The organism is Clostridium sp. KNHs205 (assembly GCF_000702945.1).
Taxonomy (GTDB): Bacteria; Bacillota; Clostridia; order Lachnospirales; family Lachnospiraceae; genus Anaerocolumna.
Genome location: NZ_JNLE01000003.1, coordinates 1,784,902 through 1,842,572 on the forward strand (window position 1 = coordinate 1,784,902; position 57,671 = coordinate 1,842,572).

Genomic DNA, 57,671 nt, shown 5'->3' on the forward strand with positions numbered 1-57,671 from the left:
AATCACGAATATGGGTAACGGCTATAAGCTTATAAATGTCAACAGCCAAAAAGCGCTGGATGTTTATAACAACTCTACTGCGGAAGGTGCGGATGTAATCCAATGGACAGATAGCGGGCAGAACAACCAGAGATGGAACCTGATTGATTTGGGAAATGGTTACTATAATGTAGTAAATGTAAACAGCGGTAAGCTGTTGGATGTAGACAGGGGGTCCCTGGCAGACGGAGGAAATGTATTACAATGGAGCAATAACGGGGGTTATAATCAGCAATGGCAGATTATTGCTCCTTGATAGAAGTAGTGTATTTGACTGTATAACTGTTACAGCTCAGTAGCTTAACACGGGGAGTGAGTTGAAAGACTCAATTGTGTAAGTGTAAAGTGGCAGGGAATCTGAAAGCCCGAAACAGGGAGAATAAAATTAATAAGGAGATGGGAAAATGAAGTTACCTATTAAAAAAATAATAAGTGGGATACTAATCGGTATAATGTTACTGTCATTGCTAATTACGGTACCGGAACCGACGAATGTATTGGCGGCAAGTGATGTAACAATTAATTTAGCCTCAGAAAAACAACTGATCCGGGGGTTTGGAGGAATCAACCATCCTGCCTGGATTGGAGATTTAACTGCTTCTCAAAGAGAAACTGCCTTTGGAAATGGAGATAACCAGCTGGGCTTTACTGTTTTGAGAATCTATGTAGATGAAAATAAGAATAATTGGTCCAGAGAATTAGCAACAGCAAAGAAAGCTATCGAAAAAGGAGCAATCATATTTGCTTCACCCTGGAATCCACCCAGTGATATGGTTGAGACCTTCACACGTAATGGTGTTGCCGGGCAAAAACGGCTCCGATATGATAAGTATGCTGCATATGCACAGCATCTGAATGATTTTGTTACTTATATGAAGAATAACGGTGTGGAGCTGTATGCCATATCCGTTCAGAATGAGCCCGATTATGCACATACCTGGACCTGGTGGACACCGGATGAAATACTTAACTTCATGAAAAATTATGCCGGAGCAATCAATTGCCGGGTAATAGCACCGGAGTCCTTTTCCTATCTGAAGAATATGTCAGACCCTATTTTAAATGATTCACAGGCACTTGCCAATATGGATATACTGGGTGCTCATTTGTATGGTACACAGGTTAGTAATTTTGCCTATCCTCTGTTCAAGCAAAAGGGAGCAGGTAAAGAGCTTTGGATGACAGAAGTGTATTATCCGAACAGTAATGATAATTCAGCTGATTCCTGGCCTGAGGCATTGGAGGTTTCTTATCATATTCACAATGCCATGGTAGAAGGAGATTTCCAGGCCTATGTCTGGTGGTATATCCGCAGGCAATACGGACCAATGAAAGAGGATGGTACAATCAGCAAACGAGGCTATAATATGGCTCATTTCTCAAAGTTTGTAAGACCCGGATATGTAAGGGTAGATGCAACCAAAAATCCTGATACCAATGTTTTTGTATCGGCCTATAAAGGTGATAATAAAGCTGTTATAGTTGCTATTAACAAGAGCACTTCTTCCGTAAATCAAAAATTTACACTCCAGAACGGAGCTGCAACCACAGTATCCTCCTGGATAACAGACGGAAGCAGAAACCTTTTGGCCGGTTCCGGCTATAATATGTCAGCCGGTTCCTTTACTGCCCAGCTTCCAGCACAGAGTGTTACAACCTTTGTAGTTGATTTAAACGGCAGCAGCAATACCGGAACTACTTATGAAGCGGAAACGGGTACTGCACTTACGAATGCCGTAACGGAAACTGTGAACTCAGGCTATACCGGAGCCGGTTATGTGAACTTTACTGCCAATAGCGATGCTTCCGTACAGTGGAGTAATATCTACTGCGCAACCTCGGGAACAAAGAATATCAAGTTTCGTTACGCACTAGCGTCCGGTACAAGGAACCTGGACATCTATGTGAACGGACAGAAGGTAATAAGCAATGCCGATTTTTCCGCAACCGGAAGCTGGACCTCCTGGGGAGAGAAAACCATACAGGCTGCTATGAATAGTGGAACCAATATCTTAAAAGTGGTTACAACAGGAACAGAAGGACCCAATATTGATAATATAAATGTTACTGCCCAGTAACCATCAATAGTAAAAGCATCGTAGGAATCACTGTAATTTACATCAAATAATTACCTATACATATCAGATAAACACTCTTGTTGCTGTTGTATCGTTGTTTTATAATATAAATATATTTATTATAACATATCAAATATTTTCTATAGGAGGCAACGATGAACAAGAATCAATTTGCCGTAACTCCACCTATGGGGTGGAACAGTTATGATTATTACGATACAACAGTGAACGAAGAGCAGATAAAAGCCAATGCGGATTATATGGCAGCTAACCTGAAGAAATATGGCTGGGAATATATTGTGGTAGATATCCAGTGGTATGCATACGATGCCGGTTCTCAGAGAGACCGCCATCAGTATATCCCCTTTTGGAAAGTGGAGATGGACGAGTATTCCAGATTGCTGCCCTGTCCAGACCGGTTTCCCTCCTCCAGAGACGGACAGGGATTTAAGCCTTTAGCCGATTATATTCATAGCCTTGGTTTAAAATTTGGTATTCATATTATGAGAGGTATTCCAAGAGCAGCCGCCCATAACCACACTAAGATTCTTGGTACTGAGCTTACTGCAAATGAAATAGCAGACCCATCCTCCATCTGCTTCTGGAACCCGGATATGTATGGAGTGGTTACAAACCGGGAAGGCGGACAGGAATATTATAATTCCCTTTTTGAACTATATGCAGAGTGGGGAGTAGACTTTATAAAATGTGATGACATTGCACGCTATGATATGCCTTCTGCCAAAAAAGAAATTGAAATGCTCCATAATGCGATAGAGCATTGTAACAGACCTATGGTACTGAGCCTGTCTCCCGGACCAGCATTGATTGATCAGGCCTGGTATTATGAAAAGTATGCCAATATGTGGCGTATTACCGATGATTTCTGGGATAACTGGCCCCTTCTTGCCAATATGTTCGAGCGATGTGAATTGTGGCAGAACCACGTTTCGGAAGGCTGTTATCCGGATTGTGACATGTTACCACTGGGGTATGTTGGAAAAGGCTTTGGAGGAGAAAGATATACCGGCTTTACAAAGGATGAGCAAATTACCATGATGACTTTATGGTGCATCTTCCGTTCACCGTTGATGCTGGGAGCAGAGCTTACAAAACTGGATGATTGGACCATAAGCCTTCTTACCAATGAAAAAGTATTGGGACTGCTGACAGAGTCAGCCGGAGCAAGGCAGATTTCCAGAAACAAAGAACAGGCTGTATGGCTTTCAAAAGATATCTCAGAAGAAGCTTGGTATCTTGCACTTTTCAATCTCAGTGATGAAGAAAAAAGCATTAAGGTAACCAAAGAAGATCTGCCCCAGTTCGCCTTACAGGGAATAAGACTTGAGGAACTTTGGAGCCAGGAGCTTATTGAGAATGCAGGAGCCAGCTTTGAGAGTAAGGTGGCACCTCACGGAGCAAAACTCTATAAAATAAGACCCACTAAAAGGATTAACCTTAGTTAGTCCTTAGTAAAACAGTATTTGAACAAAGTATGGCGTAGCGTAAAAGCTACGCCATTTCTTCATATACCAGGTTATTTAGTTTCGGCAGAATCCCCATTAAATCATAGATGATGTGAATATTCTGCCTGCGCAACCTGATTGCGCTTCAAGGTGGTTTTTTCAATCAGAGGTATGCCTGGCGTTCATTTTCTCACGAAAATAAATCTTAAACTATCGGCCGATATAGTAGAAAGTTACTATCAAATAAAGTGGAAGTCTATTCCCACTTGAAAAAATGGAGAGAAACAATAGTACATATTACTGCAATTACAATCATGACAACCACGGGAATAAAAACACTATCTATTGGCAGACCAAGGGAAGCAGCTTTGAGAAGTTTTACTCCCTGCGTTAACGGCAATATGTCCGCGATTTTTTGAAGTGCAACGGGCATCACTTCGTAAGGCAGAGTAGCTCCCGAAAAAATAAGCATTGGAAAATACAGCAGGCTGGCAGCGGCACTTGCTATTTTAATATTTGGCGCAATTCCTCCCACCAACAGTCCAATGCTGAACATTGACAGCATAACCAGTAAGTATGCTCCCAAGAATTGGAGCCATGAGCCGTATAACTGATAGCCGAAAAATATTGCCCCTGTTGCATAAACAAGGATAAGTGAAATAATCGAATAAAGTGCGTAAATGACAACCTGTACCGCCAAGATAAGCACAGGACTGGTAGGTGTGACTTTGAACCGCTTTAATATTTTTCTGTTTCGATAATCAGATACAACTAAGGGAAGCCCCATCACACCTCCGGCACAGATGGCAATGGTTGATACCGCACCGAAAGACTGTTCCAAAAAGGTATATTCCGCACCAACGAAAGCAGGCCTGTTTCCAAACACCGCTCCCAAGATAATAACGACAATAACAGGCATACAGATAGCAAAAATAAACATGTCCATCCCACGTAGGGATAATCTGATTTCTGCTTTTAGTAAAGTTCTAAATGTTTTCATTCCCTACCTCCTCGTCTGTGTACCAAAGATATGCGTCCTCAAATTTTTCATAAGGACTCATAGCGATTGCTTCTTTTACTGTTCCGCAAAAAACGTTTTCTCCATTTTTCAAAATCATAATTTTATCACAGAGTGCTTCTATCTCGTCCATAAAATGAGAGGTTAATAGAATTGTTATTCCTTTCGCTTTTAATTCAGAAAGGCTTTTCCATACATCTCGTCGTGCCTTAGCGTCCAAGCCGGTGGTTAACTCGTCCAAGAATATAACTTCGGGATTTGGGATTAGTGCCAATACAATAAAAAGTCGCTGTTTCTGACCTCCCGAAAGCTCGCTGACCAAGCTTTTCAGCTTGTCAGAAAGTCCGAATTGTTTTAGAAGAGCGCCATAATCCAGAGAGGTTTTGTAAAGCGAAGCCGTGACCTCACAAAGTTCACCCACCTTGATTTTGTCCTGATAGTTCGCTTCCTGAAATTGAACACCAACTTTCTCAAATAGTTTTTTTCGCTCTTTTTGCGGATTCATTTCCAAAATAGATATGGTTCCGTTATCTTGCTTTTTTGTTCCCAAAACACATTCAATTGTGGTACTCTTACCCGCACCATTTGCGCCCAGCAGGCCAAATACTTCACCACGGCAAACAGAGATATTGATATTCTCCACTGCTTTGATATGACCGTAAGACTTGCATAGATTTTTTACTTCAATTGTTGTTTTCATGCGATTAATTCCCTCCTTTTCTTTGTTTAAAAAGAATAACACCAGAACAAAGTCTGGTGTTAAAGTGTAGGGTTTTCTTGAAATTGTTTTTTCATTTTTTCAAGATGAGAAAGCATACCTTTTGCATTCTGTTCCGCATAGTGTAATGATGTTAGCAGCTTATCACACACAGAAATAATATCATCATTTTCCTTTGGGGTATCAATTACTTGCCGAATGTCAGCTTCGGGGTTTTGAGATAGGGTATTCAGCATACGCAAAATAGACGAAAGAGAGTAATTGGCACAACGTAAAGAGCGTATGATTTTCAACCGTCGGACATCTTCATCAGTATAAACACGATAACCATTTTGTTTTCGCTTTACTGTTAGCAAGCCATTCATTTCCCAATTTCTTAAGATGTCTATTGATATTTGCAGATATTTGGCCGCTTCTTTTCTGATTAAAAACGTAGTGCCTGTTTCCTGATTGCCACCTGATAAAAGCTTTTTGGTAATCGCTATAGCTTCTTCGGCATTTTTTTGTTCATTTCTAATCTGTTTTAGATAGTATTCTGTCAGGCAAATTGCATTGCTAAAATTCCCAAGCGCGGAGGTCTTAATAATATCAATTGCTTGCTTTCTCAGGCCATTTTGCAGAACTTCAACCTTTAATGCAATTCTCACAAGTTTGATCTGCTCCATATGAAAATCGGTAAAGATACGATAACCGTTTTCCTTACGCTCCGGTTTGGGAATTAATTCAAGCTCTTCATAAAGCCGCACGGTATTGGGATGGATTCCAATACTATGTGCAATTTCGGATGTCTTGTAAGTATTCATTTTTTCACCACCATTCTATTCCATCATAATAACACCAAATCAAAGTCTGGTGTTATAGTGGAGAGTTTTAATTGTAACGCATGAAAATGAAAAGTGCAAGCATGTGAAAACTATGAGTTACCCTATAAAGTAACAACAAGCGTATCGTCCATTTGGAACGATACGCTTGTTGTTAGATATCTTACTTGGCAGTGCCCATAAACAGTTTATACTGTCTTATACAGGACTACATTTTAGTGAATCTTCTTTAGAGCTATAAGGCGGGATAATTTGGTGGACAGCTTAATAGTCCTGCAGTATGTCTTTCATTCGTTTAATAATCTGGTATTGAGAATTTATGATAAGCCAAAGCTGATCATAAAAAATCATTATATTCCAGATACCGATTCCCAATAAACCATAACCTGCTATTAAATTCATAAGACCGTTCGTTGTCCTTGCATCTATGAATCGAACGATGTGCTGCAGGGATTCCGTAATGCGGTATTCTTCGTAGAAGAAATAAGGTGTCTGTGAAATCTCATCGTATTGTATTGTTGCACCGGCATCGCTGGCAATGGTTAAGGCAGCATTGATCGTCAGGGAATTTGCCTCTGTCTCTCCCTCCTGATAAGGAAGTTCCCAACTGTAGCCGATAACTGGAAGACCTAAAGAAATCTCACTGGCAGGAATGGTGGTGAGAACATATTCTACAAACTGCTGCAGTGTGCCTATGGAGATTACCGGTATCGGCGGTCCTTTATTCGTTCCCCAGATAAGCCTTAAAAAGGTAATGGAATCACAGTACTGGCTGATATATGAATAATCAATATCTTCCTGATAAAGTCCGCTTTTTTCAATAATGGGATTTATAGTGATTAACAGCAGATAGCCCTCCTGTTTTAAAATTCTATATAATTTTTCAGTAAACCTATCATAGGATTCCTTATTGTCAGCAGTCATATAACTATAGAAGATATTAATACCGTATAGTCCCTTTTCTTTCAGAATTCTAATCATAGCAGCAAAAAAAGTAGTCTGATATTCTTCGTTATTTAGTATTTGATAAGCAATCTCGGGATTCGGTGTACCCTGTGTAGTCAAGGTAGTCAACAGCATCAGAGGAATGGTACCGTATGCTTTTGCAAGTGCAATAATTTCCGAATCGTCATAATAACTGCTGATATTTCCTTCTGCTGTTGCCACATAATTATAAATGGACAAATAAGTGAGAAAAGGCAGGGTTTTCTTCAAAGTATCAAGATTAATATATTGATAGGCAAAACCATTGGTTGTAACTTCACGTCCCACTTCATAACTGATTATAAGAGTTTCTCCCGCATACAGAGTATCACTGTCTGAGAGAAAAGGATTATTTCTAAAGAGCTGCAGTGGAGTGATATTATAAGCAGCAGCAATACTTAATAGAGTTTCACCTTCTGCAACAGTATGAACCATAGAAGGTGTAGCAATCACTATAGTCTGCCCTGGTACCAGAGAAAATGGATTTACCAGTCCGTTGCTTCTTATTAAGCTGGTAATCGTTACGCCGTAAAGGGCAGCAATGGAATCTATTGTTTCTGACGGTTGTACAACATGTATATACACAAGATCCCCAAAATTTTTTATTGTTACATTATATTAGAGAATCCTGGAATTATAATTAATTCAGCAAAATATGATGATTAAATTATTCTTTATCCCTGGCAGTTGCTTTGACACCTGTAAATACCTGGTGCTGGCGTCTGTAATCTTCCGGTGTAATATGAAATACCTTTTTGTATACCTTGGTAAAATAATTTCCATTTGAGAATCCGCATTCTTCCGCAACCTTACTGATTGGCAGCTCACTGTTTATAAGGAGCTGCATGGCATGCTCAAGACGTATTCCCGTAAGGTACTGAATTAAAGTAACTCCTTTCTCTTTATGGAACTGTCTGCTTAAATGGGATAAGGAGACACCGATTTCTCTGCTCATTTCCTCAAGACTCAGAGGTTTCGCATACTGTGTCTGCAGCCAATCCATAGCAGCAGATACATGAGAGTTGGTATTTCTGCCAGAGGGCAATTCAATATTTCTAAGTAATGCAGCAAGAAAACGGTAGAGCCATTCACTGTCTTCGTAGGGTTCAAGCTTTCTTTTGCATTGCAGAGAATGGAATATATCAAAGAACAGGCGTACTGCAGCGCTTTCCATATCCAGAGACATTACCGGTCCAGTTATATCTCTGATTCGTCTGAAGAAGGGTTCAACAGCAGGACCGTAAAAGTGTATAAAGAAATAAGTCCAGTTATCCTCCCTGGTCTTTGCGGGAGGAAGATAATAACTGCCTTCATCAGGGAAGGAGAGAAGAAAAGCTTTGCCCTTTGTGAGCCGATACTGGTTATCACTTGTTTCATAAATGCCGCAGCCTTCTAAGGTATACTGAAACAGATAACCGGGATAATCTCGATTCTTGTTGTTATAGTAATAATTTTCATTCTGCCGCTTTTCCAATCCCAGGTCTTGAATACAAAGGGATTCCGTTCCTATATTTCCTATATGGACAAAGCCGTAAAAACCTGTATCAAATTGCATTGTATATTTTCACCATCCTTTACCAGCAGGTTATATTTACAATACCACTATACTTTGATATTATAATAGTAGCATTCCAATAAAAAGTCAATTCACCGGTAGTTTTGGGATTGAAATTTAGAAGGAATCTTTTTTACATATTTGTAAATTCATTATTCTGTTCCGGCTCTTACGCTGTAGTGTTTTTAAGCATATCCCAGTCGATATTACAAGGATAAGTCAAGTTTATGCAATTGTATTAAACTAGTGGTTGAATCAAATTTTTTGATATACTAATAAAAACAAAACATAAGTTCGAGAAAATGCCTGTTATAAAGCATTCCTACAAAGAAGGAAGTATAAGTCACAAAATAAAAAAGATGTTTTTTGCAAGGGAATTTAATGAGGAAAATTATAACAATATGTCAATTTTATCACATTATAAATCATTGTCAGTGTAAAAGATATGAACTATTATAGTCTAGACCCTAAAACTGGGTAATAAGCTGTGCAAATAAATCATCAAATCAGCTTGAAATTTATATTATTTGTATAATAGATACAAAGTGACAGAGCTTTTCTGATGGAAGCAAAGAGGTGATAGCGTGGAGAGGATAAAAGAATTTCGGAGGGATATCCTTAAATGTCTGAAGGAAAACTCGGTTGAGGAAGAAATCCTTGCATATACCCAGACGGATATGACTTTAACAGGGGAATTTGCCAGAGGTTTTGTAATACTTACAAAGTCAGAATTAGTCTGTATTCTTACAGAACGGACAGAAAAGGAAATATTTCATTTCAAAGGCTCCGGTTTGAAAAGTGAAAGGTTCTTTCGCAGTGAGGATAAATATACACTGGAAAAGCTGCCGCTTAAGGATATTGAAAATCTTCAGGTTCTTCGAAATGTCAGCGGAGGGATTCTCTGTACCGGCAATCAGAAGGAACAGAAAAAGGAAGCATCAAGGAGCGACAAGAGTAAAGCATCAAAGATTACAGAAATAAATGTAGGAATTAACACAGGAAACATAGAAGTAAACACAGGAAACATAGAAGTAAACACAGGAGACATAGAAGCAAACACAGAAAACATAGAAATAAACGCAGGAAACATAGAAGTAAACACAGGAGACATAGAAGTAAACACAGAAAACATAGAAATAAACGCAGAAAACATAGAAATAAACACAGAAAAAGTAGAAAGAAGCACAGAAAACGCAGAAAGAAGCACAGAAAAAAACGCAGGTGGAAACACGGCACAGAATAAACCTGAAATGAACAGGGAGCTTAAAATTGCTGCCTTTACCAATTTAAGAATGGCTGAGGTAATGCATTTCGTTAAGCTTTTTTCTGTGTTTAAGGAAAAGGGTGAACTGTCAGAAGAAGACCTGAAGCTGGAGGCGAAGGAAGAGTACTGTCCGAAATGCGGCAGGATGTATCCTGACAGTGAGAGGAAAATATGTCCCGGCTGCATGGATAAGCATTCAGTGTTTATCCGTTCCCTTGTGTATTTTAAGCCATATATACTTCCAATGATATTTATGATTTTCTGTTATATCATAACCGCCGGACTGAATCTGGTCTGGCCTTATTTAAGCGGAACAATTCTTTATGATAAGGTACTGGCAAGAGACAGCACCTTTCTTCAGTTTCTTGGGCATCCGGCTATGAAATATACAACCGCACTGATACTGGTAGCCCTTGTCATGCTGCTGACTAAGATTACCTTACAGGCAGTGGGAATCCTGCAAGGTGTCCTTACTGCAAAAATCGTACCTCAGGTAGTAAAAGGAATGAAGACCCAGGTATTTGATTCTATGGGAAAGCTGTCGGTGAGTTTTTATAACAGCAGACAAACGGGAAGCCTTATGACACGGGTGCTTAGTGATGCGGAAAGGGTAACAGGCTTTTATATCGACGGGCTTCCCTATCTGTTTGTTAATATTTTGACTTTGATTGCCACAGCGGTTGTTATGTTCTGTCTGAATTGGAAACTGGCCATAACGGCCTTAATCTTTGTTCCGGTTATCTTTACCATAAGCTTTCGTCTGCTTCCAAGGCTCTGGCAGTTCTACGGGAAACGGCACCGGGCGGAAAGAAGTATGAATGCCTGTCTGAACGATAATCTTACCGGTGCAAGGGTGGTTAAGGCCTTTGGGCAACAGCAAAGTGAAATTACAAGGTTTGAGAAGAGTAACGGGAAAGTCCGCAATGCGGAATTGTCCCTGGTCGGGTTTGATAATAAGTTCTTTGCATTATATTGTACTTTTGAAAATATTGCATCCCTGCTGGTATGGGGGCTTGGTTCCTATCTGCTGATTAAGGAACCCAATCTGCATTTTGGTCTGCTGGTAACCTTTGCAGGTTATGTTCAGCAGTTAAATGGACCTCTGGATTTTATGTCCTATGCATTCCGGTGGTTTACGGAAAGTATGAACAGTGCCCAGCGTATGTTTGAGATTATCGATGCGGTGCCTGATATTACGGAAAAGGCAGACCCGGTAGCACTTGTTGATACCAAGGGGGATATCGAACTCAGGAATGTGACTTTTGGTTATGAACCCAATAAGCCTGTTCTCAAAAACATAAATCTAAAAATAGAATCAGGTAAGATGCTGGGAATTGTAGGCAGGTCCGGTGCAGGCAAATCCACACTGGTAAATCTTATCTCGAGGCTGTATGACCCTATAGAAGGGGAAATCTTTCTGGATGGCATTAATATAAAGGATATAGCTTTTAAGGATCTCAGACAGAATGTAGCCATGGTATCACAGGAAACTTACATCTTTATGGGCAGTGTGGCTGAAAATATCGCTTACGGAAATGCTTCCGCTTCCGTAGAAGACATCATTAATGCGGCAGTACTGGCAAGTGCCCATGACTTTATCTGCAAGATGCCGGACGGCTATGATACCATTATCGGCTCTTCGGGAAGAGAGCTTTCAGGCGGGGAAAGACAGAGAATTTCCATAGCAAGAGCGATACTTACCAATCCCAAGATACTAATTCTGGATGAAGCAACCGCCTCTGTGGATACGGAAACGGAGAAAGCCATCCAGGCGTCTATTCAATATCTTGTATTGGGCAGAACCACAATATCCATAGCGCATAGGCTTTCGACTTTAAGGGATGCAGACCATCTGGTGGTTATTGATAACGGAGAGGTAACGGAAGAAGGTACTCATACAGAACTTGTTGCGAAAAAGGGTACCTATTATAAATTAAAGGAGCTGCAGACCAAAGCTCTGGCTTTAAAGGGAGTATAGAAATTAATTCAGGCAGAGGTAAGAGGCAGGAGGTAATTTTTTGTGAAGGAACAGAATGAAAACATAAATAACGATATATCGGATGAATTTGATCTGGAGGTTATGGAGAAGGAAGCAGAAGCTATGATGAAGCTGCGCTTTATCACGGAGGAGAATGCAGAATTTGCACCGACAGAGGGAGGCTTTGTTTCTTTAAGGATGGGAGAAGAATTTTATCATAGAATACAGGTATACTATACCTTTCCATTAACACATAACACCAGCTACATTTCTATCAGAGAACCCGATGAAAAGGCAAAGGAAATCGGTATTATAAAGGATTTGAGTAAAGATGTGTCCCAGCGGACCAGAGAGCTGCTTATGAGTCAGCTGCGTCTGCGGTATTTTACTCCCTTGATAGAGAAAATCAACAATATCAGGGATGAATACGGCTTTGCATATTTTGATGTTGTTACCAATCAGGGACATTGCCGCTTTACCATACATATGGGAGGTGGTTCTGTAGTTCATCTGACGGATACCAGATTGATAATAACGGATCTCGACGGTAACCGTTTCGAAATACCGGATACAGGAAGACTGTCTGCGAAGGAGTTAAAGAAACTGGATCTGTTTTTATAAGGCAGGCAGAAATGAGGTAAAACTTATGGAGTTAAATTTTCGGTTAGCCGGGAAAGTAAAGGATGTTTTACAACTAAAGACCGGTGAAGATATTAAATATAGTGTACCCTATGACATTGATGAGGAGGGAAGACTGACAGAGGACGGGTATATCATTGTAACAAATCTGAGACTTTTCGTTACCAAAGGAACAGAGATAACCTACCAGAATAAGCTTTCAGCTCTTGAGAAAATCAAATGTGAGCCTATGGTAAACAACGGACTGCTGATAGTCAAGGAATATGCACAGGATTATGAGAAATATCTTGCCCGCTTTACCATGCATCATATGGTCAGAATATCCCTGGCAGCTAAAGGAATTGAGCGGTTACTGGAGCATAATGAGAAAGAAATAAGAAGTAATGAAAGGGAGAAAACCTGTCTGAAGTGCGGAAGAGCCTTACCCGGTACCAGAATATGCCCTAACTGTGACGGTAAACAGGTTACGGCAGGAAAGTTCTGGGGATTGATTAAGTATTACAAGCTCCAGCTGGCTTTCATGGCATTGGTTGCAATCCTGTCTTCTGCCTTGAGCTTATACATACCGCAATTTCAGAAACCTTTCATTGATAATATATTGGTTACCAAAAATGGAACCTCGAAAGATATCCTATCCTTCTTTTCAATCATGCTTTTCTTTACAGTGGTTCAGATATTGGTTCAGGTCGTAAAGAACTGGTGGTTTGTATATCTGGGGGCCAGAATCAGTATGGATATCAGGGCAAGAATGTATGAGAAGATACAGGAGCTGACCCTTTCCTTTATTCTGGATAAAAGACCAGGAGAATTAATGAACCGGGTAGCACAGGATACCAGAAAGATACAGCGCTTTATGCAGGAGTGCTTTGGCCATATGTTTTCCTGTCTGATAACCATGACGGGAGCCATTGGCATCATGTTGGCACTGGACGTGAAGATGACTTTTGTTTCGGTTGTCTTTCTGCCCCTTGTCTGTTTTATATCAGGAGCTTTTCGAAAGAATATACACAGAAGATTCCACCTCCAGTGGGTGAAGAGTGATAAACTTAATAGCTCCCTTCAGGATGTAATATCCGGAATCCGCGTGGTGAAATCCTTCGGAAAGGAAAAGGAGGAATCTGAGAAATTTAATCATCTGACAGAGGAATATGCAGCAGTTCAGAGCAGAAATGAAGTGTTTTGGGCGAGCCTTTACCCGGTACTGACATTTATTATGAGCATGGGAATTTATTTTGTGCTGTATTTTGGAGGGATAAAGGTATTAGAGGGTAACATGACAGTGGGAACCCTGATGCAGTTTAATGCCTATGCCTGGATACTATACGGTCCCTTAGGCTGGATGACCCATCTTCCAAGAATGATTACGGAAATGGTTACCAGTCTTGAACGAATTTATGATGTACTGGATGAAGAACCGCTGATTCTTAACAAAGCAGATGCAGTTCAGCATAGTATATCCGGTGAGATAGAATTTAAAAATGTCAGCTTTGGCTATAAATCCTATGAACCGGTACTTAAAAATATAGACCTCCGTATTAAGAAAGGAGAATATATTGGCCTGGTAGGTGCCTCTGGCACTGGTAAGTCCACTTTGATAAACCTGATTATGCACCTTTATGAAGCGGATGACGGAGATATCCTGATAGACGGCCGTAACATCAAGGAATTAGATCTGGAGCATTACCATTCCCAGCTTGGAGTTGTTCTGCAGGAGACCTTTCTCTTCTCAGGCTCTATTCTGAATAATATACGCTTTGCCAAGCCGGAGGCATCCATGGAAGAGATCATACAAGCGGCCAAGGCTGCCAATGCCCATGATTTTATCTGCAAGACACCTGACGGCTATAATACCTATGTAGGGGAACATGGATACAACCTGTCCGGCGGTGAACGGCAGAGGATTGCAATTGCAAGAGCAATCTTAAACAATCCGGGTATCCTGATACTGGATGAAGCAACCTCCAGCCTTGATACGGAAAGCGAATACCTGATACAGAAAGCCTTGGAAAATCTGTCAGCAGGACGAACAACCCTGGCAATCGCCCATCGTCTGTCAACCCTGAGAAGGGCGGACAGACTGATAGTCATAGACGGACACCATATAGCAGAGACAGGAAGTCATAATGAATTAATGGAAAGACGAGGGATTTATTACAACCTGGTAACAGCGCAGCTGCAAATGCAGAGGCTTAAGGAGCAAAAAGCATAGAATTGACATACTTAAACCGCAGAAGACATAGTGTTTCTGCGGTTTTTCTTACCCTTTGACATAAGAAGCCTATAAATAAATTGCTGCTTAAAACAAAAGGTAATAATTATAACTCTTCTGACTTTTGAAATGCATTTAACAATTAAAATAACGCAATAAATGCTTGGTATTTCGCAATATATAATAAGCGGGAATGCATACAGATAATTATAATTGTACTATACCATAGGGTATCCATGCATCAAAGAAATCATAATTGAATAAAGAATCTTAAGGTGTGTCTGAATGGTGCTTGTACTGTACTCAGTGACTGAGAGGTACATTTCATTCAGATATACCCTTGCATCATGTGCGGAAACGGAGGAAGTATGAAAGTAAGTAAGAACAGAGAAAAAACAGAAGAATATAGAAAAAGGGCAAAAGAACTTGTAAGCAGGATGACCTTGGAGGAGAAGGTATTTCAAATGCTGCATTCTGCTCCTGCCATTGAAAGACTTAATGTAAAGGCTTACAACTGGTGGAATGAAGGGCTCCACGGTGTTGCAAGAGCCGGTGTAGCAACAGTTTTTCCCCAGGCAATCGGCCTTGCAGCAACCTTTGATGAAGAGCTGCTTGAAGAGATAGCGGATGCTGTATCCACGGAAGCCAGAGGGAAATTTGCCATGCAGCAGGAGTTTCAGGATACGGATATTTATAAAGGACTGACTTTTTGGTCACCGAATGTTAATATATTCCGTGATCCCAGATGGGGCAGAGGTCATGAGACTTTTGGAGAAGACCCCTATCTTACCTCAAGACTTGGCGTTCGATTTATAAACGGACTTCAGGGGGAGGATGAAAATTTCCTAAAGACTGCTGCCTGTGCCAAACATTTTGCGGTACATTCAGGTCCTGAGTCTTTAAGACATGAATTTAATGCAACAGTTTCTGAGAAGGATATGTACGAGACCTACCTGCCTGCTTTTGAAGCCTGCGTGAAGGAAGCAGGAGTGGAAGCGGTTATGGGGGCTTATAACCGGACCAATGGAGAACCCTGCTGCGGCAGTGAATATTTGTTAAAGAAAATATTAAGAGAGAAATGGGGCTTTGAAGGCCATGTGGTCTCTGACTGCTGGGCAATCAAAGATTTCCATGAGAATCATAGAGTCACTTCCGGACCGGTAGAATCTGTAGCACTGGCCGTAAGACAGGGGTGTGATTTAAATTGCGGTAATATGTTCGTACACCTGCTTCAGGCAGTGGAGAAAGGGCTGGTAAGTGAGGAGGAGATCGATCAGGCGGTTACCAGACTGTTTACTACCAGAATAAAACTGGGATTATTTGAAGAAAAGGATAAAATGCCCTATGCGGATATTACCTATCAACAGGTGGACTCTGCAGAGATGAAGGCGCTCAATGAGAAGGCAGCGAAGGAATGTCTTGTTCTGCTTAAGAACGAGAATCATATACTTCCCCTTAAGAAGGCTGATATCAAATCCATCGGTGTCATTGGACCCAATGCAGACAGCCGCAAAGCACTGGTAGGAAATTATGAAGGAACTGCCTCCAGATATATTACAGTATTGGAGGGCTTGCAGGATTATCTGAAAGATGAGGTAAGAGTATACTATTCAGAGGGCTGCCATCTTTATGAGGACAGAAAGAGTAAGCTTGGAATGGCGAATGACAGACTTGCGGAGGTTAAGGGCGTATGCAGGGAAAGTGATGTGGTGATTGCCTGCCTTGGACTTGATGCGGATCTGGAGGGAGAAGAAGGCGATACCGGAAATCAGTTTGCCAGCGGTGATAAGCCTGATTTGAATCTTCCGGGATTACAGCAGGAAATTCTTGAAACCATCTACAATAGCGGTAAACCGGTAATTCTTGTCCTGCTAAGTGGAAGTGCCCTGGCTGTAACCTGGGCAGATGAACATGCTGCTGCGGTTCTTCAAGGCTGGTATCCTGGTGCCAGGGGAGGAAAAGCAATAGCAGAAGCAATTTTTGGTGAGTATTCACCGGAAGGAAAGCTCCCTGTTACCTTCTACAAAACTTCAGAGGAACTTCCGGAATTTACGGATTATGCAATGAATAACCGGACCTATAGATATATGAAGCAGGAGGCCTTATATCCCTTTGGCTACGGACTCTCCTACACGAAGTTCTCTATTGATGCTGTGGTGACAGATACCTTAAACATTACAGATAAAGGTGTAAAAGTATCTGTGAACATAACCAATACGGGAGAGTACTATGGCGGTGAAACAGTACAGCTATACATAAAGGCAGAGAGAGCAGATACCCCGAATCCCCAGTTGAAAGCCTTTCAGAAGGTACATCTAAACTCCGGTGAAAAAGCAGAGCTGCAGTTTGAATTAGCTGCCGAAGCTTTTGCATTATATGATGAGAAGGGAGTTAAGCGGCTGGAACCCGGAAAGTATACAGTTTACATAGGGACCTCTCAGCCGGATACACGAAGCATCGCTTTGACCGGAACAAGTCCTAAAGCTGTAAGCCTGGAAGCAGTGAAGGAAATAATCTGGTAAGAGCAGCCTGTCAGTCAGTTTTCAGAGAAAAATTAAGAAGCAGGGAAGAAACCAAGTTGGTAAAGGGAAGGAGCATTACAATGAATTACGAAATGGGCTGGCTTAGCTACCATAGCTGTAAGGCAGAGGAATTACCAAAGTATATGGGGCAGCTTTATTACACCGAAGAGGATACAGTTCTTTTAAGTGCAATAGAGGAGTTGAAAGTGGCGGCAAAAGGCATGTTTGACTGTGTGCTTGAAGAAATTCAAGTAAAGGAGAATTCCTTTTCCGTTAAAAATGGTATCTTTCTTAAGGTGGAGAAAGGGACGAAAATCTCCGGGGAAGGATATCGTATAACCGGAACAGACAGCTTCGTACTCATTGAAGGAAGTACTTCAAGAGGTGTATTGTACGGTACCTATGCTTTCCTGAGAAGATTAAATAGGAGCCTGGACCTTTCAGGTTATACAGAAGAAAAAAGCCCTGATAATCCCCTTCGTATGTTAAACCATTGGGATAATATGGACGGCAGTATAGAAAGAGGTTATTCGGGAGAGTCCTTCTTTTTTCAGAATAATGAAATTCTGATTGACAGCCGTACAAAAGACTATGCAAGGTTAGCTGCTTCTGTCGGAATTAACGGAGTAGTAATAAATAATGTAAATGTCAAGGGAGCAGCAACCTGGCTGATAACTGACCGTTATTTTGATAAGTTGAAAAGTATGCAGGATATTTTTAAGAGCTATGGTATTAAATTATTCCTTAGTCTGAACTTTGCAGCACCAATGGAACTGGGAGAATTAAATACTGCGGATCCTTTATCCGAAGAAGTTAAGGACTGGTGGCAGGACAGAATACAGAAGGTCTATGACAGATTACCGGACCTTGGAGGTTTTCTGATAAAAGCGGATTCAGAAGGCAGACCCGGACCCTTTACCTATAAGCGAACCCACAGTGAGGGAGCAAATATGCTGGCAGCAGCTATTAAGCCTTATGGCGGGCTTATAATCTGGCGGTGTTTTGTCTATAACTGCATGCAGGACTGGCGGGATAAAAAGACCGACAGGGCCAGAGCCGGTTATGATAATTTTAAGCCACTGGACGGAAGCTTCAGTGAGAATGTAATTCTTCAGATTAAGAACGGACCGATGGATTTTCAGGTAAGAGAACCTGTAAATTCATTGTTTGGTGCAATGGAACAGACCAATCAGATGCTGGAGGTTCAAATAGCGCAAGAGTATACAGGTCAGCAGAGGCATGTATGTTATCTGATACCAGCTTTTAAGGAAATCCTGGAGTTTCATACCGGTTATGGTGATAAAGATACTGTAGGAGAGATCATTAGCGGAACAGCTTCGGGCAGCAGAAATTGTGGCATTACAGCCGTTGTAAATACCGGTAATGACAGTAACTGGACAGGACATGACCTTGCAGCTGCCAATTTTTATGGTTTTGGAAGACTTGCTTTCGACAGGAAGCTGTCTGCAAAGGAGATTGGAGAAGAATGGATACGTGCCACCTTTGGTGGGGAGAAGAAAGTGGTGGATACCATTTTGGAAATATTGATGATGTCCTGGCCGGCCTATGAAAAATATACCTCTCCCCTTGGTATTGGCTGGATGGTCAATCCAAACCATCACTTTGGACCGAATGTTGACGGTTACGAGTATGACCGCTGGGGAACCTATCACAGAGCAGACCGGTTTGGCCTGGGAGTTGACAGGAGCAGTAAAGGAACCGGCTATGCAACGACCTACAGCGAGTCCAATGCTTTATTATATGAAACTGCAGAAACCTGCCCCGAAGAACTGCTGCTGTTCTTTCATTATATTGAATACAACTACTGTCTGAAAAGCGGAAAAACCCTGATACAGCATATTTATGATACGCACTTTGAGGGGGCCAAAGAGGCAGAGCAAATGGCAGCTATGTGGGAAGAATTAACAGATTATGTTCCGGAGGAAATATATAAAAGGGTTAAGGAACGTCTGGAATTTCAAAAGAATCATGCCCTGGAATGGAGAGATGTTATCTGTTCTTATTTTTACCGTAAGTCGGGTATTCCGGATATAATGGAACGTGAGATTTATTAAAGGAGGAAGAGCTGTGAATCAGATCAGAGAACTTAGACTGCCAAGGCTTATCAGTGATGGCATGGTACTTAACCGTAATGGCATAGCGAATATCTGGGGGTATGCAATACCCGGAGATACCATCTGCATTCATTTTCTGGAAAAGGTAAGCGAAACCAAGGCCAGTGAAGACGGCAAATGGAAAGTATCTTTTCTGAATCTTCCGCCTGGGGGCCCTCATACCATGAAGATATCCGCAAAAACCAGCGGAGAAATCGAATTGAAGGATATCCTCATAGGAGATGTATTCTTAAGTTCCGGACAGTCAAATATGGAAGTGCCAATGGAACGGGTAAAGGATTTATATCCCGAGGAAATGATAAATTGCAGGAATAATAATCTGAGGCTTTTTAAGGTGAAAGAAAAATACCATTTTCCTTATCCCTTACAAGACTTGGAATCCGGTACCTGGAAGAGTGCTGCTCCCTCTGATATTGCAGAATTCTCAGCTGTATCTTATTTCTTTGAGAAGTTTCTCTATGAAAGTACTTCAGTACCGGTAGGAGTAATCAATGCAAGCCTTGGCGGCTCTCCCATACAGGCCTGGCTGGGGGAAGAAGAGCTGAGTGAGTACCCTGCCTATATGGAGGAATTGAATGCCTACAAAGACGATCAGTTGATTGAAGCAGAGCTTGCAAGGAATATAAAGCAGTCAGAGGAATGGTATCAGGCACTGGAGAAAGCAGATAAAGGCTTAAATGAAAATATCCCTTGGTATGCGGAAGTTGTCAGGGCGGATGGCTGGAGTGAAATTGAACTGCCAGGCTTCTTTCAGGAGGCTGGAATTTTGGACTTTACCGGAAGTATCTGGTTCCGAAAAACAATAACACTTTCAGAGACCATGGCAGGAAGAAGTGCCTCCCTGTGGCTTGGTACGATTGTTGACAGTGACACGGTCTATGTTAACGGTGTTTATATAGGAGGAACTCCCTACCAGTATCCGCCAAGGAAGTATCAGATTCCGGAAGGAGTTTTAAAAGCAGGCGATAATGTAATTGCGGTACGTGTAATCTGCGATAATGGTAAAGGCAGATTTACCCCCGGTAAGATCTACAGGCTTTTTCCGGAGAAGGAATACACTATTACAGAGAAAAAAAGCAGATTGGAAGAAAGCATCAAGTTAAAGAAATACATCAATTTAGAGAAAAGAAGCAGAACGGAAGAAAACATCAATATTGAGAGAAGCACCTTTCTAAAGGAAAGTAATTGTCTAGAGGAAAGCAATAAGATTGGGGAAAGCAATAGTTTAGAGAAAAGCAGCAGGATAGGGGAAAGCAACTGTTTAGGGGAAAACATCAGCTTAGAAGGAAGCATAATCCGGGAGGAAAGCATCAGCTTAGAAGGAAACTGGTATTATAAAATTGGAGCAAAGTGCGCCAATAAGCCGGCTGCCAATTTTATCAGCTGGAAACCCGCCGGTTTATACAATGGTATGATAAATCCCTGTCATGAATACTCCTTATCAGGTGTATTGTGGTATCAGGGGGAATCAAATACCGGTAACCCTTCCGGTTATTCAGAGCTATCTCAGAAACTTATTACCTCCTGGAGAAGAAAATGGCAGCAGGAGAACCTGCCTTTCCTATATGTACAGCTTCCCAATTTTGAAATTGATATAGCAGAAGGTGACGAAGGCTGGCCGGCTTTAAGAGAGGAACAACGGAGTGTACTTTCTCTTCCGGGAACGGCTATGGTTGTTGCCATTGACTTAGGAGAAGCTAACGATCTCCATCCCCTTCGCAAAAAGGACATTGGATACCGTCTGTCACTGGCAGCCAGATTTCTTGTTTTAAAGGAGCAGCTTGAGTATTCGGGACCAATCCTTAAAACAGCGGAAACAGTAATTGATACAGAGGATAATAAAATAATTCTAACCTTTTCCCATACCGGAGAAGGACTTGTTTCAGGGGATGGCAGTAAACATCCCGGGAATTTTCAGATTGTGGATGAAGATGGCTGCATTACAAGAGCTGAGGCAGTAATACAGGAAGAGTCAGTAATTCTTTCATATAATGCTTCGGTAAACCCCCAATATATAAGGTATGCATATACCAATAGTCCCAAAGAAGAGCTGCTTTATAATTTGCATAATTTACCGGCTTCTCCCTTTGTGATATGTTTGAATTAAGTGGACTTGTCACCCATAAATCGGGTTTAAATGATTCCATCTATAAAAATTCCCTCTATAGAACTTAACTTCAATATATGCAAAAAACAGAAGAACGAATGCGCCTATGGAAAGGTATTAGAAGTCCTTTTTTCTGAATATTTTATGCTATCTTATCAAACAGATTGTTTGAGTGAAGCGAGTTATCTGTTTGATAAGATGTCCAGCATAAAATATTCAGAAAATTAGGAATTCTTATACCTTGGAATGAAGCATGAGTGCTTCTGTTTTTTTGCAATTTTCCGTCCGTATGATGAGAAAAGAGAACTTTTGACTCTCCAGTATAATACTAAAAGGATCTGTGGGACTAAGTGCCTATGTATTTTTTTTATAAACTTTTTTGCGGGAAAAGAGAAAATTAATTTCAGCAAATAACCTTGAAAGTGTTTGACATAATCCTGTCCAACCTGTATATAATGTAATACAAGCTTGTTAGGGTGTGTCGGAAGTTCTTGCACCGTTCCGAACGCTTTCGTAAGCGGCATATCCGCGCCAAATCCAAGACAAGCAGGACAGGAAAAGGGGCAAACATGAAAAAGAAACTGTGGCTGTTGGGCATCTGTATAGCTGCCATATTAATTATATTTGTAGGAAATGTTATCAGACAGTTAAAGGAAAGCAATGACACAGAGAAAGTTAATACACCTGCAAGAGCCGGAGAAATTATAAAAACAGCAGAAGCTCAAAGACTGCTGGCTTCTCTGGGCGTAAAGACAGAAGAGGCTGATACAGACCAGGAGAATGAGCTGACCTTCAAAGAAGCACGCAGTTACCTGGCACTGATTACGGAAACCCTTAACCTTACCGAAAAGGACATAACGGATAAATTAACTTACTCCCTCTCAGACCTTCAGGATGGGAAAAAGATGAGAGTTTCGGAATTCCTTGGTTTCTATCAGGCAGTACTGGATAGTATAGAAGCAGAGGAGCTTCCGGTAACAGAAAAAGAAGTATACATATTAGGCAGCAGGGAAGAAAATGATTCGGAAGTTATTATTACTGACGCAGGAGAATTTAATCTAAAAAATGCAGTTAGCTATGAAGAATATTATAAAGCCGGTAAATTAACAGACGTTGAGGATACTATAACCGGGGGCAGTGAAGGGGAAACCGGACATAAGCTGCCGGCAACAAAAACGGTAAGAGCTTCAGACTATACGGATATGGCAGTAACTGTACTTATTAAGGGAAAGGATATTATCTATATTAAAGAAACTTCTGATAAAGAATGGGTTCTCTCCAATCTCTGGATCATAAGCGGTAAAGACAATAAAATAAGTACCTATGTAAACGGCTTTACGAAAGATTTTCTGACAGAATATCCGCTATCGGAGGAAATCGAAAACACGATCAGTAATGTTACCGTAAAAAATAAAAAGATTATCAGAATAACCATGAAACCTGATACCATCAAAGGAAAAGTGCTTTCTGCGGGTAAAAACAGCATTGAGATCCAGGGATATGGCAAAGTTCCTTTAGAAGATGGCTATAAGATATATAAAATCTATGGAGATCTATCCATGGAGGTTACAAACAGTATTCTGGTGGGATACAGCACCACAGATTTTGTTGTGGCGGATGGAAAAATAGCAGCAGCCCTCATTACAGAACCAATCAGGGCTGAAAATATACGTGTTCTTATTAAGACGGATAATTTTAACGGTATATTCCATGACCAGGTGGTGCTTACAGCCAACAAAGATTTCACCGTAACGGCGGGCAAGACAGTAAAGAAACACAAAGCAGGGGATAAAGTAACTATTAAGACTACAAATAAACTTTTTAACGAAGGCAGGCTGCTCATAGAGACCCAGGGAGAAAACGGAAAGATAACTATCCTTTCTGTAAACAGATCCGGTGGGAATCCCAAATACAGAGGGAATATTGAGGTGGCAAAAGAAACGGACGGACTAACCATTGTAAATGAACTATCCATGGAAGAGTACCTTTATGCTGTAATACCCAGTGAAATGCCTACTTCCTACAATATGGAGGCACTAAAGGCTCAGGCAGTCTGTGCCAGAAGTTATGCCTATAATCAGCTGATGGCAGGGGCTTTAAGTGAATACGGGGCCCAGGTGGATGACAGTGTCAGCTATCAGGTATACAATAACCTTCCGGAAAATGAACAGTCCATTCTGGCAGTGAAGGATACCTACGGTAAGGTTATAAAATATGATGCTAAAGTAATAGATGCTTATTATTTCTCTACCTCCTGGGGACATACAGCTTCGTTAAAGGAAGTATGGGGCAGTGATGTAGCGGCACCTTATTTAACAGGAAAAGCCCAGGCAGTTTATGACCTGGTAGATCAAAAGACGGTATATGCAGCTTCATTCCATCCGGAGGATATTGACTACTCGGATGAAACTGCATTTCGAAGCTTCCTGGAAAAGCCTGAATATGATACCTATGACAGTGAATTTCCCTGGTATCGCTGGAAGGTAACCATGACCAAAGACGAACTGACAAAGACCATTAATCAGAGCCTTAGCAGCCGTTACAAAGCTAATCCCGGATATATTCTGACTCTGACCGGAGGTACCCTGTCAGGGAATCCGATTTTTGAAAGCAGGGATATCAGCACCATCGGGGAGCTTACAGATATAAAAATAGCCGCCAGAGAAACCAGCGGCGTAGTATCAAAAATATACCTGGTAGGAACCAAAGCAACGGTTTCCGTTCAGAGCGAATATAATATAAGAAGCCTTTTATCGCCTATCACCTCTAAGATAATCAGGGCAGACGATAGTTCTGTCAGCGCCTTGAAGCTGCTGCCCAGTGCCTATATCTGCTTTAACAAAGGAGAGGATAAGATCACCATAAAAGGCGGTGGTTACGGACATGGAGTAGGAATGAGTCAGAATGGTGCGAAGGCAATGGCCGATTCCGGCAAGACCTTTGACCTTATTCTAAAGCACTTTTATACCGGTACAGAGATTGGATTTATTTATTGATTATTTGCTTGGAATCCCATCATTGCTGTCCTCTTCTTCCTCTCCCTGTTCCTGGATATAAAGCTTATCAATGGCTTTCCTGTCCTTTGCTTTTAAGGTTTTCCTGTGCTTAAAGAGGTATTTCATATAAAATACCAGGTCACCGGAGGACAGTACCACATTGATCTCGCCGCCGATAAAGAGGATATGCATGATGAAATAGAACCATAGCATAAACAGCACGATAGCAGTAAGGCTACCGTAGGTACGGGAATAGTTACTCATGTTATCGATATAATAGGAATACAGGTAAGAAAAGCCCATCCAGCCGGCAGCGGCGATAAGTGCTCCTGGAAATTCACGGTATAATTTGGTAGTCCGGTTGGGTATGGCTATATAGACCATGAGAAAGAAACAGGTAAGAATAAGCAGGCCTGCAATGGTACGGATGCTTATAATAACCAGCGCTAAATGGGTGAGCACAGGTATTTTTTGTATAATCCAGTCATAAAGCTGATTACCGAATACCAAAATAAAAATAGTAACAATTAAAATTATCGTAAAAACCAGAGTATAGAAGGCAGATATAAGCCGCAGTTTAAAATTATTGCGGCTTTCTCTTATTCCATAAACTGCGTTCAGACCTTTCACAATACCAAGAATTCCTCTGGAAGCAGCCCAGAGAGCAGAAATAGCGGCCGTAACGGAAATTAATGTACCGGAATCATTGTGGTAGATTTCTTTTATAACGCCGATAACCATTTCGTCTATACTGTCAGGAAAGAACTGATCAATTACTGTAAGAAGTACCTTCTGGTCAATGGACAGATATTGAATCAAAGTCAGAAACAGCATAAAAAAAGGGAAAAAAGAGATAATTACAAAAAAAGCTGCCTGAGCAGAGAAAGCTGCAATGTTATCTTCTTTCACTTTACGCCCGAAAGCACGTATTATTTTATATATGGATATCAGTATATTCATCAGTGACCTCATTTCAAACACTGTAAAGAAAGTGTTGTATGTACATTTTATTATATGCCTATTCATCACAATTTATATTTGAATCAGATGGATTTCTAATAATTGCATTGCGTGACATAAAAATGCAAGCATTTCTTATCAGTGAAAGACAAATTATGAACAAGCCTGCAGCAGCCTGGGTTGACGGGCTGCTGTTAATATAGATGTATATTATAACATGACAAGTACAGGATGAAAAGCCAGAGAATGGAAGTTTTATCATAGACGGATTATTTTATGAAAATTACGTATATGAATTTTATTAATTATCAATACCTACTTTATTATAAGCTACAATGAAAACTACACTTGTAACGACAATCCAGATAAAAATCGTTACAAAGGGCAGAATTTCCTGAGAGGAGAGACTCAATCCGTAAAAAATCTTATTAAAGATAAGTGTCATATTGTAATTGGGTGTAAATACAGCGATTTTTCTGATATTTTCATTAAAGTCGGCCATCATTGGTATAAGGAGCAGTATTAACATAATCGGCATGCCGATAACGCTGGTAGACATTTGATTTTTTGAAAACATACCGATTAAGGCACCTATTATAATCATACTGATGATAACTAAAGTAGAGATTAGCAGAAACCAGGCTAAATACTTGACTTCCATACCGGAAATAAAAAATATGATAATGTTAGTAATTGTAGACAATATCAGAGTCAGGACAACTTTTCCAAAGAGGAACTCAAGAGCGGATACGCCTGAGAGTAATAAAGTTCTTAAGGTGTTCTTCTCTTTCTCTTCTGCAATCAGCATGGCGATCGTAAAACTGGAGCACATAATCAGGTTCATATTCAGGCAGAGCAGCATAACCATGAGTTTTGGCATACCATTCACATGGTCACTGCCATAGATGTAAGAATAGATAATACTGAACAAAATAGGCAGCATACACATTAACAGTACGTTTGTATTCTTTGTAAAGCTCTTAAATTCCTTTTTGGTTAGAGCCTTTATTCTTCTTAATGATAGTGTCATTATAATTCCCTCCCTGTGAGCATAAGAAATATTTGTTCTAAAGCAGGTTCTGTTGAATGGATGGAAACCAGTTTGTTATCATTCATCCATTCCATGATTTTCCTGCCTGTATCCGGTGTGTTCTTAAGAAGGAGTTTTTCAGAGCTTCCTTTTAAGATTACCTTAATTTCATCTGTTATATATTTAAGTTTCAACTCGGAAGGATTTCCAAGTTCAACGATTTCGCCATTGTTTAAGAAGGCAACTCTGTCGCACAGTTTATCAGCCTCTTCCATATTATGAGTGGTTAGGAAGATTGTAGTTCCTTCTTTGTTTAATAGTCTTAAGAGTTTATGAATTTCAAGTGCAGTTCCAGGGTCCAGAGCCGATGTAGGTTCATCCAGGAAGAGGAGCTTTGGTTTATGGATAACGGAACGAGCCAGCATTAATCTCTGCTTCATACCTTTTGAGAGTTTTCTGGCTTCTAATTTACTGCTTTCAGCGAGGCCAACCTTTTCAAGTATTTCATCAATATTCTTTTCGGGTATTCCATAGATATCCGTATAGAGTGCCAGATTATCCCATACGGTTAATCTTTCATATATCCCGCTGTTATCACTTAGGACACCGGTTTTATCAAAGATATGCTGTTTATTTGCATAAACCTCTTTTCCGAATACTTTAACACTTCCTGCGGAAGGAATGAGCTGAGAGGTAAGTAACTTTATAGTAGTAGTTTTTCCGGAACCGCTTGGTCCTAAGAAACCGAATATCTCTCCTTCCTTAACTTTAACATTTAATCCTGCTAAAGCTGTTTTCTCTTTAAAGTTTTTTCTGACATTTTCCATGTCGATGATGTAGTTCATACGTTTGTTGCTCCTTTCGTTGATCATGGCTGTATTATGCGGCAGATTTAAGGTTACTGCCACATATTTGGCCTGAAAGGAGCTGAAAAATCCCTGAAAGGAGCATATTTTAGAATGAAACCTGCATATTTTTCTCCCAGTGGAGCAGATTTAGAGCTTTAAAATACTCTTTAATTCCTCCAGCCTTCCTTTGGAGAGGGGGATGGAGCTCTTAAGTTTATCGTCCAGATTCAAGCTGAAGCTGTTTCTGGTCCAGGTAACCACTTCTCTGACTCTTTGGAGATTGACAAGATAGGAGCGGTGACTTCGAAAGAAACCGAAATATTTGAGTCTCTCTTCCAGCTCAGTTAAGGATAGGCCGCAGGGAAATTTTTCACCTCGTATATACAGGTAGCAGGAACCCTCTCCGCTTTCAACATAATCAATTTCCATTGGATCAAAGAGAAGAATCTTATCTTCGATTTTAGCTGGAATTTTTTCGATGGTATATGTATTTTTAACATCTTCTTGAATGATTTTGCTTTGAACGGAAACTTCATTGTTGTTAATTTCAGTACAGCCTTCCTCCTCAAGACGGTAGGCTTTATCCCCTACAAGTATAGCATCTTTTAAATGTACGGAAGTCAGAAGAAGGGCAGTATTATTGTCACAAAGTTTTCGGATATTTTCAATTATCAGACTGGCACCCTCATTATCCAGATTTAATATTGGTTCCTGAATGAGGAGAAGGGCAGGTTTTTTCAGCATTTCTCTTGCAAGGCTGACTCTTCTCTTTTGAGAATAGCTTAATTTCTTAATAACTTCTTTGCCGATATCTAGAATCGCCAGTTTTAACATAACAGCTTTATAATCTCCATTGTTTCTGTAAACTTCTGTGAAGAATTTCAGGTAACTTTCGATGGTCATCCCCTCATACAAAGCATCTTCTTTTAATATGACACCAACAGAGTTGGGATTCTTACGTATATAGTCCTGATAAGGCATATCCCCCAGTAAAATTTCACCTCTGGAGGGAAGTTCTTTGCCTAAGATCAACTGAAATAATAAATCACTTATTTCACTATTGCATTCCAGGCTTACGGAACTGCCAGGGTTTACTGTTATATTAAGCCCTTTGATGGATTGACTTTTATTTTCCTTATATAAATCTCTGATAAGCAGCATATTTAATTCCTTTCTGACTGACATATGTACTTTTTTATGTCTGGGATATTATAACATAAATCTATGGCATAAAAAAGTCTGTCGGCAGTCAAAGCTTTAGCAAACAGCAGAAAATATATACAAATAAAAAAGTTGGCTGATTTTCAGCAGAAGATTTAACCTCTTTTTCAACGGTATCAGCCTTGACAAGAGAAAATATTGTGCTAAAATGGTATACATATGTAAAAGGCAATGAAGGTGACAGGAGTATATCTCCTTACCGGATAATTGTTTTCTGTCAGAGAGAGGAAGTCACCGGCTGAAAGCTTCCTTCAGTTCAGATAATTATTTACTTTCACACCGGAGCTGTGTCCCAGAAGCTAAGTAGGGGATGACGTTGTAAGCACGTTACGCTTAGACTTGAGTGCCTGATGAGAGAATATAACCGTGAGTTATAATTTATCAGAAGGAATTAGGGTGGTACCGCGGAATGGTTCCAGTTTTAAGAAATGTCTTAGAATGTTGATACAGCTCCGTCCCTTTTGGGACGGAGCTTTTTTGTTGCGTAAGAGTAGTAATAATCATACTGGCTCCCATTGCAGGCTGTATCTGTTACAGATGTGGCACTGCCGCAGATCATGGTGTGAATGATGCATTTTGATAATTCACATAAACACCATGCATACCGCAGCTTAATAAGCTTTATTGATGGAAAGGAGAAAAAATGATGCAGGAAAAATTAAAAGCAATTGTAAATGACGCCCTTGAGAAAATGAAAGCAGCAGACCAGCTTGACACTCTGAATGATATAAAAGTAGCATATCTGGGTAAAAAAGGCGAACTGACAGAAATTCTAAAATCTATGAAGGAGGTATCTCCCGAAGACAGACCCAAAGTAGGTCAGCTGGTAAATGAAGCCAGAACCGTTCTGGAGGAGAAATTAGAGGAGGCGAAAAAGGGCTTTCTTGGTAAGATAAAAGAGGAACAGATCAAGAAGGAAACCATCGACGTTACTCTTCCTGCTAAAAGACCTCATATGGGACACCGCCATCCTAACAACATAGCTTTGGAAGAAGTAGAAAGAATTTTTGTAGGTATGGGTTATGAAGTGGTGGAAGGCCCGGAAGTTGAGTATGATTACTACAACTTCGAAGCACTTAATATTCCTGCCAACCATCCTGCCAAGGATGAGCAGGATACCTTCTATGTTAACAGCAATATTCTGTTAAGAACCCAGACTTCACCGGTTCAGGTAAGGGTTATGGAAGAGGGAAAGCTCCCTATTCGTATGATTGCACCGGGAAGAGTATTCCGTTCCGATGAAGTGGATGCCACTCATTCACCTTGCTTTAATCAGATTGAAGGACTTGTAATAGATAAGAATATCACTTTCGCAGATTTAAAGGGTACACTGGCTGAATTTGCAAAACAGCTTTTCGGTGAAGGCACAAAAGTTAAGTTCAGACCCCATCACTTTCCCTTTACTGAACCCAGTGCAGAGGTTGATGTAACCTGTTTTAAATGCGGCGGAGACGGCTGTCGTTTCTGTAAAGGCACCGGCTGGATTGAAATTCTTGGCTGTGGTATGGTTCATCCCAACGTACTTAAGATGAGCGGTATCGATCCGGAGGAATACACTGGTTTTGCTTTCGGTGTTGGCCTTGAGCGTATTACACTTCTAAAATATGAAATTGATGATATGAGACTCTTATACGAGAATGATATCCGATTTCTGAAGCAATTCTAGATGACTTAATATAAAGGCACTGCCAGGAAGGCAGTTGTTATAACAGGATAGAATTACTGGTAAGAGAATGGGATAGCAATTTTAACAGAATTAAGTCTATAAATTTCTATCAGATAGAAAGAACCTTTACATGATAAATAAAGACTTTATGTTTATGCAGAATAGACTTAATCCATTCTATATAGAAAGAAACAGATTAATAGGAGGAGACACATGAATACGCCATTGTCATGGATTAAAGCATATGTGCCGGGGCTTAACGTTACCCCTCAGGAATATACCGATAAAATGACCTTAAGCGGTAGTAAGGTTGAAGGATTTGAAGCCCTTGACAGGGATCTTGAGAAAATAGTAGTAGGTAAGATATTAAAGATAGAAAGACATCCGGATGCAGATAAACTGATTATCTGCCAGGTTCAGATTACAGAGGAAGGAGAAACTGTACAGATTGTAACAGGTGCTCCCAATGTATCCGAAGGAGATGTTATTCCGGTTGTATTAGAAGGCGGAAGAGTTGCCGGAGGACACGACGGAAATAAAACAGCAGGTGGAATCAAGATTAAGAAGGGTAAGCTTCGGGGAGTGGAATCCTTTGGTATGATGTGTTCCATTGAAGAACTGGGTTCCAGTAAAGAAATGTATCCCGATGCTCCCGATAACGGAATTTATATCTTCAGCCATAACGAAGCCTACAAGGACTTAAAAATCGGCTCCAGTGCAGTAGAAGCTCTGGGACTTAACGATGTAGTATTCGAGTATGAGATTACCTCAAACCGCGTGGATTGTTTTGGCGTAATCGGTCTTGCCAGAGAAGCGGCAGCAACCTTTCAGCAGGAATTTGTACCGCCTGTTGTAAAAGAAACCGGAAACAGTGAAAAGGCTTCAGATTATATCAAGGTTTCCATTGAAGACAGTGATCTTTGCTCCAGATATGTAGCAAGAGTAGTTAAGAACATAAAGATAGCACCTTCACCTCAATGGATGCAGAGAAGACTTGCAGCTTGCGGTATCAGACCTATTAATAATATTGTAGATATCACGAATTATGTAATGGAAGAATATGCCCAGCCTATGCATGCCTATGACCTTGACCTGATAGCAGGCAAAGAGATCATTGTACGCAGAGGAAAAGACGGAGAAGAGTTTACTACCCTTGACGGTCAGGTAAGAAAGATTGATTCCTCCATCCTTATGATCTGTGATGGTGAAAAGCCAGTTGGTATCGCCGGAATCATGGGCGGTGAGAATTCAAAGATTACAGAGGAAGCAACAACTCTGCTCTTTGAAGCAGCTTGCTTTGACGGCACAAATATCCGTCTCTCCGGTAAGAAACTTGGACTTAGAACCGATGCGGCAGCTAAGTTTGAAAAAGGACTGGACCCCAATACCGCACTGGAAGCAATTAACAGAGCCTGCCAGCTGATCGAAGAACTGGGAGCCGGTGAAGTTGTGGGCGGCGCAGCAGATGTATACCCTGTAATCCGTAAGAAAAAGAGAGTTCCTTTTGATCATAACAGAACCAATAAGGTACTTGGTACTGACCTTTCCAAAGAGACCATGCTTTCCTACTTTAAGAAAATCGATCTGAGTTATGATGAAGCAACCGGCGAAGTGATTGTACCAAGCTGGAGACAGGATGTTAATCTACAGGCAGATTTAGATGAAGAAGTAGCACGTTTCTTTGGTTATGACAACATACCCACTACCCTTCCTACAGGAGAAGCCACAACCGGAAGCCTTCCTTTTAAGCTTCGCATTGAAAATGTAGCAAGAAACGTAGCAGAGCAATGCGGTTTTTCAGAGGCAATGAGCTACTCCTTTGAGAGTCCCAAGGTATTTGACAGACTGCTTCTTCCGGCAGAGGATAAGAAACGCCAGGCAGTTGTTATTTCAAACCCTCTTGGTGAAGATTATAGTATCATGAGAACTCTTCCTCTTAATGGAATGTTCCTGTCATTGTCCACTAATTATAACCGCAGAAACAAGAATGTACGCCTTTATGAATTATGTAATACCTATCAGCCGAAAGCGCTTCCTCTGACAGAGCTTCCCGAGGAAAGAGTGCAGTTAGTACTCGCTTTCTACGGTGACGGAGATTTCTTTGAACTAAAGGGTGTACTGGAAGAGATTCTTATGAAAGTAGGCTTAAAGGACAGAGTAAGCTATGAACCCGGAACCTTAAAACCTTATCTCCATCCGGGAAGACAGGCTGAAATGACATATGACGGCACAATTATCGGTTATTTGGGAGAAATCCATCCTGATGTACTGGAGGGCTATGACATCGGAGACAAGGCTTATGTCGGAGTACTGGATATGCCTGAAATCGTAGCAAGAGCTTCCTTTGATATAAAATATCAGGGAATAGCAAAATATCCTGCAGTTACCAGAGATTTAAGCATGCTGGTTAAGAAGGAGATAACAGCCGGCCAGGTTGAGGAAGTTATTCGTAAGAGCTCCGGCAGCATACTTGAGAACTGTGAACTCTTTGATATCTATGAGGGAACACAGATTAAGCCAGGATTTAAATCCATGGCATATTCCCTTTCTTTCCGTGCAAAGGACAGAACTTTGGAGGAGAAGGATATTACAGAGGTTATGAACAGAATCCTCAAGAATCTTGGTAATATGGGAATTGAATTAAGACAATAGCAACAAACCGGGGAAACCCCGTTTCATATGTATACAGGAAATTTGCGCAAAACAGAAAGAAGAATGCGCTGTGAAAATATATTGGAAGTCCTTTTCTTTTTAGATTTTGTGCTATATCCTTAAAGGGATTGTATAAGTGAAGTTAAGTTTCTCTTTGAGGATCTGTCAGGCACAAAATCTTTGAGAATCAGGACTTCTTTTACATTGTAATGAAAGCATGAAGCCTTCTGTTCTGAGCAAATTTTCATCTCATTGATAAAAACCGGCGTTTGACGTCCGTGACACTTTTCTGACAAGGTTTTGACAAATTAAGCCATTATGATGTACAATAACAATAGTCAGATAAATAAACAACAGAGGAGGTTCAATATGAAAAAAGGAATGAGAAAAGCACTGGCAGTTCTTATGATTACTGCACTGATATTGCCGTTGCTTACCTCAATAGGTTCTATCACTGCCAAAGCGGCAGCAGCACCGGCTCTTTCCACGAAGACAAGAACTCTGGTAGGAGTTGGTTCAACTTTTACCTTAAGTGTAAAGAATCTGGATAAAACAAAAGTGAAATCCGCTAAGTGGACTTCATCCAATAAGAAGATTGCAACAGTCGGCGCTACCACCGGTTATGTTACGGCGAAAGGAAAAGGAAGCGCAACCATTAAATTAAAGATTACATATACAAATAAGAAGACAACGACTTTAAGTTGTAAGGTAACTGTTAAGATACCTGCAACTAAAATTGCAATCAACAACGCAACAGATACTGCAGATAACAATGGCAGGCATTTGCTGGAGGTTGGTGAAAAGTATGATTTCAATGTAACTTTAACTCCCTCCAATGCCAATGATGTAGTAACCTACAGCATTAACAGACCAGAGTTTGCAACCGTTGATAAAGATGGTGTTGTTACCGGAATCAAACCTGGATTTGTAATTCTTACGGCAACTGCTTCCATGACAGCAGCCGGAGCCTCTAAGAGCAGTGTTTTCAGCAGCATAAATATTGAAGTGGCAGGTAAGACAGCAAGAGTTAAGTCAGCAGTTATTACTGATAACTCCACGCTGACGGTTACTTTCGACCGTGCAGTGGACGCAGCCACAATTTTTGATAAGAATAAGAATCTGCTAAATGTTGTTGAGATTACTCCTAAAGCAGATGATAAAGGGAATCTGGCAGCTGGAGTAGGTACCTTATCCGGAACTTTATCCTCCGATGCGAAAGTATTAACTATTAATACAACAAAGATTTTCAGCGGTAAATATAATATACATGTATCATCTGCTATTCTTTCAACAGAAGGCATAGCGATGCAGAACTATTATACTGATTTGACCTATGTTGATACTACACCGCCGTACTATACAGGCTTTACAGTAGATGATTCCGGTTATAAGGCATCCATTAACTTCTCGGAAAGTATGGATTTCTCAGGTTTGACTATCCTTGATGCCAGATTGAATACGACTTCAACAGCAACCCAGGCCTTACCGGCAACTCTTGCTCTGCTTAAGAGCAAGACCAACTATAAGCCAAGTGCTGATGGTAAGTCCTTGATCATAGATATGTCAAGCATTTCCAGCTATGATAAAGACAAACAGTTCACAGTGGTTTTATCAGGTGTGAAAGATCTTGCAGGAAACTATCCTACAACATACAATATTTCTGTTATCGTTGGAACAGATACCTCCTATAAACCTCAGGCGAATATTGTTAAGATCGAGAGAACCGGCTACAATACCATAACAGCTACCTTTAACAGAAATATCCGTGTTCCCGGTGTACTTCAGTTAAGTAACGGTGAGTATATTACCAATGGTACAGTAGATGCAACAGATGCTAAGAAGGTTAACTACACAATTTCTTCCACGGGAGCTCTGCTTACCGGCGTACAGAAGGTATTTATCGGTATGTGGGACAGCTATAATGTTAATCCTTCCGATACAACCGGCAGAACCTTCCTGACCTATACCGTTGACTTTACGATTACTACCAATATACCTAGTATAAGTAAGTTTGAACTGAGGACAGAAAGTGTAAACGGAGTAGATACTTATCTGTTAACATTGACTTATAATAAAGATGTAACGCTTATGTCACAGACCGGTAACCTTACAGCTACCAGAGTTGTTACCTCAAATAACGACATCTATAGCAACAGAACCATATCTTATATGGCTTCTGCCAGCGGAAATATAGTTACCTTAATATTGAATGCTTCACAATTCAGTGATGCAGGCCAGTACACCATAGTCGTACCTTCCGGATTAGTGAAGGATCAGTATTATAATACAAATGCGGCAGAAACCATACAGCTTTCAAAGACAGCGACTGCATCATCAATATTACCAGGTCCGAGGTCAGTAACCCAGTCACCGGTTACGCCAAGCCAGATATTTGTAACCTTTGCAGATAAAGTTGATGAAGTAACCGCACAGACGATTTCTAATTACTATATACCGGGTGTAAGCATTATTAAGGCTGAGCTTACCTCAAATACAAGTACAGGAGCAACCATAACCCTGACTGTAGCAGCAGGTTCCATATCCTATACAACCTTGTACCCGATTACCATAACGAATATCAAGGGTTACAACAATACGTATACAGCTATGAATCCTTTTAACAGCACCATTGCATTAACTGAAAATTCAGGACCTTATTTGACCGGAGCAACTTACTCCTATCCTAATATTGTCACTCTGACTTTCAGTGAAAATGTAAAAGGAAACCCCAGCTTTGAAGCTTTACAGAATAATGTCAATATGGCTTACAGCTGCTCTTTTGCAGATAATAAAGTCATGATTCTGTTAAATAATACACCTGTTAAGGGTGTACCGATTACAATTAAGGCTACGGTAAGTAACTCTGTAACAGATACCAGTGGTAATGCAGCAACCTTTACAGAAGTAACAGTAGTTCCTAATTATTAATTTGTATTTCATGAAAGATATACTCGGTTTATAAAGCTATAGAATTAAAAGGAAGAGCTTCCGCGGCATAGACAGCGGAGGCTCTTTTCTTCTTACTTTTAGTTTTCAACTTATGCTCCACCGGTGCTTTAGCATGTATATAATAAAGAAAGTTGAAAACATCTTTTAGTTTTCAACTTATGCCCACCAGTGCTTTAGCACATATATAATAAAGAAAGTTGAAAACATCTTTTAGTTTTCAACTTATGCCCCCTTTACGTCCTTATGGTTTTGTTTTATAATAGTTGAGATATAAAAACCTGCAGTGGAGGACTTTGTCAGTGAAAAACCTCAGTAACAAACTAATAATGTCTGTCAGCCGCTTACTGTTTGTGTTATATCTTATTTTATTGGCATATTTTTTGTTTTTTAGTGAACATTACGGAAGAACAATTAGTTCTGGTGAATATAGATATAATTTAACGTTATTTAAAGAAGTAAAGCGATTTATAGAGTACAGAGATGTCATCGGACCGGAGGCTTTTATCGTTAATATATTCGGAAACGTTCTGGCATTCGCACCTTTTGGATTTGTATTACCCATCATTAGTCCGGACAACAGAAAACTATTGAATATTACTCTTTTGAGCCTGGAGTTCAGTCTTACCATTGAACTGCTGCAATTAATTTTTAAAGTGGGAATTTTTGATGTTGATGACCTTCTGATGAATACCATAGGAGGCTTTATAGGAGGTCTATGCTTTTTCCTGGCAAGGAAGCTGCTAAGATCATTCCGAAGAAAATATAAATAACGAATATAAAAATAATGAATATATGATAAAAGAAAGCAGAATAGATGATATAAAATAAACGAATACGAAAATAACGATTATAAGAACGGATAGAAAATCGACGAGTTAAGAACGAATACAAAATCGACGAGTTAAGAACGAATACAAAATAGATGAGTTAAGAACGATTAGAAAATCGACGAGTATAAGAACGAATACAAAATAGATGAGTTTAAAAACGAATATAAAATAGACGAATTTAAAACGAGTATAAATTGACAAGTATAAAAACGAATATAAAATATAAGTTCAATTTAGATATAGTTTTAAGGGGTGGTATATGTTTAAAACAAGAAAAGACAGTTATAAGTTTACAGGGAAAAGTCATTCTGTAAAAGGGATGGTGTCAACAGTCATAGGCGGTGTCAGTATTGCCGGACTTTTGGCACTGTTTATAGTGTCAGGAATATACAAAGGGAACGGCTCCATTATTTTCGGAATCGCAGGAATGATATTATTTATTTTATGTTTTATAGGTTTTGTTGTGGGTGTGAGAGCTTGTATGGAAAAAGAAATCTATTATACTGCACCGATAACGGGTATGTCTATAAACGGTATTCTTACTATCACTTTATTTATATTATATGTGATGGGAATCTTTATGTAACAGGAATCTTTATATAACAGAAATCTTATGTAACAGGAATCTTAAGTAACAGGAACATTATGTAACAGGAATCTTTAAGTAACAGGAATTTTAAGTAACAGGAATCTTAAGTAACAGGAATTTTTATGTAACAATTAATTTTATGTAAGGAATCATTATGTAAAAATTTATTTAGCAGGCATCTGTAACATAAAAAAATAGTATTAAAGGTACTTGTATCGTAACAGAAAAAATAAACTGAAGTATAAAGGAGGTTTCTTATTTGAACTACCAGGAACTTATGAAAGAGCAGAATGATAGTATCCGTGAAAGGTACGAGCTTGCTGTTTGGCGTGTAAATGAGATAAAAAAAGAAGATAGCGTGAAAGAACCCTACAGAGATTATTTTTTAAAAGTAGCTGCATTTATTGAAAAAGCAGTGGGTTTTTCAGCACTGACTGAACAAAATAAACTGAAAGCTCTGTCTTTAAAGGAGTTACAAGAGCTTAATAAAAGCCTGTATGAAGATATTCTGCCTGAGAATTATGAAAGCTCTTATGCTAATCCTGCTTATGCAGCTGAGAGGCTGGGGAAGAAATATGGTAAAATCTTAAGTTATCTTTATGCCGAAGTCAGAGGAATGATTGTATATGCGGCAGAAGCCAGACTTTATTTTATGACCATTTATATGGAATTACTGATTGAGATATACAATTATTTTGAAGAAGAAGATGAATATACCTATAAGGATATTAAGCGAGCAGTCTGTGATTTCAACATGGACAATTGCAATGATATTATGGAGTACCGTACCAGAGAACTGTTGGATGAGGAACTCTCCTTTGCTGCGGATATCATTGAGAGCTGGGAGCTGTCGGATTTAAGATATCTGTATCAGTTCGGTGAATATATCGGAGAGAATGAGATAAAAACAGCAGAGTTTCTTAATAAGCTGCCGGAGGAAGAAGTAAAAGCAATGGCTTTTACCTATACGGACGGATATAGAAGAGGTTTCCAGGCAGGCGGGATTGATTTAAGCAAAAAGAAAACAGTATGCATCCGCTACAACATTGGTTTTGAGAGAATGGTGAAGTATGCAATAGAGTATTTTGCAGAAATGGGCTTAAAACCTATTATGTATCGTACTGCAACTGCCAGTATGGATAAGAAGCAGCAGTTAAGAATTGGCTATCATTCAACAGGGCCGAACTACCAATATGACTATGATCACCGTTTTGATATTGGATTATATATGGACAAAGCCTTTCATGAACGCAGACTGCAGGCTTATAAGGCTTCTTTTGAAAAGTATAAGGACAAAGCAGCAGGTTTTGCAGGACCTGCTCTTATACAGGTCTTCGGTGAGAAAAACTTTGCACCTAAAGCGAAAGAAGAGGTTATTAAGCTGGATAAAAGGCAGCAGAAGTTATCTGTGGCTTATCAACGTGATTCCAATATGGTATTTTATCAATATATCAAGGGAGATGAAACCAGCTTTACAATAATTGCATATCCGATTACTGAAATAGGAGAAAAGTTTGAGGAAATCTTCCGTGAGACTGTGAAGGTAAACAACCTGGATAATGATATCTACAAAGGTATTCAGCAGAAAATAATTGACTGCCTGGATACCGGTGAATATGTCAGAATAAAAGGTACTGGAAATAATCGTACGGATTTAAAGGTCATGCTTTATGAAATGGAAGATCCTGCTACGGAAACTATTTTTGAGAACTGCACCGCCGATGTTAATATCCCTGTAGGTGAAGTGTTTACTTCACCAAAACTTACAGGTACGGAGGGAGTCTTAAATGTATCCAGGATATTCTTAAATGGACTGGAATACACGGACCTTTCCATAACCTTTAAAGATGGTATGATAACAGAGTATAACTGCGGTAATTTCACCAATCCGGAAGAGAATAAACGATATATGAAGGAAAATATCCTTTATAATCAGGATACCCTCCCTATGGGAGAATTTGCCATAGGCACCAATACCACCGCCTATGTAATGGCCGGCAAATATGGGATTTGGGATAAGCTTCCCATTCTCATCGCGGAGAAGACAGGACCTCATTTTGCAGTTGGTGACACCTGCTATAAGATGAGTGAAGAGCTTACGCTCCGTAATCCTGATGGTAAGAAAATTGTTGCCAAAGACAATGAAGTATCCATTCTGCGGCTAACTGAGATTGAAAAGGCTTATTTTAACTGTCATACGGATATCACCATTCCATATGATGAGCTGGAGGAAATTACGGTAGTAAACAAGAACGGTAAAGAAACCGCTATTATTAAGAACGGAAGATTTGTACTGGCAGGTACTGAAAGCTTAAATGAGGCTTTTCAAAATAACTAAATTATAATAATCAAAACAAGATAAAGGGCAATTATGATACCTGACATATCGGAAATGATTCTGATATAAGAGGGAAATCATGATTGCCTTTTCTTTAAGGATTTATATGATTTCCTTCATAATAAAGCCTTTTTATTAATTGTGTTAATAAATACAATAAGAAATTAATAACAGGAAATCATAAGACAAAAGCAGGCAGCTATGATAAAATGGAAGCATCAAATATAGATATTACTTTTACACTGGTTTATAATAATGAACTGATAAGAAAGAGAGGATTTAATATGGCAGCTAAAGTTGGAATAGTTATGGGAAGTGATTCAGATCTGGAAATCATGAGCAAAGCAGCAGAGGTGCTTGAAGTACTTAAAGTGGAATATGACATTACAGTAATCTCTGCTCACAGAATGCCCGATGTATTTTATGATTATGCAAAATCAGCAGAAGAAAAAGGTTATAAAGTCATTATTGCAGGTGCTGGCGGCGCAGCTCATTTACCCGGTATGACAGCAGCAATATTCTCACTTCCGGTTATTGGTGTGCCTATTATGACAAAATCACTGGGGGGTGTAGATTCTCTCTATTCCATCGTTCAGATGCCCGCAGGTATCCCTGTTGCAACAGTAGCAATTAACGGGGCTCAGAATGCCGGAATTCTGGCAGCTAAAATCCTGGCAGCTTCTGATAATGAATTACTGGGACGTATAAAAGATTATGCGCAGAACTTAAAGGATACCGTGGCAGCAAAATCAGAAAAGCTGGCAAAAGTCGGCTATAAGGAATATCTGAAAGAGAAATAATTTCACATCAAATAAAAGATAAATACAGAGCAAAGGAAAGAGACGTGCTAAAACACGCAGATGGGAGTCAAATATGGATTATAAGAATGCCGGAGTGGATATTGAAGCTGGTTATAAAGCGGTAGAACTGATGAAAGAGCATATCGATAAGACCATGAGGAAGGAAGTACTGTCCGGTATAGGTGGATTTTCCGGAGCCTTTTCCTTAAAGAGTTTTATGAATATGGAGGAGCCTACTTTAGTATCAGGTACCGATGGAGTAGGAACCAAATTAAAGCTTGCATTTCTATTGGACAAACATGATACCATTGGTATTGACTGCGTTGCCATGTGCGTGAATGATATTGCCTGTGCCGGCGGTGAACCTTTATTTTTCCTGGATTATGTTGCCTGTGGTAAGAATGACCCTGAGAAGATTGCTGCTATCGTAAGCGGTGTGGCAAAAGGCTGTCAGGAAGCCGGAGCCGCCTTAATAGGAGGAGAAACAGCAGAAATGCCAGGCTTTTATCCGGTGGAGGAATATGACCTGGCGGGATTTGCTGTAGGTATTGTTGACCGTAAGAATATGATTGACGGCAAAGAGCTGAAAGCAGGAGATGTATTGATTGGATTGGCCTCCTCCGGAATTCACAGCAATGGATATTCTCTTGTACGCAAGGTATTTGATATGAATACAGAGTCATTGAATACTTACTATGAGTCTCTGGGAACTACCTTAGGTGAAGCCCTTTTAACACCGACACGTATTTATGTAAAAGCTCTGTCTGCCTTAAAGGATGGAAAGATTAAAGTGAAAGCCTGCTCTCATATAACCGGAGGTGGTTTCTATGAGAACATACCCAGAATGTTAAGGGATGGTGTCCATGCTTATATTAAGAAAGACAGCTATCCTATTCCGCCTATTTTTTCAATGCTTGTAAAGAACGGATCTATTGAAGAGAAGGTTATGTATAATACCTATAATATGGGAATCGGTATGCTTATAGCAGTGGCTGCCGAGGAGGCTGATACAGCTGTTGCCCTTTTAAAAGAAGCAGGAGAAAGCCCATACATTGTTGGTGATATCAAAGCAGGGGATAAAGGAGTAACCTTATGCTAGGCTTAGGAATACTGGTCTCTGGCAGTGGTACCAATCTCCAGGCAATTATTGATAATATCAATAAAGGTAAGATAAGCAATGCAAAGATAAATGTAGTAATAAGTAATAAGGACGGTGTTTATTCCCTTGTCCGTGCTAAAGAGAATAATATTCCGGCTGAAGTGATTGCTCCAAAGAATTTCCCGGATAGGGACGCTTTTCATAAAGAGCTGCTTCAGAAGCTGAAGGAATATAAAGTGGATCTGCTGGTGCTTGCAGGATATCTTGTGGTAATACCGGAAGATATCATTAATTCCTATAGAAATAGGATTATAAATATTCATCCGTCACTTATTCCCTCCTTTTGCGGAAACGGTTATTACGGGCTCAAGGTACATGAAGCAGTACTGGAGCGCGGGGTCAAGGTTACAGGTGCAACGGTTCATTTTGTAGATGAAGGAACGGATACCGGACCAATCATACTTCAGAAAGCAGTAGAGATTCAGGAAGGAGATACTCCTGAAATACTGCAAGAACGTGTAATGGAGGAAGCTGAGTGGGAGCTTTTGCCTGAAGCCATAAACTTAATAGCAAATAACCGGGTCTTGATAGAGAATAATAAAGTACGTATTCTTTCTTAGATCAGGTATGAAAATTGCTTATAATGAACCGTTTCAAAGGTGCTCTTCTAGATGAAACGGTAATGTGACTAAAGAAGGAACGGATAGGCAGATGAATAGAAAGGTGAGGTTTGGGTATGAAAGTACTGATTATCGGTGGCGGCGGAAGGGAACATGCCATAGCTTATAAGATTGCACAAAGTAAGAAAGTAACGGAAATGTTCTGTGCTCCCGGAAATGCAGGGATTAGAGAATATGCAGTCTGTGTACCTATTGGTGTAATGGAATTTGAAAAGCTTGCAGACTTTGCCGAAAAAGAGAGCATTGATTTAACTGTAGTCGGACCTGATGATCCACTGGTTGGGGGAATCGTAGATGTTTTCAAACAAAGGGGTCTTCGTGTCTTTGGCCCTGATAAAGCAGCGGCTATTATCGAAGGCTCCAAGGCGTTTTCCAAAGATCTTATGAAGAAATATAACATTCCCACAGCAGGTTATGAGACCTTTACCGAAGCCTCAAAGGCTTATGATTATCTGAATACCTGTACTTATCCCGTTGTGTTAAAGGCAGACGGACTTGCCCTTGGTAAAGGTGTGCTTATATGTAATACCAGGCAGGAAGCCTGTGAGGGTGTTAAGCTTATAATGGAGGATAAACAATTTGGTTCCTCCGGAGATACCATGGTAATTGAGGAATTTATGACCGGCAGGGAGGTTTCTGTGCTTGCATTCTGCGACGGCACGGATATTGCAGTCATGACCAGTGCCCAGGATCATAAAAGAGCAGAGGATAATGACCAGGGTCTCAACACCGGCGGTATGGGAACTTTCTCTCCCAGTCCTTTTTACACCAAAGATATAGATGCTTACTGTATGGAGCATATCTACAAACCCACTATGGCTGCCATGAAGAAAGAAGGCAGAAGTTTTACTGGCATTCTTTTTTTTGGTTTGATGTTAACGGACAAGGGACCTATAGTAATTGAGTATAATGCCAGATTTGGTGACCCTGAGACACAGGTTGTATTGCCAAGGCTTAAGAATGATATAATAGAAATTTTTGAAGCATGTGTGGAGGAAAGGCTTTCAGAGATCAGGCTGGATTTTGAGGATAATGCGGCTGTATGTGTTGTGCTGGCTTCCAAGGGTTATCCGCTTTCTTATGAGAAAGGTTTTCCAATTGAAGGACTTGATAAATTTAAGGATAATGACAGTGTTTTTATCTTTCATGCCGGAACAGCCAATGACCAGGAAAGGATAGTGACGGCTGGCGGGCGTGTCTTAGGAGTCACAGCTACGGGAAGTACTCTGAAAGAAGCCAGGGAAAATGCATATAAAGCAGCGGAGGCTGTAACTTTTACCAATAAATATGCCAGAAGTGATATCGGTAAAGCAATTGATGAAGCTTAAGTTAATATAAAGTAAATTAAATAGAAGAGGATGAATATTTTGACATTCATTCTTTTCTTTTTTTATGTCGATATAAATTATTAAGTAATCTGACGGCAATGTCACAGAAGTGCCATATGTATTTTGTAGAATATTGAAGTACAAGGAATAATATGGAATTTATAGAAAATTCCTATTACATAAGAAGAACCGGACACGAGAAAAACAGTTTTATAGAAAGAGGAAGGGATTTATGGAAAAAAGAACTAATTATCACAGAATAATAGTACTCATGTTATGCTTAAGTTTATTTGCATTGCAGATATTACCTACATATACAATACAAGTCCAGGCTGAAAGTCAAGGAACGGTTACAGCCACCAGTCTTAATGTTCGTTCCGGTCCCGGGACAAACTATGCCATTGTTACAGTCAAAGGCAGTAATGCCTTTTTGAAAAAAGGTGAAAAGGTAACCCTGGTTAAAAAAGAAGGTGATTGGTATAAGATATCCTTTACCTTCAGCGGAGTTAAATCAGAAGGTTATATTTTAGGAACCTATATAAGTAAAAGTACCAGCACTACGAAACCGACTACTACACCGAAACCCACAGCTACACCGACACCGACAGCGACACCTACTCCAACGTCCACTGATAAGACTTCAACAGGTACAACAACAGTCCCTTTGAAAATCAGCGCCGTAGTAACAGCCACCAATGTTAATGTAAGAAGTTCAGCAGGCACTACGGCAAAAAAGGTTGCTACTGCCGGTAAGAATCAAAAAGTTACAATTACTGATGAAGTTATAAAAAATTCTCAAAAATGGTATGGCATATCCTATACCCTGAATAAGAAAACAATTAAAGGGTATGTTATCAGTGACTATGTCAAATTGTCGATTACCTCGGCGGTTAACGGAACCGTAACTGCAGCAGTTAAGATAAGAAAACTGGCCTCAGACAGCTCTGTCTATATCAAGGACAGCAAAGGAAATAATATAACAGTAGCAAAAAAAGCTGCTGTTACTGTAGCCTCCGAAAGTACAGATAAAAACGGAAAGAAATGGTATAAAATAACCTATAAGAAAGGCAGTGTGAAATATACGGGTTATATTGCTGCCAATCAGATTCTATTTACGAGAAAGACTGTAACCACAACACCTACTCCGACGGCAACACCAACACCGACAGCGACACCTGAACCGACCACAACACCCACCTCAACACCCAAACCAACAACAACACCCAAACCCACCGCAACACCTTCCGTAACTCCAAAGCCTACTGTTACCCCGACGCCCGGTGCAACTGACGGGTATGTACAGTATAATGGTTCCGTTTATGTGTATGTAAATATTAAAGGAACACAGGATTTCCTGCTCACAACCTCATACGTACCGGTAACTTTAGCGATTAATGAGAAAGTTTCCATATTGAACACAGTGACAGAGAGTTCCGTTCAATGGTATTATGTAAGCTTTACCAAAGGTGGAAAAGAAGCAAAAGGTTATGTTCAGGCAGCTTTTATTGGTAACGGAACCGGCAGCTATGTGGATGGAACGGTTATGGATTTCTTAAACTATGGAAATCCTACTACTACTGTAACACCTACGGTAACGCCAGCAACTGGAATGACTAATACAGAATTTGAAAATTATCTAACCGCACAGGGATTTCCGGAGAGCTACAAAGCAGGTCTTCGTGCATTGCATCAAGCTCATCCGACCTGGGTATTCAATGCGTTTCATACAGGAATTGATTGGGAAACAGCCATAGCAAAAGAAAGTGTTCTTGGTGTTAATCTTATAACCAATGGAAAAAGTATTGAATGGAAATCCCTGGCTGCAGGTGCTTATAAATGGGAAACGGATACCTTTGTACCCTTTGACGGCTCCACCTGGGTTACGCCGTCAACAGAAGGCCTTAGATATTATATGGACCCAAGAAATTTCCTTACGGAAAAAGGAATCTTTCAATTTGAGACCCTGGCATTTAACAGCCAGTACCAGAATGCGGTAGGCGTGGAAAGCATCCTGTATAATACTCCTTTATATAATAAGAATTACTCCTTTATAAATGATTCCGGAGCAACTGTAACGAAATCTTACTCCGAAAGCTTTATGGATGCAGCGGTTTATTCCGGCGTAAGTCCTTACCATCTTGCCAGCCGTTCCAAACAGGAGGTTGTTACAGGAGTGACTACCTTAAGCGATAGTGTATCCGGAACCTTTTCCGGTTATCAGGGATTTTATAATTTCTTTAACATAGGTGCATATCACAGTACTGCTGCAGGTGGTGCAATAGCAAATGCCCTGAAATATGCAAAGAACGGAACAACAAGCAGCAGCTTGAACACACAGTATCTGATTCCCTGGGACAACCCTTATGATGCCATAGTAGGCGGTTCTTATATTATCGGAAGTACATATATAAAAAGAGGACAGGATACAATATATCTGCAGAAATTCAATATGACGGCTGCTTCAACCTTTTCACATCAGTATATGGCTAATATTGAAGCACCTAATGCTGAGGCAGCAAAAACCTATGCAGCTTACAGCAATATGAGTACAATGCCCTTGGTATTCTCAGTGCCGGTATACCTAAACATGCCGGAGACTGTGAGTCAGGTACCTGTTAAAGCCTATAATCCGAACAACTGGCTTAAGACCCTGGCAGTAGATGGTTACAGCTTATCACCTACTTTTGATTTGAAAGCTGACCAGCAGTATTCCCTCATTGTTCCTAACAGTACAGCTTCTATTAAAGTGTCTGCCAGTGCTGTTAGCACCAAAGCAAACGTACAGGGAACAGGAAACATAATTTTAAACACAGGAAACAATATTGTTACCATAACTGTAACAGCAGAAAATGGCAATACCAGAAATTATATCATCAATGTTTTCAGGGAAGCGGCTGCTACCCCTTAAACGGAAGAGAGGTAATCCTTATGAAAAACAGACATAAAATAGTGATCGGATTATTTTTATTTGCATTAATATTGATTTTCCCTGCCAAAGTATGTATGGCAGCCGGGGTAAGTGTTAATATTAAGGCAGATAACAACTATATCAAAAAAGGTGATTCGGTAATTGTTAGTATTAATCTTTCGTCGGATGAACTCATAGGAGATTTTGAAGGGTATCTGTCATATAATGCTGATATATTGGAATTTCAAAGTGATGGTGGTGTTGCAGCAGGCGGAGAAGGCCTCATTAAAATAACGGATATGGGAGTGCAGGCAGGAGATTCCAGCAGAAAATATGCTTTGAAGTTCAAGGCTGTAGGAATTGGTAAATCAACCTTTACCCTGAATGAAGAGACCGGGATATACACCTTTGAATCTGCTGATAAAATGTCAGCTTCCAGCAATCAGCTAGTAGTTGAAGTTGCAGCAGAGGATAAAGCCTCAGATAATGCGAATCTGAAGGAACTCAAAGTTAATCCTGGAACTCTCACAGGTAATTTTGACCCAAAGGAGAACAATTACGCCATAACCATTGATCGGGATACGAACCAGCTTGTAATCAGTGCATTACCGGAAGATAGTAATGCTACTGTAACAATAACCGGTAATAAAGATTTTAAACCTGGGCATAATTCTGTTGAAATTAATGTAAAAGCTGCTTCCGGCAAGGTTAATATCTATAAATTGGATGTTGTAAAAGAAGAGACAGCAGCTGTTACGGAGGAAGACAATAACGAGGCAGAGAACAGTAATGAGGCTGAGGCAGGCAAGATAACGCTTGAGAAGACAGGAGAAGAGACTTACCTTACAGGAGGATTCTATCTGCATCTATTGACTCCTGAAGAAAAAGTTGTAATACCCGCTGGTTATACAAAGACATCTCTCATTATAAATGGTGAATCAGTAGCTGTATATACCAATACAGAGGATATAGACGGCGACTTTCTCTTATTGTATGGAGAGAATATACATGGGCTGAAGGGTTTCTATCAGTATGACAGAAGAGAGAATACGATACAGAGGTTCAATCCCGTCAGTATCAAAGAGGGTGAAAAGTTAGTTATAAATAAAGAAACAAGAGATACGCAGCATTATCAGAACCAGATTATGATTCTTGGTATCGCAGCAGCTGTATTGACTGGAATCTGCAGTGCTCTTGCTATTGGTATAATTAAGCTTATGCTCAAAAATAAAGGTTCCGAAGATTAAGTTGTTGCTACTTGACATTTAGAATATATTTGTTATACTGACAGTATAACAAATATAACGAATGTTGCGGGAGGTGGTTAATTTGATAGTGACTATTGATTTTAATAGTGATGAAGCTTTTTACATCCAGCTATGTAATCAGATTATATTTGGTATAGCCAACGCTGAGTTCAGAGACGGTGATAATCTCCCCTCTGTGCGTGATCTGGCAGATGATATTGGTATTAACATGCACACTGTGAATAAAGCATATACTATTTTAAGACAGCAGGGATATGTTAAACTGGATCGCAGAAAAGGGGCAGTTATAGCTGTAAGTGTCGATAAATTTAAAGCAATGGAAGAATTGGCGCTTGAAATGCGAGTACTGCTTGCCAAAGCTGCCTGCAAGAACATCAGCTGTGATGAAGTTCACGAAATAGTGGATCAAATATTTGGTGATTTCAGTTCCGACCCCAAAGAGAAAGGAAAGCCGTAACCGAAATCACATCCGGACAGGAGGATGTAGCTATGTTATGCGATAAGTGTAAAAAAAACGAAGCAAAACTTTATTATACCGAAATCATTAACGGCGAGAAAAAAGAACAACATCTCTGCGAAGAATGTGCTTTGGAATACACCTCTTTTTCCATGGGTTCAGGAATGTTCAATAAGGAAATAACACTTGGTAACCTGTTGTCCTCCATACTTGGTAATTATCAGGCCCCCGGAAACCTCCATGGAACGGAGCAAGGGGAAAAGGAGCCCAGTTGCAAGAACTGCGGAATGACTTATTCAGAGTTTTTGAAAGAAAGTCGTTTCGGGTGTGCTGAGTGTTATGAGAGCTTTCAGAAGGTACTTGAAAAGAGCCTTAAGAGCATTCAGGGTGCTGATACCCATAACGGCAAGAGACCAAAAGGCTTTGAAACAAAGACAGAAAAGCTGGTGAAAGAACTGTCAGAAATAGATAAACTATCAATAAAGCTTCAGGATGCCGTGGAAAAGGAAGAATTTGAGGAGGCAGCCAGAATAAGAGATCGAATCCGTCAGTTAAAGAAGGAGGAGATGAACAATGCCTAAGTGGTATAAGGAAAACGGAAAGAACAGTGATGTGGTAATTTCAAGCCGTATACGGCTGGCAAGAAATCTAAAGTCTTTTCCATTCTCAGCTAAGCTTACAGATAACCAGGCAATAGAACTGGTAGAAAAGTTAAAGGAAGCAACAGCTGTCCTGGAGGCGAAAGAAACCAAGAAATATTACAGCTGTAATGTGGATTTATTATCCGATTCGGAAAAGACAGCTATGGTAGAGAGGCATATAATAAGTCCTCTTTTGTTAGACAGAGAACAGAGCACAGGCCTTATCCTGTCAGAAGATGAAAGAATCAGTATTATGTTAAACGAAGAAGACCATATAAGAATACAGTCCATTACCGGAGGTATGAATATAATGGGTGCTTTTGCGGAGGCCAATGCTGCTGATGACATCGCAAGTGAATTATTCGATTATGCCTACCATGAAAAATATGGCTATCTCACCTCTTGTCCCACTAATGTAGGAACAGGACTTCGTGCATCCTATATGATGTTTCTTCCCGCTTTGACTGTAACCGGCAAGATTGCAAAACTTGCGGAAGAACTGTCCCAGTATGGAATCGCTCTAAGAGGAACCTATGGTGAGGCATCTAAAAGTGTAGGCAATCTTTATCAAATATCCAATCAGAAGACTTTAGGCAGTACGGAGAGAGAAATCATAGACAGTCTTAACCGTATTGTAGAACAGGTAATGAAACAGGAACGCAGGTACAGAGAATATATCCTGACGCATAACTATGATGAATTTGAAGATAAGGTTCATCGTTCCTTTGGTGTACTAAAATATGCAAAGCAGCTCTCTTCTGTGGATGCAATGACACTATTGTCACAGGTGAAGTTAGGTGTCGATCTGGAATTGATTGCTTTAAAGGAAGAGTGTAATGTCCATGAGTTGATGATGGAAATACAGCCTGGGAATTTACAGTGTATCCTGGATAAAACAATCGGAAGCGTAAGAAGAGACACTTTCAGAGCAGATTATGTAAGAGAGAAGCTTCCGGATATGGCTTAACCATAAAGATAAAGCCTTCCGGCAGAGAAATCCGGGGCTATCCGGAAGGCATTTCTTAAAAGAATAAGAAGGAAGAAGGAACATATAAACTGAGTAAAGTTTTTTCTTTTTCAAAGCATAAAATAATTATTAGTGCAGCATTTTACACTTTGAAAAGGAAAAAACTAATATTCAACTTATATAGTACCTTTAACCGTAAAATGGGTAAAAGAAAATTGAAAAGAAAGGATGCCACTGACAGATTCTTTTACTCCACTGATTTTACCAGTGGCGCAACAGGTGTAAACTATGAATGAGAGATATACCGAAGAAGCAAAACGTGCTATTAATAATGCCACAGAAGTTGCTTATAAATTATCCCACAACTATGTAGGTACAGAACACCTTCTCATTGGTTTGTTACAATCCGATGGTGTGGCAGCAAGAGTTCTGGAGAAAAACGGAGTGGAAGTAAATAAGGTATTGGAGCTGGTAAATCAGCTGATTGCTCCCAGTTCTACCATGGAAGCAGTTGAAGTTGACGGCTTTACCCCAAGATCAAAGAGGATACTTGATCAGAGCTTTAAAGAAGCAGTAAGGTTAAAGAGCCAGTCCGTAGGAACTGAACATATACTGATCGCACTTATCAAAGAATCGGATTGTATCGCGGTAAGATTATTAAATACGCTTGGTATAAATCTGCAGAAATTATATGTGGATCTGTTAACCGCTATCGGAGCAGATATGAATACTGCCAAGAATGAATACTCTGCTAATAAAAGCAAAGCGAAAGCAAAATCCAATACCCCTACCCTGGATCAGTACAGCAGGGATTTAACGGAATATGCAAGAGAAGGCAAATTAGACCCTGTAATCGGAAGAGAATCTGAAATCCAGAGAGTTATCCAGATATTGAGCAGACGTACCAAGAATAATCCCTGCCTGGTAGGTGAACCCGGTGTTGGTAAGACCGCCATTGCAGAAGGACTTGCCAGAAAAATCGTTGAAGGTAATATACCGGAGGTGATTAAGGATAAGCGGGTACTTACCCTGGATCTGTCCGGAATGGTTGCAGGCTCTAAATACAGAGGTGAATTCGAGGAAAGAATCAAAAAGGTTATCAGTGAAGTAATGGGTGACGGCAATGTACTGCTGTTTATCGATGAGATTCATACAATAATCGGAGCAGGCGGAGCAGAAGGTGCAATTGATGCCTCTAATATATTAAAGCCTTCACTGGCAAGAGGTGAGCTGCAATTAATCGGTGCTACCACCAGAGAAGAGTACCGTAAATACATCGAGAAAGATGCCGCCTTGGAGAGAAGATTCCAGCCCGTTGTAGTAGAAGAGCCTTCGGAAGAGGAAGCTATCCTTATATTAAAGGGCTTAAGAGACAGCTACGAAGCACATCATAAGGTTAAGATTACCGATGAAGCATTGGAAGCGGCTGTTAAGATGTCCAGCCGATATATCAATGACCGCTATTTACCTGATAAGGCCATTGATTTAATGGATGAAGCAGCCTCCAAAGTAAGACTCAGCACTTATATTACTTCCCCTGAGGTAAAAGAGCTGGAAACGCAGATTCAGACACTGGAAGAACAGAAAGAACAGGCAATCAAAAATGAAGAATATGAGAAAGCCGGAGATCTAAAGAGACAGCAGGAAGAGATAACACTTAATCTGAATGCCTTACAGGTGAAAACCGAAAAGGAAAAGCAGGATAATCTCTTGATCGTTGGTGAAAATGAAATAGCAGATATTATCTCAAGCTGGACCAAAATTCCTGTTAGAAAGCTTGCGGAAGAAGAATCCGAACGTTTAAGGAATTTAGAGAAAATCCTTCATGAAAGAGTTATCGGGCAGGAAGATGCAGTGTCGGCTGTATCCAAGGCAATCCGAAGAGGCAGAGTAGGCTTAAAGGATCCGGGAAGACCTATTGGTTCCTTCTTATTCCTCGGACCTACCGGTGTAGGTAAGACTGAGCTTTCAAAAGCCCTGGCAGAAGCTATGTTCGGCAGTGAAAATTCCATGATAAGAGTAGATATGTCGGAATACATGGAGAAGCATAGTGTCTCTAAGCTTATCGGTTCTCCTCCGGGATATGTTGGCTACGATGAAGGCGGTCAGTTAAGTGAAAAGGTAAGGCAGAATCCTTATTCCGTTATTCTTTTTGATGAGGTGGAAAAAGCCCATCCCGATGTATTTAATATCCTTTTGCAGGTATTGGATGACGGTCATATAACCGATGCCCAGGGAAGAAAAGTAAGTTTTAAGAATACTATTATCATAATGACCTCCAATGCAGGCGCCCAGAATATTATTTCTCCCAAAAAACTTGGTTTCGCCTCTGTCAGTGATGAAAAGGAAGATTACAAAAAAATGCGTGAAGGGGTACTGGAGGAAGTTAAACGTATCTTCAAGCCGGAATTCATAAATAGAATTGATGAGATGATCGTATTCCACTCCCTTTCCAAAGATGATATCAAGAGTATTGTAGGTATCATGCTTGCCACCATTACAAAGAGAGCAAAACAGCAGATGAGCATTAACCTGGAAATAGGAGAAGAGGTGACCACTCATATTGCTGAAACAGGCTTTGATCAGAATTATGGTGCAAGACCTTTAAGAAGAGCTATCCAGACGAATATTGAAGATAAGCTTGCAGAAGAAATATTGGAAGGTAAGATTAAGAGCGGAGATACAGCTTCTGTTGAATTAATCGACAAAGAAATCAAAATTTCCAAAAAATAATTCAAAACTTGTGAATAATCCTGTAGAAATTGACACGAAAATATAGTATAATATGAGCTATAATCATAAAGCGTAACATTAAGTGGAGAAGGAGGGCAGACACCCCCTTCTCCAGATGATTAGTATATATGACTAAAGGAAAAAGCAAGCATTTATCTATTGGGAGGATTTTTACATGTCAATTGTAAAAGAGTTAATTCGTAAAGAAAGCAATGGGACAATAAGTTTCGGAAATTATGAATTAAGCGAGAAATCCAAGGTCAATGATTTTGAACATAATGGCGATTTGTATAAAGTTAAGACCTTTAAGGAAATTACAAAATTAGAGAAGAATGGTATGATCGTATACGAATCAGTACCTGGAACTTCAGTAAATGAGCTAAACATAACCGAAAGAGAAATCAGTTTTGCAGTAGAAGGATATGAGGATTCCCAGATAACCCTTGAACTGGAAGCAGAGAAGGAATATAAGATCTATATTGATGATACCAACTTAGGTAAGATGAAGACTAATCTTGGCGGTAAGCTGAATTTCAGCGTGGAGCTTGGTACCAATAGTGGTAAAGCTGAAGTAAAAATAGTAAAGAGTTAATTAAAAATGTAATACCAATAGCAAGAACATTATAAAGGAGAGGATAATACCTCTCCTTTGTTACAATTATAGATGTAAAATAAAGGCAATTGAGTAAGGAATATCCTTAATTTCACACAGAATTTACAATCAGTATGAAAGTGTATGTAATCGCAATGGGAGGATTGTATGGCAAAGTTAAAGAATGTGTTCTTCTGTACAGAATGCGGATATGAAAGTTCAAAATGGATGGGACAGTGCCCTGCCTGCAAGACCTGGGATACTTTTGCAGAAGAACCGCCATTAAAGAAAGGTGAAAAAAGCAGAAGTACTGGTATTCTTCCGGAACCTCAGCTGTTATCCGCTGTCAGTGCAACTGAAAGTAACAGGGTTACAACGGGACTTCAGGAAATGGACAGGGTTTTAGGCGGGGGTATCGTAGTCGGCTCTTTGGTGCTGGTAGGAGGCGATCCCGGTATAGGAAAATCTACCCTGTTACTTCAGATTTGTAAAGAATTAACCGATAAACAGCATAGAGTTTTGTATATATCAGGTGAGGAGTCCCTTCATCAGATTAAGATGAGGGCAGATCGGCTTGGTATATTTAAAGGAGAATTACTTCTCTTAAGCGAGACGAATCTTGACAATATTGAAGTAATCATAAATAAAAATAAACCTGAGATTGTAATAATCGATTCTATCCAGACCATGTATAAAGAAGAGATTGGTGCGGCACCGGGCAGTGTAAGCCAGGTAAGAGAAACCACAAGTGTGCTGATGCATATGGCGAAAGGCCTTAATATTTCAATATTTATTGTAGGACATGTAACCAAGGAAGGGGTTGTAGCCGGTCCCAGAGTATTAGAACATATGGTGGATACTGTACTGTATTTCGAAGGAGAGAATAAGGCTTCCTACAGAATTCTCCGTGGCGTAAAGAATCGATTTGGTTCAACAAATGAAATTGGCGTCTTTGAGATGATGGATCAGGGACTTAGAGAGGTAACAAATCCTTCAGAATATATGCTTCAAGGAAAACCTGAGGATGAACCAGGCTCTGTGGTTGCAGCGTCCATGGAGGGGACAAGGCCTATCCTGGTAGAAGTTCAGGCGTTAGTCTGCCAGACGAATTTTAATATGCCAAGACGAACGGCGGCAGGAACGGATTACAACAGGGTAAACCTCCTGATGGCAGTGCTTGAGAAAAGGATAGGACTTCAGATGGCATCCATGGATGCTTATGTCAATGTTGCCGGTGGAATGAGGATCAATGAACCTGCGCTGGATTTGGGGATAGTTCTTGCCATTTTATCAAGTTACCGTAATCTTGCTTTGGACAGCCGTACCATATGCTTTGGTGAGATTGGTCTTACCGGCGAGGTAAGAGGTGTCAGTATGGCGGATCAAAGAGTGGCGGAAGCAGAGAAAATGGGTTTTAAGGTCTGTATCCTTCCTAAGACAAATGCAGACACCATAAAGAAAACAGGCATGAAGCTGATTGGCGTAAAAAATATCAGAGAATTGAACAGGTTATTTTCACAGGGAAGCTCCTTATAAACTGGGTAATTGTGTGATGCAATGACATTACACATGCAAAATAGTGCCTGCGGCTCCTGGATGCAGGTTGTGAGAAAGGTTGGTTATTGATATGGATTGTATGAAAGACTGCGCAGAAATTGACAGATTATTGGCGAAGCAAGATGAGTTTATTAAGAGTATAGGTGAAATAGTAAAAAATCTTGATACTTCCCAATTAAAAGTTGAAAAAAATGCATTTGATGCAATTAACAGCTCAGATACATCCCTGAACCTTGTAAAAGATGGTATTACCTGTGTAGATGACTTACTGGATAGAATTAAGTCGTTGAATGAAGTAGTGGAGAACTCTTCCCAAAATATGAATCAAATGAAGAATCTGTCAAACATGATAGTAGGATTTGCAGAAGTAATCGGTGGTATATCCAATAAAACTAATATGTTATCCTTAAATGCATCCATTGAAGCAGCCAGAGCAGGTGAGCAGGGAAAAGGATTTGCAGTTGTAGCCGGTGAGGTCAGAAATTTAGCCTCACAGTCAGCGAAATCTTCGAAAGAAATCTCAGAAACCATTGCATCCATACAATCCTTTGTTACAGAGACCGTTAAAGCCATGGATAATATCTATGATATCGTAAAGAAGCAAAATGATATGGTAAGTGATGTTAAGAAAGTATTTCAAAAGATTCTGGAAGCAGCCTATATATCCAATGATGTATCCAGAAATGTGGAACATGAAATAGCTTATCAGAGAGATATCACTGACAATGCAAAAGATACTTTGCAGATGCTTATAGATTTAAAAGAACAAATGAACTGAAGCAAATGAATTGAAACATAAGAACTGAAACAAAAGATGAAACAAATGAATTGAAACAAATGAACTGAAGTAAATGAACTGAAGCAAAAGAACTGAAACAAAAGAATTGAAACAAATGAACTGAAGCAAAAGAACTAGAACAAAAAGAACTGAAATAAATGAATTGAAGTAAATGAACAAAAGAACATGAATCAACTAAAACAAAAGAACTGAAATAAATGTTTAATAAATGTTGGAAATAAATCACAAAATAAAAGGAGAAAGAGCTGCTATGCTCTTTCTCCTTCTGCTACGATCTGCTCAAGAACCTGTATTAAATCCTGTATGTTATTCAATGTAACATTTCTTTTCAAAATCGAATCTTTTAATTCAATGGGCAGGGATTCAAACCTGTCCTTAATTGCTGGTGCAACATATGACATAATGACCTCTTTTCCGGATTAGCTCCATTTCATTTCCAAAAACATTATCTCCAGATTTATAAAAAAATATGCATTGAATAATTGATAAAAATTATCCAGTCACATATTTGCATTGTAAACTACATATTATTTAGTAATATACCGGAGAAAGAAGGAATAACAATGGATTTTACACAAAGCAGAACATATATGAACTTGCAGCGTGCTTTTGAGGGTGAGCTTATGAGTAGTACAAGATATCGGATAGATGGAATTAAAGCAAGACAGGATGGCTATATTCAAATCGGTAATGTATTTGATATAATTGCTGGATTTGAACGAGAGCACGCTACCATCTGGCTTCAATTAATCAATGAGGGAACAATGCCAAGTACTCTGGAAAATCTAAGACTGGCAGCGGCAACAGAAGAAGCGAAAGGAAATGATACCTATAGACAATATGCAGAAATAGCCAGGGAAGAAGGATATGCCCAGATAGAAGCACTTTTTAATGGTGTGGCTAATATTGAGCTTAATCATGAAGTGATTTTTGAGAACTTCGCCAACGATATTGAGAACAATGAGGTATTCTGTAAAAAAAGTCAGGTATTGTGGATCTGTATAAACTGTGGAAATATCCTGGGTGGTATCTGTGCGCCGGCTGTATGCCCAATCTGTGGTTTCCCTCAAGGCTATTATCAGGTATATGATACCAATTTATAAAGAAATACAGAGTAACTGCTTCATTGGCATAAGTATTCATAAGAAACTAAATTGTTAGGGATGACAAGAAACTAAAAAAGGTAAATAAAAACATATGGTAAATATGCAACAATAAAATAAGGGATAATTTAGAAAATTTATAAGAAAATATATAAGAAAACACAAAAGAAGTATATCTATTGGTAAATGAAATCAATTTACATATGTGTCCTCCTAAGCTATAATTGTGTTCTGTTACTACTAATCAGAAAAACAATGGGCTTTGGAGGGCTTCATCTTAATGTCTTATAATATAAAATTTTTTAATCAATATCTGCTCGCAAAGCTGCGCAGGATATACTTCATGGCACTTCCGGAAAATAAGGAAGACTACAAAAAAAGCAGAGTTGATTTTACTATCGGAGATAGTGCTGCCCAGACAATTGTCCAATTAGCCGGGGGGACCTTTATCGCTACCTTAATGACCTATTGTAATATTTCTGATGCCAATATTGGTATTATTACATCATTAGCAAGTTTGGCTGCCCTAGCACAGATCTTTTTGATCCAGTATATGGGACGGATCAAGAAATATAAATTTCTTGTATGTTTTACCTCATTTTTTAGGATTTTATTTTCTGTTATATATTTTGTACCGTTTTTGCCAATAAGTGATGATCTAAAGGCACTATTAATTGTCCTGTTCTATTTTCTGGCGCAGATATTTGTTCAAATAGGTACACCTGCTTCCCAGGACTGGATTGCCAGTCTGGTACCAAGCAGGCTGAGGGGAAAATATTTTTCCATTAAAGACTCGGTAGCTGTATTTGCAGTGTCTGGTACAATGCTTATTGCAGGTGTTATCTTTGACTTTTTTAAATCAAACAGTATCCGTACGGGATTTCTGGTTTTAGGAATTATCATTTTAGTGCTGGTTATTATCAATGTTATAGCGATGTCTAAAATGAAGGAACCCCGTGTATCCTATCTGAATACCGAAGGTAAGGAGATGCACGGCAGGCTTGTCAAAAGAGCAACGGAAGCTAACCCGGTAAAGCATAAGACAGAGAAAGGGAAACTCATATCTGAGCTTGCGGAAGCCTTTAAGGACAAGAAGTTTCGTAAGGCATTAATACTCCAGAGCCTCT

The 57,671-nt window shown here is 39.9% G+C and carries 41 protein-coding genes (2 of these 41 only partly in view); 31 read left to right on the top strand and 10 right to left on the bottom strand.

Annotated elements, in window-relative coordinates:
• The 3 genes from BR73_RS0107580 to BR73_RS0107590 all read left to right on the top strand — a co-directional run.
• Positions 1 to 295, top strand: partial view of an RICIN domain-containing protein gene (locus BR73_RS0107580; protein WP_081848568.1) — the 3' portion only. It extends 1,433 nt beyond the left edge of the window; 295 of the gene's 1,728 nt are visible here — the last part of the coding sequence; the start codon falls outside the window, past its left edge; it ends in the stop codon at positions 293 to 295.
• Positions 296 to 443: 148 nt separating this feature from the next.
• Complete coding sequence (locus tag BR73_RS0107585) at positions 444 to 2,117, top strand: carbohydrate-binding protein (RefSeq protein ID WP_033165047.1); 1,674 nt, start codon at positions 444 to 446, stop codon at positions 2,115 to 2,117.
• Positions 2,118 to 2,272: 155 nt separating this feature from the next.
• Positions 2,273 to 3,583, top strand: coding sequence for a glycoside hydrolase family 27 protein (locus BR73_RS0107590; protein ID WP_033165048.1), 1,311 nt, complete (start codon positions 2,273 to 2,275; stop codon positions 3,581 to 3,583).
• A 256-nt stretch (positions 3,584 to 3,839) separates the two neighbouring features.
• On the opposite strand, the gene BR73_RS0107595 is transcribed toward BR73_RS0107590, so the two are convergent.
• From BR73_RS0107595 to BR73_RS0107615, 5 genes are all read right to left on the bottom strand, one after another.
• Positions 3,840 to 4,583 (bottom strand): ABC transporter permease, encoded by a 744-nt coding sequence (locus BR73_RS0107595; RefSeq protein WP_033165049.1) that lies wholly within the window; start codon positions 4,581 to 4,583, stop codon positions 3,840 to 3,842.
• Positions 4,570 to 5,301 (bottom strand): ABC transporter ATP-binding protein, encoded by a 732-nt coding sequence (locus tag BR73_RS0107600; protein WP_033165050.1) that lies wholly within the window; start codon positions 5,299 to 5,301, stop codon positions 4,570 to 4,572. Before BR73_RS0107600 ends, BR73_RS0107595 begins: the two co-directional genes overlap by 14 nt.
• Before the next feature lie 59 nt (positions 5,302 to 5,360).
• A complete protein-coding gene (locus BR73_RS0107605; RefSeq protein WP_033165051.1) occupies positions 5,361 to 6,122 on the bottom strand; it encodes a MerR family transcriptional regulator in 762 nt (253 codons plus the stop codon).
• A 282-nt stretch (positions 6,123 to 6,404) separates the two neighbouring features.
• Positions 6,405 to 7,709: a LysM peptidoglycan-binding domain-containing protein gene (locus BR73_RS0107610; protein WP_033165052.1), complete on the bottom strand. Its 1,305-nt coding sequence runs from the start codon at positions 7,707 to 7,709 to the stop codon at positions 6,405 to 6,407.
• Positions 7,710 to 7,791: 82 nt separating this feature from the next.
• Positions 7,792 to 8,679: an AraC family transcriptional regulator gene (locus BR73_RS0107615; RefSeq protein WP_033165053.1), complete on the bottom strand. Its 888-nt coding sequence runs from the start codon at positions 8,677 to 8,679 to the stop codon at positions 7,792 to 7,794.
• A gap of 584 nt (positions 8,680 to 9,263) precedes the next feature.
• On the opposite strand from BR73_RS0107615, the gene BR73_RS27225 reads away from it, so the two are divergent.
• From BR73_RS27225 to BR73_RS0107650, 7 genes are all read left to right on the top strand, one after another.
• Positions 9,264 to 11,921: an ABC transporter ATP-binding protein gene (locus BR73_RS27225; protein WP_051685039.1), complete on the top strand. Its 2,658-nt coding sequence runs from the start codon at positions 9,264 to 9,266 to the stop codon at positions 11,919 to 11,921.
• Between the two features lie 42 nt (positions 11,922 to 11,963).
• Complete coding sequence (locus BR73_RS0107625; RefSeq protein WP_051685040.1) at positions 11,964 to 12,542, top strand: DUF1854 domain-containing protein; 579 nt, start codon at positions 11,964 to 11,966, stop codon at positions 12,540 to 12,542.
• A 25-nt stretch (positions 12,543 to 12,567) separates the two neighbouring features.
• A complete protein-coding gene (locus BR73_RS0107630; protein ID WP_033165054.1) occupies positions 12,568 to 14,769 on the top strand; it encodes an ABC transporter ATP-binding protein in 2,202 nt (733 codons plus the stop codon).
• A gap of 368 nt (positions 14,770 to 15,137) precedes the next feature.
• Positions 15,138 to 17,291, top strand: a complete 2,154-nt coding sequence (locus tag BR73_RS0107635; protein WP_033167195.1) for a glycoside hydrolase family 3 C-terminal domain-containing protein — start codon at positions 15,138 to 15,140, stop codon at positions 17,289 to 17,291.
• 80 nt (positions 17,292 to 17,371) lie between these two features.
• The gene (locus tag BR73_RS0107640; protein WP_033165055.1) at positions 17,372 to 19,366 is read left to right on the top strand and encodes an alpha-glucuronidase family glycosyl hydrolase; all 1,995 of its coding nucleotides are present in this window, start codon (positions 17,372 to 17,374) and stop codon (positions 19,364 to 19,366) included.
• Between the two features lie 13 nt (positions 19,367 to 19,379).
• Entirely contained in the window at positions 19,380 to 21,533 is a 2,154-nt protein-coding gene (locus tag BR73_RS0107645) for a sialate O-acetylesterase (RefSeq protein WP_033165056.1), read from the top strand.
• Positions 21,534 to 22,102: 569 nt separating this feature from the next.
• On the top strand, positions 22,103 to 24,529 hold the full coding sequence (locus tag BR73_RS0107650) for a SpoIID/LytB domain-containing protein (RefSeq protein WP_033165057.1): 2,427 nt from the start codon (positions 22,103 to 22,105) through the stop codon (positions 24,527 to 24,529).
• On the opposite strand, the gene BR73_RS0107655 is transcribed toward BR73_RS0107650, so the two are convergent.
• The 4 genes from BR73_RS0107655 to BR73_RS0107670 all read right to left on the bottom strand — a co-directional run bounded on the left by BR73_RS0107655 (position 24,530) and on the right by BR73_RS0107670 (position 28,552).
• Positions 24,530 to 25,489 carry a YihY/virulence factor BrkB family protein gene (locus tag BR73_RS0107655; protein ID WP_051685041.1) on the bottom strand — a complete coding sequence of 320 codons (960 nt, stop codon included), beginning with the start codon at positions 25,487 to 25,489 and terminating at the stop codon, positions 24,530 to 24,532.
• A 301-nt stretch (positions 25,490 to 25,790) separates the two neighbouring features.
• The gene (locus BR73_RS0107660) at positions 25,791 to 26,519 is read right to left on the bottom strand and encodes an ABC transporter permease (protein ID WP_033165058.1); all 729 of its coding nucleotides are present in this window, start codon (positions 26,517 to 26,519) and stop codon (positions 25,791 to 25,793) included.
• Positions 26,519 to 27,364 (bottom strand): ABC transporter ATP-binding protein, encoded by an 846-nt coding sequence (locus BR73_RS0107665; protein WP_033165059.1) that lies wholly within the window; start codon positions 27,362 to 27,364, stop codon positions 26,519 to 26,521. The genes BR73_RS0107660 and BR73_RS0107665 overlap by 1 nt, the downstream gene beginning before the upstream one ends.
• Positions 27,365 to 27,514: 150 nt before the next feature.
• Positions 27,515 to 28,552, bottom strand: a complete 1,038-nt coding sequence (locus BR73_RS0107670; protein ID WP_242860637.1) for a LytTR family transcriptional regulator DNA-binding domain-containing protein — start codon at positions 28,550 to 28,552, stop codon at positions 27,515 to 27,517.
• A 682-nt stretch (positions 28,553 to 29,234) separates the two neighbouring features.
• Here BR73_RS0107670 and pheS point away from each other — a divergent pair.
• The 19 genes from pheS to BR73_RS0107765 all read left to right on the top strand — a co-directional run bounded on the left by pheS (position 29,235) and on the right by BR73_RS0107765 (position 55,420).
• On the top strand, positions 29,235 to 30,254 hold the full coding sequence (gene pheS, locus BR73_RS0107675; protein WP_033165061.1) for a phenylalanine--tRNA ligase subunit alpha: 1,020 nt from the start codon (positions 29,235 to 29,237) through the stop codon (positions 30,252 to 30,254).
• Positions 30,255 to 30,467: 213 nt separating this feature from the next.
• Positions 30,468 to 32,906 (top strand): phenylalanine--tRNA ligase subunit beta, encoded by a 2,439-nt coding sequence (gene pheT / locus BR73_RS0107680; RefSeq protein WP_033165062.1) that lies wholly within the window; start codon positions 30,468 to 30,470, stop codon positions 32,904 to 32,906.
• Between the two features lie 369 nt (positions 32,907 to 33,275).
• Complete coding sequence (locus tag BR73_RS0107685) at positions 33,276 to 35,834, top strand: Ig-like domain-containing protein (RefSeq protein ID WP_033165063.1); 2,559 nt, start codon at positions 33,276 to 33,278, stop codon at positions 35,832 to 35,834.
• Positions 35,835 to 36,154: 320 nt separating this feature from the next.
• Positions 36,155 to 36,625, top strand: coding sequence for a VanZ family protein (locus BR73_RS0107690; protein ID WP_317733753.1), 471 nt, complete (start codon positions 36,155 to 36,157; stop codon positions 36,623 to 36,625).
• Positions 36,626 to 36,944: 319 nt separating this feature from the next.
• Positions 36,945 to 37,271 carry a DUF6142 family protein gene (locus tag BR73_RS0107695; RefSeq protein WP_033165064.1) on the top strand — a complete coding sequence of 109 codons (327 nt, stop codon included), beginning with the start codon at positions 36,945 to 36,947 and terminating at the stop codon, positions 37,269 to 37,271.
• Between the two features lie 262 nt (positions 37,272 to 37,533).
• Complete coding sequence (locus BR73_RS0107700; RefSeq protein WP_347463276.1) at positions 37,534 to 39,612, top strand: aminopeptidase; 2,079 nt, start codon at positions 37,534 to 37,536, stop codon at positions 39,610 to 39,612.
• Between the two features lie 284 nt (positions 39,613 to 39,896).
• Positions 39,897 to 40,412, top strand: a complete 516-nt coding sequence (purE, locus tag BR73_RS0107705) for a 5-(carboxyamino)imidazole ribonucleotide mutase (protein ID WP_033167199.1) — start codon at positions 39,897 to 39,899, stop codon at positions 40,410 to 40,412.
• Between the two features lie 73 nt (positions 40,413 to 40,485).
• Complete coding sequence (gene purM / locus BR73_RS0107710; RefSeq protein ID WP_033165065.1) at positions 40,486 to 41,511, top strand: phosphoribosylformylglycinamidine cyclo-ligase; 1,026 nt, start codon at positions 40,486 to 40,488, stop codon at positions 41,509 to 41,511.
• Positions 41,505 to 42,131, top strand: coding sequence for a phosphoribosylglycinamide formyltransferase (purN, locus tag BR73_RS0107715; RefSeq protein ID WP_033165066.1), 627 nt, complete (start codon positions 41,505 to 41,507; stop codon positions 42,129 to 42,131). Before purM ends, purN begins: the two co-directional genes overlap by 7 nt.
• Positions 42,132 to 42,247: 116 nt before the next feature.
• The gene (purD, locus tag BR73_RS0107720) at positions 42,248 to 43,519 is read left to right on the top strand and encodes a phosphoribosylamine--glycine ligase (RefSeq protein WP_033165067.1); all 1,272 of its coding nucleotides are present in this window, start codon (positions 42,248 to 42,250) and stop codon (positions 43,517 to 43,519) included.
• Between the two features lie 232 nt (positions 43,520 to 43,751).
• Positions 43,752 to 46,427 carry an SH3 domain-containing protein gene (locus BR73_RS27230; protein ID WP_051685042.1) on the top strand — a complete coding sequence of 892 codons (2,676 nt, stop codon included), beginning with the start codon at positions 43,752 to 43,754 and terminating at the stop codon, positions 46,425 to 46,427.
• Between the two features lie 20 nt (positions 46,428 to 46,447).
• The gene (locus BR73_RS0107730) at positions 46,448 to 47,674 is read left to right on the top strand and encodes a cadherin-like beta sandwich domain-containing protein (protein ID WP_033165068.1); all 1,227 of its coding nucleotides are present in this window, start codon (positions 46,448 to 46,450) and stop codon (positions 47,672 to 47,674) included.
• 82 nt (positions 47,675 to 47,756) lie between these two features.
• Positions 47,757 to 48,152, top strand: a complete 396-nt coding sequence (locus BR73_RS0107735) for a GntR family transcriptional regulator (protein WP_033165069.1) — start codon at positions 47,757 to 47,759, stop codon at positions 48,150 to 48,152.
• Positions 48,153 to 48,184: 32 nt separating this feature from the next.
• On the top strand, positions 48,185 to 48,733 hold the full coding sequence (locus BR73_RS0107740; RefSeq protein WP_033165070.1) for a UvrB/UvrC motif-containing protein: 549 nt from the start codon (positions 48,185 to 48,187) through the stop codon (positions 48,731 to 48,733).
• On the top strand, positions 48,726 to 49,760 hold the full coding sequence (locus BR73_RS0107745; RefSeq protein ID WP_033165071.1) for a protein arginine kinase: 1,035 nt from the start codon (positions 48,726 to 48,728) through the stop codon (positions 49,758 to 49,760). The genes BR73_RS0107740 and BR73_RS0107745 overlap by 8 nt, the downstream gene beginning before the upstream one ends.
• A gap of 288 nt (positions 49,761 to 50,048) precedes the next feature.
• Positions 50,049 to 52,493 carry an ATP-dependent Clp protease ATP-binding subunit gene (locus BR73_RS0107750; RefSeq protein WP_033165072.1) on the top strand — a complete coding sequence of 815 codons (2,445 nt, stop codon included), beginning with the start codon at positions 50,049 to 50,051 and terminating at the stop codon, positions 52,491 to 52,493.
• Between the two features lie 175 nt (positions 52,494 to 52,668).
• The gene (locus BR73_RS0107755) at positions 52,669 to 53,085 is read left to right on the top strand and encodes a hypothetical protein (RefSeq protein WP_033165073.1); all 417 of its coding nucleotides are present in this window, start codon (positions 52,669 to 52,671) and stop codon (positions 53,083 to 53,085) included.
• A gap of 168 nt (positions 53,086 to 53,253) precedes the next feature.
• Positions 53,254 to 54,621, top strand: coding sequence for a DNA repair protein RadA (radA, locus tag BR73_RS0107760; protein WP_033165074.1), 1,368 nt, complete (start codon positions 53,254 to 53,256; stop codon positions 54,619 to 54,621).
• A 91-nt stretch (positions 54,622 to 54,712) separates the two neighbouring features.
• Positions 54,713 to 55,420 carry a methyl-accepting chemotaxis protein gene (locus tag BR73_RS0107765; RefSeq protein WP_156034642.1) on the top strand — a complete coding sequence of 236 codons (708 nt, stop codon included), beginning with the start codon at positions 54,713 to 54,715 and terminating at the stop codon, positions 55,418 to 55,420.
• Positions 55,421 to 55,689: 269 nt separating this feature from the next.
• Here the strand turns inward: BR73_RS0107765 and BR73_RS29075 are convergent, their stop codons facing one another.
• Positions 55,690 to 55,842, bottom strand: a complete 153-nt coding sequence (locus tag BR73_RS29075; protein ID WP_197032632.1) for a hypothetical protein — start codon at positions 55,840 to 55,842, stop codon at positions 55,690 to 55,692.
• 162 nt (positions 55,843 to 56,004) lie between these two features.
• On the opposite strand from BR73_RS29075, the gene BR73_RS0107775 reads away from it, so the two are divergent.
• Together BR73_RS0107775 and BR73_RS0107780 are read left to right on the top strand one after the other, a co-directional pair.
• A complete protein-coding gene (locus BR73_RS0107775; RefSeq protein ID WP_033165076.1) occupies positions 56,005 to 56,544 on the top strand; it encodes a rubrerythrin family protein in 540 nt (179 codons plus the stop codon).
• 280 nt (positions 56,545 to 56,824) lie between these two features.
• Positions 56,825 to 57,671: the 5' portion of an MFS transporter gene (locus BR73_RS0107780; RefSeq protein WP_033165077.1), read on the top strand. Its footprint extends 593 nt past the window's final position; the window shows 847 of its 1,440 coding nt (coding positions 1-847); it begins with the start codon at positions 56,825 to 56,827; its stop codon lies off the right edge, out of view.

What these genes read in the sequence shown, in the direction of transcription:
- BR73_RS0107670 (WP_242860637.1), bottom strand. Translation starts at nt 28,552, where the DNA reads ATGTCAGTCAGAAAGGAATTAAATATGCTGCTTATCAGAGATTTATAT.
- BR73_RS0107600 (WP_033165050.1), bottom strand. Translation starts at nt 5,301, where the DNA reads ATGAAAACAACAATTGAAGTAAAAAATCTATGCAAGTCTTACGGTCAT.
- purE (WP_033167199.1), top strand. Translation starts at nt 39,897, where the DNA reads ATGGCAGCTAAAGTTGGAATAGTTATGGGAAGTGATTCAGATCTGGAA.
- radA (WP_033165074.1), top strand. Translation starts at nt 53,254, where the DNA reads ATGGCAAAGTTAAAGAATGTGTTCTTCTGTACAGAATGCGGATATGAA.
- BR73_RS0107765 (WP_156034642.1), top strand. Translation starts at nt 54,713, where the DNA reads ATGGATTGTATGAAAGACTGCGCAGAAATTGACAGATTATTGGCGAAG.
- BR73_RS0107775 (WP_033165076.1), top strand. Translation starts at nt 56,005, where the DNA reads ATGGATTTTACACAAAGCAGAACATATATGAACTTGCAGCGTGCTTTT.
- BR73_RS0107590 (WP_033165048.1), top strand. Translation starts at nt 2,273, where the DNA reads ATGAACAAGAATCAATTTGCCGTAACTCCACCTATGGGGTGGAACAGT.
- BR73_RS0107730 (WP_033165068.1), top strand. Translation starts at nt 46,448, where the DNA reads ATGAAAAACAGACATAAAATAGTGATCGGATTATTTTTATTTGCATTA.
- BR73_RS0107595 (WP_033165049.1), bottom strand. Translation starts at nt 4,583, where the DNA reads ATGAAAACATTTAGAACTTTACTAAAAGCAGAAATCAGATTATCCCTA.
- BR73_RS0107630 (WP_033165054.1), top strand. Translation starts at nt 12,568, where the DNA reads ATGGAGTTAAATTTTCGGTTAGCCGGGAAAGTAAAGGATGTTTTACAA.
- BR73_RS0107655 (WP_051685041.1), bottom strand. Translation starts at nt 25,489, where the DNA reads ATGAATATACTGATATCCATATATAAAATAATACGTGCTTTCGGGCGT.
- BR73_RS0107650 (WP_033165057.1), top strand. Translation starts at nt 22,103, where the DNA reads ATGAAAAAGAAACTGTGGCTGTTGGGCATCTGTATAGCTGCCATATTA.
- pheT (WP_033165062.1), top strand. Translation starts at nt 30,468, where the DNA reads ATGAATACGCCATTGTCATGGATTAAAGCATATGTGCCGGGGCTTAAC.
- purM (WP_033165065.1), top strand. Translation starts at nt 40,486, where the DNA reads ATGGATTATAAGAATGCCGGAGTGGATATTGAAGCTGGTTATAAAGCG.
- pheS (WP_033165061.1), top strand. Translation starts at nt 29,235, where the DNA reads ATGCAGGAAAAATTAAAAGCAATTGTAAATGACGCCCTTGAGAAAATG.
- BR73_RS29075 (WP_197032632.1), bottom strand. Translation starts at nt 55,842, where the DNA reads ATGTCATATGTTGCACCAGCAATTAAGGACAGGTTTGAATCCCTGCCC.
- BR73_RS0107605 (WP_033165051.1), bottom strand. Translation starts at nt 6,122, where the DNA reads ATGAATACTTACAAGACATCCGAAATTGCACATAGTATTGGAATCCAT.
- BR73_RS0107640 (WP_033165055.1), top strand. Translation starts at nt 17,372, where the DNA reads ATGAATTACGAAATGGGCTGGCTTAGCTACCATAGCTGTAAGGCAGAG.
- purN (WP_033165066.1), top strand. Translation starts at nt 41,505, where the DNA reads ATGCTAGGCTTAGGAATACTGGTCTCTGGCAGTGGTACCAATCTCCAG.
- BR73_RS0107750 (WP_033165072.1), top strand. Translation starts at nt 50,049, where the DNA reads ATGAATGAGAGATATACCGAAGAAGCAAAACGTGCTATTAATAATGCC.
- BR73_RS0107635 (WP_033167195.1), top strand. Translation starts at nt 15,138, where the DNA reads ATGAAAGTAAGTAAGAACAGAGAAAAAACAGAAGAATATAGAAAAAGG.
- BR73_RS27230 (WP_051685042.1), top strand. Translation starts at nt 43,752, where the DNA reads ATGGAAAAAAGAACTAATTATCACAGAATAATAGTACTCATGTTATGC.
- BR73_RS0107755 (WP_033165073.1), top strand. Translation starts at nt 52,669, where the DNA reads ATGTCAATTGTAAAAGAGTTAATTCGTAAAGAAAGCAATGGGACAATA.
- BR73_RS0107685 (WP_033165063.1), top strand. Translation starts at nt 33,276, where the DNA reads ATGAAAAAAGGAATGAGAAAAGCACTGGCAGTTCTTATGATTACTGCA.
- purD (WP_033165067.1), top strand. Translation starts at nt 42,248, where the DNA reads ATGAAAGTACTGATTATCGGTGGCGGCGGAAGGGAACATGCCATAGCT.
- BR73_RS0107615 (WP_033165053.1), bottom strand. Translation starts at nt 8,679, where the DNA reads ATGCAATTTGATACAGGTTTTTACGGCTTTGTCCATATAGGAAATATA.
- BR73_RS0107745 (WP_033165071.1), top strand. Translation starts at nt 48,726, where the DNA reads ATGCCTAAGTGGTATAAGGAAAACGGAAAGAACAGTGATGTGGTAATT.
- BR73_RS0107695 (WP_033165064.1), top strand. Translation starts at nt 36,945, where the DNA reads ATGTTTAAAACAAGAAAAGACAGTTATAAGTTTACAGGGAAAAGTCAT.
- BR73_RS0107660 (WP_033165058.1), bottom strand. Translation starts at nt 26,519, where the DNA reads ATGACACTATCATTAAGAAGAATAAAGGCTCTAACCAAAAAGGAATTT.
- BR73_RS0107585 (WP_033165047.1), top strand. Translation starts at nt 444, where the DNA reads ATGAAGTTACCTATTAAAAAAATAATAAGTGGGATACTAATCGGTATA.
- BR73_RS0107665 (WP_033165059.1), bottom strand. Translation starts at nt 27,364, where the DNA reads ATGAACTACATCATCGACATGGAAAATGTCAGAAAAAACTTTAAAGAG.
- BR73_RS0107740 (WP_033165070.1), top strand. Translation starts at nt 48,185, where the DNA reads ATGTTATGCGATAAGTGTAAAAAAAACGAAGCAAAACTTTATTATACC.